Here is a 57,671-nt window from a genome sequence, read left to right as displayed (position 1 = left end):
TCTACTACCACCATGTAGTTGACTCATGCGTTGCTGTCCTTCAGAATCAGAATTAGCTAAGTCTTTCTGAGCTTTGGCGATCGCATCCTCATTCACATACTTAATTAGCTCATTGGCTGCATCCCAAGCAGCAGACTCGGTTTCTCGCACAATGACATGCAACCGAATCCCAAAACGCACTGTTCTACCAAGTTCCGCCGCCAACTGCCGAACTTGGGCAATCTTTTGAGCAACTTGCTGTGGTGGTTCTCCCCAAGTCAGGTAAACATCAATGTGTTTAGCAGCAACCCGCTTGGCAGCAGCAGATGAGCCACCAAACCATAAAGGTGGATAGGGTTTTTGAACTGGCGGAAATAAAAGCTTACCGCCTTTGATATCCAGGTAGTTTCCTTTAAAATCCACTGTTTCCCCACTGACGATACCCCGCCAAACTGTGAGAAATTCATCGGTTAAATCATAGCGATCGTCATGACTAAGATGCAAGCCATCTCCAGCTAGTTGCACCGGATCGCCACCTGTCACCACATTTATCAACAATCTTCCTTTAGAAATCCGGTCAAATGTTGCGGCCATCCGTGCAGCAGCACCTGGGGAAGTAATTCCTGGACGAATTGCCACGAGAAACTTCATTTGCTTGGTGACAGATATGAAAGCGGCGGCGGTAATCCAAGCATCTTCACAAGAAATCCCTGTGGGTAACAATGCGCCCGTGTAGCCTAAACTATCCACAGCTTGGGCAATTTGCTGCAAATAATCAGGTGTGACAACACGAGAGCCAATATCTGTACCTAAATAGCGTCCGTCATGAGATCCAGTAGGAATAAACCAGAGAATTTGCATTTTTGTCAAGGCTATGAGGACTTAATCTACTATAAATCGACACAATTACCGTAGATAGTAATCAGTATTTTACAGCAAATTTTTTAAAACGCCAGTTATGGATTAACGATTCATTAAGAATAACTGCCCAAAAAATTGACTCTTTCGTGGATAATCGTGGTAATCATGACATTTTTGCCGTCACAATGGCTGTCGTGAAGAATACAAGTTTTATGTTAATTACCCACACATTTGCTGACGTAGTAAGTGTGAGCTTCCGGTTTCATCAAAAAAAGCCTTTCTAGCTTGCGGTTTCTTGGTCTGTGCTTGGATAGAGGTTATGATCGCTGATGGCTAAGACTATGTTTTCATAAGTAAACTTTTAAATAATTAATTAAAGGGGAAATTTGAGAAAGATGAGTTTTGTTACAAAAAAAGTAGGAGTAGAGTTCTAGTGTGGAACTTGAAAGCTGGTATTTTAATACTCACACTGGGTTGCATAATTGCAACTGGTATAGCAGTATATCTTCTTGGCGGCATTGAACCAGCACAAATTCAAGCTTTGCTGAAATCCTTTGGGATCTGGGCACCGATTATTTATATTACTTTGTACGTTGTGGCAACTATGTTAGTTTTGCCGTCAACGGTGCTGAATTTGACTGGAGGTGCAATTTTTGGCCCTTGGCTAGGTACTGTCTGGACTAGTGTTGCAGCAGTGATTGCGGCAATCATTGCCTTTGTTTTTACTCGGAGTATTGGACGCCAAACAGTTACAAAACGACTAGCAGGACGCTGGCAAGCTATGGATGTTGAGGTACGTCGTGGTGGGCTTTTTTATATGTTTGCCATTAGACTAGTACCGATTATGCCTTATGGCTTGGTCAACTTTGTGGCTGGACTGACTTCGATCAGCTTTAAAGATTATGTTCTAGGTACAACACTTGGTACTGTTCCTAGTGTCTTACCTTTTGTACTACTAGGTAGTTCTGGTTTAAAAGCAGTTAAGACAGGTGATTTGTTGCCGCTAGTACTCGCATTAGGTTTAACTGGAATGCTGATAGGGGGGTCTACTTGGTATCGGCATCGTCTGACTTTTCTGAAAAAAGCTGTAGAAAGCCTTAAAAAATCAGACTCTTCAGATGACATTAACCCGAAGAATAAATAAAGTTATCGCAATCTGACTTGAGTGTTGCTACATATACTGAGAACCAAATCTTTATGATTACAACCAGTCTGTTAGCTTGGCTGTTCAAAAATTAAACAGGACTCATAGATGATACCAAAGTATTCATTCATTGTTCCAATTTATAACGAAGAAGAAATTATTCCTGAACTATACCGCAGACTCAATATAGTTATGAATCGGATGGATGGTCTTGTTGAATTAATTTTAATCAATGATGGTAGCCGCGATCGCTCCTTACAACTACTACGAGACCTCCATCAAAAAGATCCGCGCATTTGCTATCTGAGTTTTGCTCGTAACTTTGGACACCAAATTGCAGTTACTGCTGGTCTCAATTTTGTCCGGGGTCAAGTTATCATCATCCTTGATGCTGACTTACAAGATCCTCCAGAACTAATCCCTGATATGGTTGAGAAATGGCGACAGGGCTATCAGGTCGTCTACGCTCAACGCACTCAACGCCTTAAGGAAGGATGGTTTAAGCGTTTTACTGCTTACTTCTTTTATCGCCTCCTCAAGAAGCTTGCAGATGTGGAGATTCCTACTGATACTGGTGATTTTTGTTTAATGGATCGGCAGATCGTAGATATTCTCAATTCTATGCCAGAACGCGCCCGCTATATTCGTGGTTTGCGTTCTTGGGTTGGCTTTCAGCAAACATCAATTCGGTTCGAGCGCGATCCGCGCTTTGCTGGGGAAGTTAAATACACTTTCAGCAAATCCTTGGCACTTGCCATCAATGGTCTAGTGTCCTTTTCAATTGTGCCACTGCGATTATCAACTTACTTAGGCTTAGTAGCGGCGGTGGCGGCCATCCTCATGGCTTTATTAGTCTTGTATTGGCGGCTTTTTGTCCCCCATTCGCCTTTAACGGGGTTTACGATTATTTTGATGGCAATTTTCTTTCTCGGATCTGTGCAGTTAGTCAGTGTTGGTATCTTAGGCGAATATATAGGGCGCATTTACGAAGAAGTTAAAGCCAGGCCACTTTATACTTTGGCTGAGGTAGGTGGTTTCTATTACAAATCCTCCAACTCAACGAATAATTCTGACAAGCTAGATAATTTAGCTTGAACAAAAATTTATCCCACACTTCTCTACGGGTCTAATGTGGGATGAATTTTTCATAATTGCAACTTATTAAAACGATGTTCTGACTTCGGCAATCTTTTGTTCTACTTGCCGTGGAAATTGTCTAAAATCTGACTATCTGCGGCGATTACCTAGGGTACGCTACGCGATCGCAGTTGGTTTAGTTGACTTAGCGAATAATTTTGACATATTTTCCACTCATATAAAAGTACTGGGTCTTGCATTGTACCAAGCTCTATGCAAAGATGATTCTACATAAAATCCGGTAAGTCTATCGGTTTACCAGATTTAGCTAAAAATTGAGGACAAGCAGACAAAGACTTTTCCCTACACGTTGAGGCATTCTACCAATATAAAATCGGAGATCATATTGAGGTTACGCCAGGTTTGATCTGGATTACTGCACCGGATTCTAATTCCAGCAATCCTGATAGTTTATTTGCTTGGGTTCGTACTGTATTTAGGTTTTAACCGAATGGCACTAAGAAAAGCCCAAAGACTTATGTAGCCTCGTTCCCAGCCTCCAGGCTGGGAATGTATTCCGAGAGGCTCTGCCTCTCATCAAGAAAGAGCTTTTCTTAGTGCCATTCCGGTCAGAAACGGTAAGCTCTATTGCCTGTGGAGTAGGCAAACCTCTCAAGAGTCATCTTGAGACTACGACGAAGCAGGAAGTTAACACTAAAACTATCAACGTACAGTTAAGTCTAGATAATGGTAGTTTTGGGTAAGTTTAACAGAGCGGATGTATTCTATTTCCCATTCTTAGCCAGGAATTTTGGCAAGCCAAAATTCCTAGTTTTTTCAGGTTAAAACTTGAAGGTAGTGCGGAGCCAAACAACTACAGTATCGGGATTGTCAGCATTAAAGTCAGGTGCAGTAATCCAGATTACACCAGGCGTGATTGCAATATTATCATTGACTTGATATTGATAAAAGCCCTCAATGTGTAAGGAAGTATCTTTGTCTGCTACACCATTGCCTGCTCCTAAATTCACATTCGGACTGAGACTAGTCAACTTTGGCTCCATCCCCACAAAAATACCTCCCAAACTACCTTTTTGGAATAAATCGGGAAATGCTAGTCCGGCACCCCAGTCCCAGACTTCTGCATCACCCTGCCCCAAGTAACGGTGCGCGGAATAACCGACCCATCCATTTAATGCTACAGATGGAGTAATCCGATAAAACGCTTCTGCACCATATAGATTCGCTAAAGTTCCGGCTCCAGCCACGGTGCTGTTTGCTAAGTTACTGCCGATAACTGGGCCAAAGTTGGTGCCACTCAGACCTGTAGTGTTTGGTGGACTATAAGTATTGGCGTAAGTCAAAGCCAGTCGTAAATTACTGTTGCGGCTGCTGTATAGTAATTGTCCTAGAGCTACATACCTGCCATCAAATAAGCCATTATTATCTGTCGGATTGTTACCGTTAATCGAGGTGTACTCCAACCCTAATTCCAGCTGTTTACCAAAGTTATGGAGGATGGCGACTCCGGCTCCGGTATCTCCATAGTCATAGACCATATTTCGCCGCGAATATCGTGAGATCCCATTAGCTGCTGACCCTTCAAAATACGGGTTGATGGTTCCACTCAAGCCTAGTTCAAAGGCTCCATCAGACTGAGCAAAAACGTTAATTGCAGTATTACCACCAAGTAAATAACGATAGCGGACACCACTGACATAAAGTTGATTGTTGGGGAAAAGTGGACTGGCGTTATCAGAAGTTTTGCCATCACTGGTTCCAAGTAATCCACTTCTTGTTCCTCCTAAAGAGGTGATATTTCCTGCCCCCAAGGTTACTCGCAGTTGATCTGTACCGTTGAAACTGGTGTTTAACTTTAAAGTAACCGCGTCCTGAAATGTGAAGTTGTGAGCTGCGGGTTGCTTGGTGACGACGTTATTGCCCGCCACAACTCCTCCAATCACAGTCTCAACTTGACCAACGAGTTTGGTTGTGGTGGAAAACTGCTGTGCTTGAACAGCAGCTGTTCGTGTTTCCAACGAATCCACCCTCCCCCGCAGTTGGGCTAGTTCTGGCGCAAATTGATTTTGGAGTTTTTGTAATGTTTCTAAATCTTCTTTTCTGAGTAGATCGCTAGTTCCTGCACTCACGAGTTCATTGATTCGAGCTAGAGCTGCATTTAATCCAGCCGCAAACTCGTAACGAGTCATTGCCCGATTTCCCTGAAAGGTTTGGTTGGGGTAGCCTGCAATCACACCATACCGTTCCACTAATGATTGCAAGGCTTGAAATGCCCAATCGGTAGGTTTGATATCTGATAACTGCGAAACAGAAGTTACCTGCTCCATTGCTGGATTGCTGACTGAGCGATCGCTAGTCTTAAGAGTAGGTAATCTTTTCGGTACTGGTGAGAGTAATTGTGAAACAGGTGTAACTTGCTCGACTACAGAATTGTTGCGATCGGCATATAATACAGGCAAGTGGCCAGAGCCAGGAACAGTGGTGTTATTTCGGGAAAAATTGATATGGCTAGGTATCACAATTTGCACTTAAACAAGTAGAAATACTATTAGTTTTTATAAAGTACTGTAAAAACATCAATTTACAGTACTTTAAGCAAAATTATCTTTGCATAGAGGTTTGTAAAATGCAAGTATCGTGACTCTGCTAGATTTTGCTGCCAAAAATCAGGTTTCCGATCAGCGTCTATAGAGAGCGATCGCAGCAGGTACATCTACATTTCATAAAACTGTGGAAAAAGCAAGTACTTTTGAAAGATATTCCAGTTAATTTGACATAAATTTACGTTTGAATTTGTTTGTTAAAGTGCTTGCTTTTTGTCGGAAACTGTGAAAAGCTTTGTTATATCAAACTACGGTTATTTGATCAAGATAAAGTAGTTTTTCAGGAGCTAATCTACTGGCAAGCTTCGTTAAGGAGCCGTAAGTTAAGGCTACTAGTACAAGAAGGCAAAAGTAAAAAGAAAGAATGCTTATTTTGTAGGCTTTCTGGCTATTTAAAATGGTTGCTTTATTTCCGCCGTGTCGTACTAGTAAGTTGGCAAGCAGATTTATTGTAGTGTGCAGCATCGATGGGGTAAAGACTTTAGGACTTACGCAAAACTACACGCTACCTGAAAATATCGATGGGGGAAAATTGTAGATGCTGAAGACGTTAACAACTGATTTTGAACTCGACTTAGAAGCAGATGTGCTGGTGATTGGGGGCGGTCCTGCTGGAACTTGGGCGGCTTGGAGTGCTGCATCAAGTGGAGCTAGAGTTGTCCTCGTAGACAAAGGATATTGTGGTACGACTGGATGCGCTGCTGCATCGGGCAATGGTGTGTGGTATGTGCCACCTGACCCAGAAGCACGGGAAACAGCAAAGGCGAGTCGGGAATCATTGAGTGGGTTTTTATCCGATCGCAGCTGGATGGATCGGGTACTAAATCAGACTTATGTAAACGTCAATCAGTTAGCAGAGTGGGGTTATCCCTTCCCTACCGACGATGAAGGTAAACCCTATCGGCGATCGCTCCAAGGCCCGGAATATATGCGGCTGATGCGGCGGCAAATTCAACGGGCAGGAGTGAAGATTTTAGACAACAGCCCCGCCTTAGAACTACTGGTTGATGACGATGGTGCTGTTGCTGGTGCAACCGGTGTGAACCGTCAGACGGGTAGTAAATGGATAGTGCGATCGCAATCCACAATTATCGCAACTGGTGGCTGTGCGTTTCTCAGCAAAGCGTTAGGATGCAACGTCCTGACAGGGGATGGTTATCTAATGGCGGCAGAAGCAGGTGCCGAGATGTCGGGTATGGAATTTTCCAATGCTTACGGCATCTCTCCCGCCTTTTCTTCAGTCACCAAAACCCTGTTTTATAATTGGGCAACCTTCACCTACGAAGATGGTAGTGTGATTCCGGGGGCAAGTTCTCATAGACGGTCAGTAATTGCTGAAACATTGCTGCAACAACCAGTTTACGCCATCATCGACAAAGCGGCAGAATCGATGCGGGCATCTATGCGTTTAGCACAGCCCAACTTCTTTTTACCCTTTGACCGTGCAGGCATTGATCCATTTACCCAACGTTTCCCGGTGACTCTGCGTTTAGAAGGAACTGTGCGTGGTACAGGAGGAATTCGGATTGTAGATGAGAGTTGTGCTAGTTCTGTACGGGGACTCTATGCGGCTGGAGATGCCGCTACACGGGAACTGATTTGTGGTGGATTTACTGGCGGTGGTAGTCATAATGCAGCTTGGGCAATATCTTCTGGCTATTGGTCGGGGAAATCGGCTGCTGAATATAGCCGCAGCTTGGGAGAACAGAGACGACAAGTTAAGGGAGTTGGAGAGGTAGGATTACAGAGTGGGAGCGATCGCGACTTAGCAACTGATGAAGTGATTCAGGCAGTCCAAGCGGAAGTATTTCCCTACGAAAAGAACTATTTCCGTACAGAACAAGGCTTAACTGAGTCTTTGGGTCGGCTAAATCATCTCTGGCAAGAACTCCGCAGTAGCCAGGTAACATCAGAAAAAGAGCTTCCTAGGGCGCGAGAAGCGGCGGCGATGGTAGCCACAGCACGATGGATGTACAGCAGTGCCATTGAACGTAAAGAAACTCGTGGTATGCACAGACATCTAGATTATCCTGAACTTGATGATAACCAGCAACATTACCTAATTAGTGGCGGATTAGATCAAGTCTGGGTGAAGAGTCAGCCTTTACATAGTACAGAAAAGTCACAATCTAAAATAGGGGTGGCAGTGTGATTGAGTTGGTCAGCGAGTCGCGGTGCATAGAGTGTAATATTTGCGTGAATATTTGTCCAACCAACGTGTTTGACAAAGTAGCTGATGCGCCGCCAACCATTGCCAGACAGAGTGACTGTCAAACCTGTTATATGTGCGAATTATATTGTCCAGTTGATGCCCTTTATGTTGCACCAGAAAGCGATATAAAGACTTTAGTCAACGAGGCAGAATTAATAGAAGTTGGGCTACTGGGTAGTTACCGGGAAAACATTGGTTGGGGACATAAACGTACTTCAAAAGCCAAAACGGATCAAACATTTCAAATTCTCAAGCAGATGAAATAGTACGGCGGAGAAAAAAGTCATGCTGTCGTTCAAAGTAGGAACAGGTTCTATCAGTAAAAACAAATTTACTTTCAGATTATCAACCTCAGTGGCTTGTGTCCTACTGCTATTAACTACATCCTGTAGTCAAGGCGAAACTAAATCTGCTCAATCCATTGAGGCTGTTAATGTCAATAACACTGTAGCTTTATCTAACAAGATTTCTACCCTACGTATAGGTTATGTAGGTAATTCAGAACCTACAGGGCCACTTGGTTGGGCAAAGAAAAAGGGAATTTTAGATCGTGAGTTGCAAAAAGCGGGATTTAAAAACATTACTTTTGCACGATTTCCTAACGGGCCGGATCTAAATGAGGCACTTGTCGCAGGGAAATTAGATGTTGGCTCTTTAGGCGATACACCAGCCATCGTTTTGAGAGCTAGGGGTCAGGAAACCCGACTGTTGCGGATTACTCAATTTAATACAACCGCCTGGTTAGTGGCAAAAAAGAATGGTGCGCGATCGCTTGCGGAACTTAAAGGTCAGAAAATAGCTACCCAAAAAGGTTCTTATATGCATCGATATCTGCTGGGTCTGTTAGCTGAAGCTAAAATTGCCAAGGATGTAAAAGTTGTTCACTTAATGACTACTGAGGCCAAAGCGGCTTTAGAACGTGGTGATGTAGCAGCTTATGCAACTTCAAGCGAACTGGGGCCTTTTCTAAAATCACAAGGGTTTCCAGTGATTGATTCTTCGGCAAATCATAAAGGTTTGTCAGGGACATCATTAGTTGTCGCAACCGAAAGCTTTCTGGCGAAACAGCCTGATTTTCCCCAGAGATTTAATGCAATTCTCACAGAAGCAGCCAAGGATTTAAAAGCCAATTCTGAAGAATATTATCAGTACCACGCGCAAATTACTAAATATCCCCTCAATATCATCAAAATATCGTTACCACTCAAACAAATATCAGAAGAACCATTACCAACCGAGGGCGTGAAACTTTTAGAGGGGACAAAGAAATTTTTAGTCTCCCAGGGTTTGGCAAAGTCGGACTTTAAATTAACTGATTGGGCTGTTAAAGAAAAATAGGGAGTGGGGAAGGTGGGGCCCCCTCTGGGGATAAGGGGTAATGGGGGAGTAGGGGGAGCAGAGGAGGCAGGAATCAGTAACTTTTCTAAACAAGAAAAACAGATTTTTGTAATTAAGTCTTTCAAAGGCTCAAGTTCCAGGCTCAAAGGCTCAAGTTCCAGGTTCAAAGGCTCAATTTCCAGGTTCCAAGGCTCAAAGGCTCAACTTCCAGGTTCAAAGGCTTCCTAGTTCCCTCCTAACCAATAATTCCTTGATGGTACAGAGCAAGTATCTGTGGAATCAATCGAAAATCGAAAATCGAAAATTGTTTAATCCATTTGAAAATTCAGGTAAAATGCTATGACTATTGCACTAGATCGTCCACAAAAAACCAAGTCTGCTCAAATTCGGGAAAAACTGGGTTATCCGATCATTGATACTGATGTACATACCCAAGAGTTTCCCCCAGCATTCTTGGACTATTTAGAGCAAGTTGCTGGAACTGCTATCGCAGAGCGTTTTCAAGAACACTTACCCGGTGCATCTCGCTCTAAATGGTTCAAGCAATCTTGGGAAGAACGCCGTGCTAACCGCACCGCCCGCCCTCCCTTCTGGACTCGTCCCACCAATGATCCCCTAAATTTAGCTACGGTTAGTTTGCCGAAGTTGTTGCACGAACGCTTACAAGAAGCTGGTACAGACTTTGCCGTTGTGTACCCCAACTTGGCAACGATGGCACCACACATCGGTCATGAAGAAATGCGACGGGCTGTTTGCCGTGCGGCTAACACCTATCACGCTGATATTTTCCGCCCTTATAGCGATCGCTTAACACCCATTGCTGCCATTCCCATGAATACGCCCGAAGAGGCGATCGAAGAGTTAGAATATGCAGTGAAAGTGCTGGGACTCAAAGCCATTCAAATCCCCGGACACATCCGCCGCCCGATTCCCGCCTTTGAGAAATATGGCGAAGAAGTAGCCAACGAAGCCATCTGGATAGATACCTTTGGCTTGGATAGTAAATATGATTACGATCCCTTCTGGGCGAAGTGCGTAGAACTGAAAGTTGTACCGACTACCCACTCTTCCGGTATGGGCTGGATTAATCGCCGTTCCATTAGCAATTACCAATACAACCATATTGGTCACTTTGCATCGGCTGCGGAAGCACTGTGTAAATCTTTATTCTTTGGTGGTGTAACTCACCGCTTCCCGACACTCAAGTTTGCCTTTTTAGAAGGAGGTGCAGCTTGGGGTGCTAGTTTGTACACCGATTTAATTTGGCACTGGGATACTCGCAATAAAGACCATTTGGTAGAAAATAACAATCCTGCCAATATCGATCGCGAAGAATTGCTAGAACTCTATACCCGTTATGGTGGTGAACTAGTACATGGTCGTTTGGATCAACTAGGTAGCGGTTTAGGTTTCCACGCTGAGTTATTATCTCCCCTAGAACCAGGTGATTTAGATGAATTCGCCGTCGCAGGAGTTACCAAACCAGAAGATATCCGCGATCGCTTTTTGAATCACTTCTACTTCGGGACAGAATCAGATGATACCCGTGTAGCTCAAGCCTTTAACCGTAAAGCTAATCCTTATGGGGAGCGTGTGAAAGCCTTCTTAGGTTCCGATTCTGGTCACTGGGATGTACCTGATATTACTGCGATCGCAGCCAATACCTATTCAATGGTAGAACGCAAGATTATTACCGAAGAAGATTTGCAATATTTCTTGTCAATTCATCCCTTGGAGTTGTATACCAGCCTGAATCGTGACTTCTTCAAAGGTACGGCTGTTGAGAAAACCGCAGATGAATTTTTGGCTGCGAAAGAGACGCGATAAATCGCCGTCTTTACAAGAATCAATCCTTTGTAGAGACGGCGATTTATCGCGTCTTTGCCAATGCCCATAAACATTTGACGAGAGTAAACTATCATGACGATCGCTTTAGACCGCCCACAAAAAACCAGGTCTGCTCAAATTCGGGAAAAACTTGGTTATCCAATCATTGACACCGATGTACATACCCAAGAATTTGAACCAGCAGTCTTGGATTATTTAGAGCAAGTTGGTGGAACTGCACTTGTAGAACGTTTCAAAGAGAATTTACCAGGATCTTCCCGTTTTAAGTGGTATAAGCAAAGTTGGGAAGAACGTTTTGCTTATCGCACCAATCGCCCTAACTGGTGGGGTCGTCCCACAAAAAATACTTTGAATTTGGCTACCATTAGCTTACCCAAGTTGCTGCATGAGCGCTTGCAAGAAGCAGGTACAGACTTTGCCGTGGTGTACCCCAACTTGGCAACGATGGCGCCGAATATCGGTAACGAAGAAATGCGGCGGGCTGTTTGTCGGGCAGTTAACACCTACCATGCTGATATTTTCCGCCCTTATAGCGATCGCTTAACACCCATCGCCGCCATTCCCCTACACACTCCCGAAGAAGGGATTGAAGAGTTGGAATATGCAGTGAATGTTCTCGGACTCAAAGCAATTCAAATCCCTGGTTACGTTCGTCGTCCAATTCCTGCCTTTGAGAAGTATGGCAAAGAAGTCGCTAACGAAGTCGTTTGGATTGATAACTTTGGCTTAGATAGCCAGTATGATTACGATCCATTCTGGGCTAAGTGCGTAGAATTGAAAGTTGTACCGACAACTCACGCTTCTAGCCAAGGTTGGACAACTCAGCGATCTGTCACCAATGCCCAGTACAATCACATTAATCACTTTGCCTTTGCAGCCGAAGCATTATGCAAATCGCTGTTCTTTGGTGGAGTTACTCGCCGCTTCCCGCAATTAAAATTTGCCTTTTTAGAAGGTGGTTCAGCTTGGGGTGCTAGTCTATACGCTGATATTATCTGGCATTGGGAAACCCGCAACAAACAACATTTGTTGTCCAATAATAATCCTGCTATTATCGATAAGGAAGCACTCGTAGAGTTGTATACTCGTTACGGTGGCGAACTTGTAGATGGACGCTTAGATAAAATTGGTGACGGTTTAGGATTCCATCATCAACTATTGGCTCCAGAAAATCCAGGCGAACTCGACGAATTTGAACTAGCAGGAATTGAGAAACCAGAAGATGTGCGCGATCGCTTCTTGAATCATTTCTACTTCGGTACAGAATCAGATGATACCCGTGTATCTCAAGCTTTTAATCGTGCAGCTAATCCCTTTGGCGATCGAGTTAAAGCCTTCTTAGGTTCAGATTCCGGTCACTGGGATGTGCCTGATATCACCGCCGTTACTGCCAACGCCTACTCAATGGCAGAACACGAAATTATTACCGAAGAAGACCTCCGGTACTTCCTCTCAATCCATCCCTTGGAGTTGTACACCAGTCTCAATCAAGACTTCTTCAAGGGTACAGGTGTCGAGAAAGCCGCAAACGAATATTTAGCGGCTAAGAAATAACTGTCATTAGTCATTAGTCATTTGCAAAGGACAAAGGACTAATGACAAAGGACAATTACAGCGTTCCATGTTCCATTTCCTCTGTTCACTTGTAGCGTGGGCTTTGCCCACTCTACATTTCTCTTAAATAACGAACCGCAGAGGCGCAGAGGGCACAGAGAGAAAAAATATCCTAAAACTGACGCAAAAATCCTATTGATTTCTCCTCCCTCTGCGTTCTCTGCGCGGCAGTCGCTCATGGGGGAAATCCCCAAGACCGCGCTGCCTTGTCTCTGTGGTTCGTTTATTTGGATAATTTAGTGGTTGGAAATCCCTAAAAGGATGATTTGATTATGGTACTAGATATTACAAAACCAAAGGATTACATTGACCTAGCAACTTCTCTATCCAAGGAACTTGCTCAATCCGCAGTTGAACGGGATGCCCAAGCTGGAGTTCCAGAAGAGGAAATTAATAAACTGCGTGAGAGTGGTTTGTTACCACTGATTGTACCCAAGCAATATGGTGGCATTGGCGGAACTTGGATTGATGCCTTAAAAATTGTCAGAAAGCTATCAAAAGCTGATGGTTCAATTGGTCAATTATATGGTAATCATCTCAATTTGACGGCTTTGGGTCACGTTTCCGGCACGCCAGCCCAAAAGGAAAAATATTATAGAGAAACTGCCAAGAATAACTTATTTTGGGCAAACGCCATTAATACAAAGGATACTAGGCTGAAAATTAACCCAGAAGGCGAGAATTTTCGGGTTAATGGTGTTAAAAGCTTTGGTACAGGTATTTCCGTTGCCGATTATCGGGTATTCTCCGCTTTGGAAGATGGCGTAGAATTGCCTTTCATATTCATAATTCCCAAAGACAGGGAAGGGTTGGTTTCCAATCACGATTGGGATAATATTGGGCAACGTCGCACTGATAGCGGTAGTTATACATTTAACAATGTTTTAGTAGAAAAAGATGAGATTTTGGGGCCATCCAATCCCCCTGAGAGTGCCTTCTCAACTTTTCTTGGGATTATTGCCCAGTTAACAAAAACCAACGTTTATCTAGGAATTACTAAAGGAGCCTTTGCCGCCGCTCGTGAGTACACTAAAACTACTACTAAACCGTGGATTACATCAGGGGTAGATAGTGCGACTCAAGACCCATATATTCTGCATCATTACGGAGACTTTTGGCTGGAAATTCAAGCTGCGATCGCTCTAGCTGACCAAGCAGCCGAGAAGGTGCAAGCAGCGTGGGACAAGGATGCAGAACTTACTCATCAGGAGAGGGGAGAAGTTGCGATCGCAGTTTCCGCAGCTAAAGCATTAGCTAGCCGTGTAGGTATAGATATTACCAATCGGATCTTTGAAGTTACCGGAACTCGCGCCACAGCAACCAAATATGGATTTGACCGTTATTGGCGGGATTTACGAACCTTTACCCTGCACGATCCTGTGGATTACAAATTGCGTGCGATCGGCGATTGGGTACTCAACGATCAGCTACCCGTCATCACCCAATATTCTTAGGGCATTGGGCATTCCTTCTCTACGAGACGCTACGCGTAGCTTGCTTCCACGAAGTGGTACGGCTCCGCTCAGGGCAAGTGGGCATGGGGCATTGGCTATTCCCTCTCGGCTCAAAATCTAAAATCCAAAATCCAAAATCCAAAATTGACATGACTCAACTAAAAACACTTCCTACCTACGATCCAAGTTTATTTGAGGGAGCTGCTGAGGGCTACGCTCAATATAGAACCAAATACCCACCGATTGTATTCGACAAACTAGCCGAAATATTTAATCTCAATGGTCAAGGACGACTCCTTGATTTAGGTACTGGCCCAGGATTAATTTCAATTGGTCTACGAACTAGATTTGAAGAAGTTGTGGCGATCGATCCCGATCCCGGCATGATTGCAGAAGCCAAACGGCAAGCAGCAGCAGTCGGCGCAAATAATATTACTTGGTTAGAACAAGGAGCAGAGTTAATCGACTCTAGTTTAGGGAAATTTAAGTTAGCCACTATTGGTAGAGCCTTCCACTGGATGGAACGCGAACTAGTACTTGAACGCCTTGATGAATTGCTTATTGATGATGGCGGACTAGCACTGCTTCAGACTGGTGACAGCCCTTGGGAAAGCAATCTACCTTGGAAACAAGCTGCTGTGGGAGTAGTGAAGAAATGGTTAGGTGAAGAGCGCCGGACTGGACAACGAGGACAAGGCATTCGTAAGCCAGTCGATCCTCCCCATGAAGTCGTAATTGGCAATTCAGCTTTTGCTCGTCAAGAAACCTATGAAGTGCCATTTGAAAAATCTTGGACTGTCGATAGCTATCTCGGCTATTTATACACTACAGCCTTCTCTCTCAAAATTTTCTACGGCGATAACGCCCCAGCATTTGAAAAGGATCTCAGAGAAGCGCTACTAGCAGTTGAGCCATCTGGACATTTTACAGAAGAACTCAAAGCTACAATCTTAGTCGCTTGGAAGCACTAAATTTAAATCTTCCACTAGCACCAGATTGGAGTGTGGCTCTCTCACTCCACTTCCTAAATTTTGCCTCCTAACAATTAAATTTTCAGTTCCTCGAGTCGTTGCAGGGTGGGTAATACCCACTCTCTTCCCTAATTTCATAAATAAGGTTTTTGAATTTAGAAAAAATATTTATTTGTTGTAGATTTAAAATAAATTAATAGAGAGGATTTTTTGTTTTTATATTGCAATTAATCATCAATTTTCTAATCACCTCAAGGAGAATCAATAAAACAATCCATGTCAGCTTTAAAAGGAAAATTTGAATTCAGAAAAAGCCAGAGAATAACACGTCGTTCTTTGTTGTTTGCTCTTGGCTACTGCTTAATGCTATCAACAGCCCTATCGAGTTGTAGTGAAACAAAAAATAACACTCCGCAGTCGGCAACTTCCCCTGAATCGGTGGCTTCATCTAGCACTACAGACAAGTCAACTGAGAAGCAAGTAGTGCGGATTGTGCGTTCCAAACAACTTTCCGCTCTAGCAGTTTTAGAAAAGCAAGGTTCCTTAGAAAAGCGATTAGAGCCTCTGGGTTTTAAAGTACAGTGGGCTGAGTTTGCGGCTGGTCCACAACAGCTAGAAGCATTGAATGCAAATGGCCTGGATATTGCATCTACAGCCGAATCACCTCCTGTATTTTCACAAGCAGCAGGAGCGCCCCTTGTTTATTTAGCTACTACATATCCCAGTGGTAAAGCAATTTCACTTTTAGTTCCTGTAAACTCTCCGATTAAAAGTGTTGCCGATTTGAAGGGCAAAAAAGTGGCTTTCCAGAAAGCCTCCATCGGTCACTACCTATTAGTTAAAGCATTAGAAGATGTAGGACTAAAATTGAGCGATGTCCAATCAGTTTTTTTAGCACCAGCAGACGCAAATGCGGCCTTCAGTCAGAACAAGGTGGATGCTTGGTATATTTGGGAGCCATTCGTTACCAGAGATGTACAAAATAAAACAGCTCGTGTTTTAGCAGATGGTGGTAAGTTGCGGGATACTGGCAACTTTTACTCAACCTCACGCCAGTTTTATCAGGCTCATCCTGACGTGATCAAAGTGTTTCTAGAGGAGCTACAAAAGACAGAAATCTGGACTAAGGATCATCCGAAAGAAGTTGCACAACTGCTTGCTCCTGTAACTCAGCTAGATCCACCGACTCTAGAAATAATGCATGATAAATATGACTATGGGGTGCTACCAATTACAGAGAAAGTCATCATTAAACAACAGGAAGTTGCTGACAAGTGGTATAGCTTAGGACTTATCCCCAAAAAGGTGAATGTTAGAGACGGGTTTTTGACACCTGAAGAGTACGCCAAAATCACTCCCTCAGACGTGTTAGCGAATAAATAGTTATCCCCAATCAGAAAGTAAAACACAGGATAATATGTAGATATCCAACAAGCGATTCTTCCTAATCTACAATATCAAGCCATCACACCTGATAATATCAAGTAACGTTAATAAGGGGCTTAACAAGCGGCTTGAGCAACTTGTTAAGCCCCTTGTTTATCAGAGATGCGATCCTTCCTACTCAACAAGATCAAGCGATCGCACCTGACCGTCTAAAATAGTCATTTGTCATTGGTCATTGCTAATAATGACTAAAAACTCCACCCACAAGGGGATGGAGTTTTTTATTTTTATACCAGATATTGCAATATCGCAGATGCTATAACTCTGAGCGCATCTATCTAGGATTATAGAGGTAGTGGTTGTGTACTACATCAACTATCATGCAAGCTATTTAAGCTATTATATAGAGTTGTTTCAATCCGGGGGATGAGAATATGAGGGTTTGGCTTGCCTGCTTTTTGGTGCTGTTTGCCTTGGCGGAACTGTTTGACTGGTTGCAAGAGTTTAATCTGCCATTACCTATCTATATTTTGGGTGGCGCTTTTTTAGCTGTTGCTTCTAACTATGATAAAATATTTGACTCTTATTTTGCTGATTCCAGCATTGAAGCATCACTCGAACAGCCCCAGTTAGATTCACTAACCCCATCTACTAATCCTATTTCTTTCCCAGTTGCCAGTCCTGTTGAAGATGCTCAAATATCTCAAGCAGATGATTAGCCGATCGCTTGTCTTATTCTCTGGTTGACGCTGCACCAAGCCAGCTTTAAGAGTAGAAATACGCCAATATCTCTAACCAGCGAGTAAATTGCTACATTAAATAGGAGCTTCAGGTTAACTAGTTTTAACCTAGAGTCCGAAAATTCAGTTCTGTGCCTGCAACATCTACCCAATTCAGGCTACCGCCCCAATGCCGTGATTAGTAGACTATTAAAAAAACTCCGTGTCCCCTTTGTCAAAGTTCAGGATTCCCGTGAAACTTCCAAGAACAAAAGCTGGCTGCAAATTATTTTTGTTACCAGTGTCGGAGTTACCGCCTTGATTTGGGGAGTTCGGGAACTCAAATGGTTAGAGCCTTGGGAGTTAAGAGTTTATGACCAGATGTTGCGATCGCATCCAGCAGAAGCACCCGATCGGCGGATTTTGCTAGTAAAAATCACTGATGAGGATCTCAAACGAGATAAATGGACTCTATCACATCGGACAATCAATCAGCTGTTAAAGAAAATAGAGTCTTATCAACCGCGAATTGTTGGTTTATATATTTTCCAACCAGAAGACAATAATTTGGCGACTAATTTCCCAAATCAAGATAACATTATCAGCACTTGTTTGTTCAGCAGTTTGGGTAGAGATGAAATTCCACCGCCGCTTAATTTCCCTATAGATAATGTTGGGTTTAGCGATGTGGTTGCTGACAATGAAGACGACCAAATTCTCCGCCGCAGTTTGTTATTTGCTTACTCTACAGACAAAAAATGCACAACATCATTTGCATTTGGTGCCCTAATTGCAATTGATTATTTGCAAAAACAAGGCATTGAATACCAGTTCACTAAAAAAGGAGATTTTCAGTTAGGTAAAACTCTGTTCCCGCGTTTACGAGCTAATTCTGCTGGCTACCAACATTTGGATGCAGATGGCTATCAAATATTATTAAATTTCCGTCATCCTAACAGCCTCGCCGATCAAGTGACCCTCTCACAAGTCCTCAGTGGCCGAGTCAACCCCAATTTAGTCAAAGACCGTCTTGTAATCATTGGCACTACAGCAGCTAATCTCCCTCCAGGTGGCTTTTATACGCCTTACAGCGCTTTGCCAGATCAACCAGCCAAAATGCCTGCTCTGTTTATTCATGCACAGATAGCAAGTCAACTCATCAGTACAGTGTTGGATGGGCGATCGCTAATTTGGTATTGGCCTAACTGGGTTGAACTTATTTGGGTGTGGGGCTGGTCGCTTTTAGGTACTATTTTAGCATGGCGGTGGCAAAATCCGTTGCTGTTGCTAGTGGTGGAAGCGACAACTCTATTTAGCTTAGTAGTAATCTGCGTTGCTTTGTTTTTGCAAGGCGGATGGGTGCCGTTAATCCCCTCTGCGCTTGCTTTGGTGATTAGTAGTATCTGTGTGCTTGCTTATACTAGCTACCAAAATCAGCGTCAAACTCAGGTGATTATTCTGCAAGTTGAAAAACAACAAGAAGCGATCGCCCAATTAAATGTACTCTTAGAAGATAAAACAGCAGTTCCCGATTCGTCTCTTGATTTTCCTCCCACTGTTGATTCACCAGAAATAAAATCAGGTGATTTGCTTTTGAGTGGACGCTACAAAATCTCTAAAAGTCTCGGTGCTGGTGGATTTGGTCGGACTTATTTAGCACAGGATACTCAACGACCAGGTAATCCGACTTGTGTAGTTAAAAAGTTAATGCCAGCCCGTCAAGATACACGATTTTTGCAAATTGCTCGCAGGTTGTTTAATAGTGAAGCTGAAATATTACAATCTTTGGGTAAACATCATCAGATTCCTGAACTACTTGCTTATTTTGAAGATGACCAAGAATTCTATTTAATTCAACAATATATTGAGGGACATACCCTAAGTGAAGAATTACCACCTGTACAAAATGTGCAAAACGAATTATTTGTGATGGAAATGCTCAAACAAGTTTTAGAAGTTCTAGAATTTGTTCACCAGCATCGAGTGATTCATCGTGATATTAAACCGACTAATATTATTAGATGCGCTCAAGATAATCGCCTGGTATTGATTGACTTTGGGGCTGTAAAATTGATGCAACCGCCGAATATTGATCAAACAGAATTAGCCACAGTCGCCATTGGGACGCGGGGTTATGCACCTCCAGAACAATTCGCCGGTCATCCCCGCTTATGTAGTGACATTTATGCTTTAGGAATGATTGGTATTCAAGCCATAACTGGGATAGCACCGCAAGAACTCTACCCAGATGCAGAAACGGGGAATGTGATTTGGCGACAAACAGCAGAAGTCAGCGAAGAATTAGCGGCAATTTTAGATAAAATGGTTTGTTATCATTTTAGCGATCGCTATCAATCAGCCACCGCAATTTTACAAGATTTGAAACGGATGTAGCCCTGACGATTAGAAATTGCGGCTACACATATTTTCGTCCGCCGATACAAAAAAAATTAATGGTTTGCAACTCGCATCTGCGGGTTTTGTCTGTAATCTCAAGGGTTTCTATAGGACTCATATTTGATTTCTGAAATATACGTAGGGGAGCCAGTCGTGTGGGCGGGTTTCCCGACTTGAGCGAACTGGCGTTGCGTTACGCCAAAGGCTAACGCACCAGTTAACGATTTAGGTGCGTTAGGCTACGCCATAACACACCCTACAGATACTTAGATTTTTTCAGAAATCAAATCGCACTCCTATACTTGTATTAATTATTAATGCTATTCATTTTTGTCCCATATTGACCTTGTTTTTCTATAATCTGAGTCAAGATTTTGTGGCAATGACAGTCACTTCCACATTGATTTAATATGTCTTGTGGAGCAATGTTGCTAGAACCTAAAGCCAGACAGATTTTTCCAGTACAAGTAAGCTTAAAATAGTCTCTTAAATTACCTTGGGGAGGCAATTCGTTAATTTGATAATTTGTTAAAGATTCAATAAAGCCTAATACTCGTAAATGTCTCAATCGTTGCTCACAGGATTGTTCTTTTTTATATGGAAACTGTCTTTGATCTTTTTCAGCATTAAATAAGTTTTCCAGAGTTGTTCGCTCTCCATCGTCTAGCAAAGAGTCAAAAAACTTTCTTTGGTTTTCATCATCTTCTATTAAAGTTCCTAATAAAGCTAAAGCTTTTGACTCTTTTTGATTAGCCTCTATATTAGCTTTAATTTTACTATGTACTAGGTTCAATTCTACTCCATTGCTACCAAGTTGTAATTTTTCTATTCTTTCAATAACTGAAGAGTTTAACAATAATATAATTGTTAAAAGTCCTACTTCTGTTGTCTCTAATCTCCGGTTTTTATCAAGTCCTTTAAATGGAATAAAAACTAAGTAACCTAAAACCACAATACTTATAATCAGCCTAGAGGCTAATGCCCATTTTTTGGCTAAATTGCTGAGGTTAGGCTGAAAAGAATCTTTAATGTTTTCAACTATTTTCTGACTCATACTACATTTTTAGATGAATATAATTAACTTTTCTTTGAGAGAAAGTAATTGCTGATAAATAGGGTAAAAAATTAAATAGCTAGTTACATCGAAAAATGACACACCTTTTTACCCTGTTATTATCTCTGGAATATTTGAAGATATTTACCTCAACTTATTGCAGAACTGATAACAGTTGACTTTTCACCGTACCTGGAAAACCTCACTTCTATTTCTCTCTTCTAAAATGAGAGAGAGTTTGAAGTCACCCCCTTTCCGTGTCAGGAAGGGGGTTAGGTTTTTCCGCATGACCTAAACTACAATCAGCAAAAAACTAACACTTATGTCTACATCCTGAATCTATAGTTTTTCGGATACCTTCCCAAATTTCTGATTAACTGCTCAGTTAACGTGAGTTCGACAAATCTTGTTTGACCTCTCCCCCAGCCCCTCTCCGCTTCGGAGAGGGGAGTAAAAAGCTTAATTTTTCGTTGCTCCTCCCGTTTCGGAGAGGGAGGTTGGGAGGGAGAGGTTCATCGAACTCACGTTCAGTTAAAAATATTCGTAGGTTGGAGGGTAAACGTTACTCAACAAACCCCGCAAAATGTTGGGTTTCGTTCCTCAAAAACGCATAGCGCAGGTATTGGATTAGCATTTCATCCCGATAGCGAATACCTGATTAACTGCGTTTCCTGGTTTTCAGCAAAAAAAATCGCCCCCTGAATTCAGGAGGCGCATCACCAAGCTGGATTATAGACGCGAAATCTCGCGTCTTTCGTTTTAGCTAGCAACGTATTCTTGGACATTAGCCCGACGGCGACGCAGATGAGCTAAAGCTTGATGCTCTAACTGACGGACGCGTTCACGGCTGAGATTCAATCTCTCACCCACTTTCGCCAATGACATTTCATTACCATCTTCTAAACCAAAACGTAGGGCTACAACTTCTCGCTGTTGCGGGGTTAGTTCCGCTAGCAGGTTGTTCAAGTCTTGGCGTAAAAATTCCTGGTTGGTGTAATACTCTGGTGATGGTCCATCATCTTCGAGCATTTCTTGCAACTCGGTGTCCTGGTTCTCGCCAACTCGCACATCCAAAGACACTGGTTGACGAGCCATATTCAGGTACTCCCGAATCTGAGCCGGTTCTAATTCCAGTGCTTTGGCAATTTCGGCTGGAGTCGGCGATCGCCCCAAGGTTTGAGCTAACTCGCGTTGCACTTTTTTGATTTTGTTCAGTTTCTCGGTAATATGGATCGGTAAGCGGATAGTGCGACCTTGTTGGGCGATCGCGCGGGTAATCGCTTGGCGAATCCACCAGTAAGCATAAGTCGAGAACTTATAACCCCTCATTGGGTCAAATTTCTCCACACCCCGCTCTAATCCTAGTGTTCCTTCCTGGATTAAATCCAGAAATTCCATATTCCGCTTTTGATATTTTTTAGCAATAGCAACTACCAAGCGCAAATTCGCTTCGATCATTTTTTGCTTTGCCCGCTTACCTTGCGCCACCGTTTGTTGTACTTCGGTTTCCGATTGTTGAACGTGGTCAGCCCACTCTGACATATTCGGTTCGCGTTGCAGTTTCTTCGCCAAAGCTTCCTTAGCGTCGATGAGCGTCATCATTTGTTGCACCTGCTTCCCAAAGACAATTTCTTGTTCGCGGGTTAGCAGTGGTACACGACCAATTTCTCGCAGATAGGTTCGCACCATATCAGCCGTAAATTTGGTGTTGAGGTTTTCAGTTTGGGTATTGACAGTAGGCATTGGTGCGATGTCCTCTACTCCGTAAGTACAATGTATATTTTCTTAGTAAACTGAACCTGGAAGGTAGTACATCTATCACGAAATATTGGAAGCTATCAAAAGTAATTATCAATTGATTCAGCCGTTCTTAAGACGGTAAACCCCCAATGATCGGTTCCCCTACCTTCCCTAAATTTTCAATTTTTTATAAGCACGCTGGTTGTTTTTGAGAATTCTTCTTTTGGGCAGTTACTAACGCAACTGGAAAATCCGAAGTCGGTATGAGTTCTACTTAGCTTTATAGTACAATAAATCAGGCAGATAGTAAACTATCTTAAGATAAAGCCTATAATTATAATTCAAAAGCGGTCGTTAGAGAAGAAAATTTAACCTTCCTTGAAATTACTGACTACATCTATAGTGACGCGAAAAACCCCTCTTCTGTTGCGAGAAAGTAGCCGGATAACCGAACTTAATTTGCTGTGACAATGGAGGGATGTTACGAATTGGGCATGGGGCATTCACGAATGACCAATGACTAATGACCAATGACTATCTAGAATCCAAGGTCGGCTTTGGCTAGTTCCGCAGCTGCGAATACTTCTGCGTCAGGTTTTTCTTCCCAGGCTGGCTCACCAATTTCTTCGTAAAAAGTTGCGTCGTAAGGTCGGGTACGTACTACTACTGGCATGGGAACGGCATGACCCAATATTAAAGCTTGTTGCTTCGAGTCTAATTTTGCTAACACCGATCGCAATCCACTACCACCAGAGACACCCGTAAAAATCGCGTCAATGTCTTTTTCATCATTCAGTAAAGCGGTAATGCGAGTTCCAATCTGGGACATAACTTCATTATCTATGCCTGATGGACGTTGATCAACTACCAAAAGTGTGACAAAATACTTACGCAGTTCACGGGCAATAGTCCCAAAAATAGTACTTTGTACCACTCCTGGGTCAAGGAAACGGTGCGCCTCTTCAATGGTAATCATCAATGGCGTTGGGCGATCGCTAGGATTTTTGCTTTGGAGAAATTTATCTGCTTTCTTGACATAATGCTCGTGAATCCGCCGGGTGATCATATTCGTCACCAACATATAAGAGAGCATATTAGACTGGGAACCAAATTCTATCACAACATTCTTCCCAGATTCCAGGCATTGCACAATTTTACTAATATAATTCTGGGGGCAAACCGCTCGCATATACTTCAAGCTATCCATCCGCAAGAGTTTGCGCTGCAATGCCATAATCGAGCCTTTGTGTCCGCGCTTCTCGTCGCAGAACATCTCGATTTCTTCGTTACTCATATTCAGCAACTGGACAATCCAAGACTTGCCAAACTCGCTATACAAAATATTGGCGTTATCCAAGGCTGCGTCAGAAAGTCCTAAATCTCGACTACATAACTTAATATCTTCAACTTCTATTTGCTCATAACTCAAATAAAGTTCTTGAGCATCACGCACACCCCGGCGCTTTGTGGATTCTGGGTCGAGGGTGTAAACTTCGACTTTACTAGGAAAAAGTTGCTTTAATCCTTTAACAGTACTGACATTTTTACCTTCTGCAACAGCTTCCCAGCCATACTCAGAGTGCATATCAAAAATCAAGTTCACTGCCGCATTTTTACGGATAACGCCAGCTAAAAGTAGCCGTGTTAGAAATGATTTACCAGTACCAGATTTCCCAAAGACCCCATTACTTCGTTCGACAAAGCGGTTTAAATCGATGCAAACCGGCACATCCATATCCAAAGGTTTGCCGATGGAAAAATTGCGCCTTTGGGGGTCATCTTCCCAACCAAATACCCGGCGAAAATCGTCAACGCTTGCTTCGTAAACTTGACTAAAGTGGCTAGGAATAGTTTTAACGGGTAACAATTCCATCGTCGTGCTGGTTTGTGGCACAAATGAAGCCAAACCCGTCATTGATGGCACAAAGGGATTTGCCGATTTGCCATTTGTTGGGGAGAAAGATTCTTCCGATTCGGGAGTGAACATCAACATCGGCGCGAGGTTGATAGTACCATAAGTCCCACTTCCGGCTAAAACATCTCGTAAAAAAGTGTCTTCCCAACTGGGGGGATTAGCAATAATTCGGGCATTAGCAGCTCCCAATGCTACATCTGTCAGCATACAAAAAAAACGCGATCGCATCCCTTGCACAACCAGAAACTTACCCACTCGCATATCTTCCACAGAAATGTCAGGATGCAATCGCACTTCTAACCCTTCAGTCAGAGAACCTTGAATAACCGAACCTAATGGTTGTCTCGAATTCATCTGATTTGTCATTGGTCATTGGTCATTTGTTTTTCTCTTCCCAGTCCCCAATCCCCATTCCTCATTCCCCAGTCCCCATTACCTAATCAATCTGAATCGAAGTTGGCGAAGTTCCCGTTGGTGGAGTAGTAGTGATTAATGGTTTGCGGAATTGGGCATAAAGGCGATCGCGCCAGGTAAAGAATGGTTCATAATCTATATTCTCGGCAAAGATTGGCAATCCTTTACCTCTAATAGAAGCTGGCAAATCCAGATAGGGGCCAGGGGGGAACTTGAGCAATATCGATAAGCCAGCTACCGCTAAGTCAGCTAGAGTCGGCTCATCTCCTGTTAAATAAGGGCTATCGGCCAATAATAAAGTCAAGGCTTCCAAGTCTTGTTTTAAGGATGCGATCGCTGACTGTATCACATCTGGACTGTAACCGACGCCAAAACCGAACAGTGTCAGGAAATCAGTCGGTACTCCTTCAACCAGACTTTTAAATATATCGGGTGTTGAGGTAGGTAATAAAGACTTACGGAAATTTTGATTTTGACTTATGGCAGCAAATAGTGCTTTGCGACCTTTGATGCCTATAGACTCATCCGCCCATTCTTCTATTAATAAAGTTAAACCCCGTTTCTTGGGATCTTGCGGTATTATTGGGCGATCGGGATACTCTAAGTCTAAATACTTAGCTATCTCCGTAGAATCCGCAATATATTTATTACGATCCTTTAATACCGGGACTTGTTTCTGACCAGTCAGCCGGAACAGTTCTACCTGTCCAATCCCAGGTGTAACATCTATTTTGCGGTAATCTAGTCCTTTAAAATCTAGAATTAGGCGCACTTTCTCTGAGTATTGAGAGAGTTCCCATTGGTATAATTCCAGCATTTGTTGTATACCTTGTAACTGGTCAACTTCTTAACTTTACAATTGTATCTTTAGTTTAAGTAATTTTTATTGGCATTAGCGCTCTTCTATGACTCTGGAGAGGGAATAATCCAGGCGATTAGAAATCGCGGCTACACAAACTAACGTCAAAATAGAGTTTAAAATTTAATCTGAGGAGAGTAATAAAAAAGCGTTAGGTGATTTCTGAGAAAGAAAATACCTGTGTTGGGGAGTTTCGACACTTCGACTACGCTCAGTGCATCGCTTCGCTCAACTCTCGATCTCTCAGTTGGTTGAGCGTACCCCTTCGGGGATCTTGCTACGCGTAGCGTCTCCAAGAGTTGTCGAAACCAACGCCGGCGGTATATTTATTCCTGTAAGTCGCCTTAGTTGCTTAGTTGTCTCTTTAATTGACATTAGGTTTAACTGATGCCTGATTTTTAGTAAAATTACTAATGGAAAAAATATTGTTTTCTGATTGATTAAAATATCAAATAACTAAATAATTTGATTCGGTATATTTTAGAAATAAATCTAACCGCTCAGTCTTGAGTCTTCAGCCGTCAATTTAACTCCTGTCACCTTTAGCCTAAGTTAGAATATTTAGGTATTAATTCTTTGTACTTTTGCTGCTGAATAATCAATGGTTAATTCCCAGATATGTCCTTCTTTCGTATTGGATGCAGGATTTTTGCATCAACTATTGATTTACGTACAAGTTTGTATATAAATTGGCCTTTCAAGTAGAGTCTTTCTCCGAAGTTCATTGTAACTCATAACTTGTAGCTGGGAGATTTTCAAACACTCTTAGATTTTACGCTACACCAAGTGGGGCTTTTTAACTCTTTTTGGTGTGATGCAGAAAATTTGCTCAATATACATAAAAAATATATGCTAGATATATTTAATACTTATTAGGGTGACGATGAGGGTTGAGACTCTACCACAGAAGCAGAAATTCTTCTGAGAAAAAATCTTACTTCCCTCTTCGGTTAGATTTTGTGACTAACAAAATGTTATAAATCTTTATGTAATGTGAAAACAAAAAGACAAACAAAATTTATGAAGACAAATTACAGCAAATTGCTGACCATGTTGGCAGGCATAGCAGGATTTACTAGTTTTAGCTTTCTGGTTACTTTACCATCTGATGCGAAATCGGCACTAAATCCTAACCCCAGTATTTTCAACGAAGCCCACTATAACCGGGGTCAGAGTCTTCAAGCAAACGCTCAATACACACCCACTGAGGCTGCTTCCCAAATAGAAAAGGGCAATACCAAAGGCCAAGAAGTGGCGCAAACAAGTGGTGGAACGACAAATTCCAGACCAAGTATTTTCAACGAGGCTCCCTATAACCGTGGTGGTACTGCTACACCTAGTGAACCTACACTCCGCACCCCAAGGACTACCCCGGGAACTCAACCTACCACAGCACCAACAGAAGTACCATCTACTGAGACACCTACCACGACTCCACCAGGCCCAGGGGCAAGCAGCAATCAAAGCAAAAACTTGTTAGCCTTAGCAGAGTCAAACGCTTCCTTTACCACCTTAACCAAGGCTTTGAAAGCAGCAGGGTTGACCGGAGCTTTGCAAGGCAAAGATAACTTAACTATTTTTGCACCCACTGATGCCGCTTTTGCTAAGTTGCCACCAGATGCTTTACAAGAATTGTTAAAACCAGCCAACAAAGAAGTATTGCTCAAGATTTTAAATTACCATGTAGTACATGGTAAGGTATTGTCCAGTGATTTGAAGTCTGGCGAACTTAAAAGCCTTGAAGGTGGCACAATCAACGTTAAGGTTGATCCTGCTACTGGTGTTACCGTCAATGATGCTAAAGTTACTCAGGCAGATATCACAGGCAGCAACGGTGTAATCCACGCAATTGACCAGGTAATTTTACCTCCTGACTTGTAGTTTTGAGATATCAGTACAACCTGTAGCAGACTAGTACAAGAAGGCAAAAGTAAAAAGGCAAAAGTAAAAAGAAAGAATGCTTATTTTGTAGGCTTTCTGGCTATTTAAAATGGTTGCTTTATTTACGCCGTGTCGTACTAGGTTGGCATTAAGTATTAATAGGAAAAATACCGTTCAGATGTTAATTTTGGGCGGTTTTTTTGTAATAACGGTCAGTTAAATTGGCAACCCCGCCTAAACAATAAGTCTTTATACAACAGCCTAGCAGACAGAAACAATTGATGTATTGATTAGAGTAGTCTCAACAGGAAATGGAGAAAGTTATGACAACCGTCACCCAAATGAAATGCGCCTGTTCAACTTGCCTGTGTATCGTTTCAGTTGATGATTCTATTAAAGAGGATGGCAAATACTATTGCTCTCAAGGCTGTGCTGAAGGTCACAAAACTATCAAAGGCTGTAGTCACACCGCCTGTGGCTGTTGAGTAGTGCTGAGTTACCGTTCGCCCTTGGTGTCTCCCCTTTTCTACGAGAGGCTCCTTCGCGTTGGGAGAAGTTCAGATTGTGGTGCCGGTCTTACTGCCAAACCATTCTCCAAGAACGGTTTGGCAGTTATACAGAACATCAGCGACGGTCGTTCCGATGATCGTAAGTTGACACTTCGACTGATTGCGATCGCACACAGCAATCATACAATGCCCAGTGAGCAACGCTGTAGGCATTATCTTGACTGACTACTCAGCACTTTTTTGGTTATAGGCTCGATATTACATCTCGTGCAACTGCTAAAGTCTGATCAATATCCTCTTCAGTGTGAGCGAAAGACGTAAACCCAGCTTCAAATTGAGAGGGTGCTAAGTAAACACCACGCTCTAACATCCCGCGATGAAAACGTCCAAATTTAGCTGTATCAGACTTTTTCGCATCTTCGTAGTTATGAACTGGGCCAGAGGTAAAGAATAAGCCAAACATGGCGCTGATTTGACCACCGCAAACCTCATGACCATTTTCTTTGGCAATTTGCAGCAAACCATCTGCTAGCTTTTTAGTAATCCGCTCAAGATACTCGTAAGTACCTGGCTTTTGCAGCAATTCTAAAGTCTTAATGCCAGCAGTCATCGCCAAGGGATTACCAGAAAGAGTCCCAGCTTGATACACGGGTCCGGCAGGTGCAACCATTGACATAATATCTCGGCGACCACCATAAGCCCCTACTGGCAAACCACCACCAATTACCTTGCCCAAGGTCGTTAAATCGGGAGTAACGCCAAATTTTTCCTGAGCGCCACCGTAAGCAATGCGGAAGCCTGTCATCACCTCGTCAAATACCAATAAGGCTCCATGCTCGTGAGTCAGTTCCCGTAATCCTTCTAGGAAGCCAGCATCAGGTGCAATAAACCCGGCATTACCAACGACTGGCTCAAGAATGACACCAGCAATCTCGTCACGGTTTTCTTCAAACAAGGCTTTAACTGCTTCTAAGTCATTGAAAGGCGCGGTTAAAGTGGTTCTAGTTGCAGCTTTAGGTACCCCCGGTGAGTCTGGTAAACCAAGTGTGGCAACGCCAGAACCCGCCTTCACTAGAAAGGTATCGGCGTGTCCGTGGTAGCAGCCTTCAAACTTGATGATTTTGTCTCGGTTGGTGAAAGCCCGCATTAGTCGCAAAACTCCCATACAGGCTTCAGTTCCAGAGTTGACAAATCTGACCATTTCGATGCTAGGAACGGCATCGATAACCATTTCTGCCAAAACATTTTCGAGGACTGAGGGAGCGCCGAAACTGGTGCCTTTTTCTAAAGCTTCATGCAATGCGGCAATGACTTCTGGATGAGCGTGACCACAAATAGCTGGTCCCCATGTGCCTACATAGTCTATGTATTGATTGCCATCTATATCCCAAATATATGCGCCTTTAACACGATCAAAAACTATGGGTTGTCCACCCACAGATTTAAAGGCACGAACTGGAGAACTGACTCCTCCTGGCATGAGGTTTTGAGCTGCGGCGAAGACTTCTTGTGATTTTGTGGTTTTAATTGTGGTATTTACCAAGGTTTTCTCCTAATAATGGGCAATAAAAAGCTCTATCTTAGGATAGGGTCAAAGAGTGCTTAGAATTTCTATCCTATAGAAAAATTAGTTGAACCAAAAAAATAACAAGATGTTATGCAATTCCAATGAAGACTCGACTTTTGATATTCAAACTCGATAATTTGAGGCATACCAGAATCTTTCTCCAACTATATGCCTGCATCAGTGTAGGAGTATTTCACAGCAAGATAAGATAGTTCAATTGAAAAAAATGTGCCCGTTGCCCTATTCAGAATGGTATCGTGAATCCATAAGTTATTCTCATTAGAGCAAACTAGCTAGTATGTCTTCTAAGGATTCGCGATCGCTGCATTACACCATCCCTGTTGAGAAAATTCGCTACGATGAACGGGGTTTGGTGCCTGCAATTGTCCAAGATTACTTGGATGGTACTGTCCTGATGATGGCGTGGATGAATCAGGAATCGTTACAAAAGACTTTGGAAACTGAGGAAACTTGGTTTTGGAGTCGTTCTCGGCAAGAGTTGTGGCATAAGGGGGCGACTTCTGGGCATATCCAGAAAGTCCAAAGTATCCGTTATGACTGTGATAGTGATGCGTTGCTTATCGGGGTAGAGCAATTAGGAGATATTGCTTGCCATACTGGAGAGCGCAGTTGCTTTCATCAAATAGAAGGGAAAATTGTCCCACCACCAGGGGATACATTGTCGCAATTATTTCAAATAATATGCGATCGCCGCGACAATCCGACTGAAAGCTCCTACACCTGTAAACTATTCGCAGGTGGCGATAACAAAATTTTGAAAAAGATCGGTGAGGAAACTGCTGAGGTGGTAATGGCTTTTAAGGATGATGAAGCAGATGCGATCGCAGGTGAAGTGGCTGATTTGCTATATCATACTTTGGTTGCCTTAGCTCACCATCAAGTTGATTTGAAATCGGTATATCGCAAACTCCAAGAACGTCGCCAATAGAGTTGAAGATTATGTCACTCGGCCAAAATTCGATTCAGGTACTATGCACCTCCACGGCAGCTTCATGAGTAGGCTGTACAACTCCTGCTTAAATTGTTCAAATTTTGAGAGTTCAAAAACCAGAGTCTCGCCAGTTTTTCCAGGCTGGCGGGTGTAGGCGACACTGTTCTACGTCATTTACCGTTCCAGGGTTCTGACTCAAATACCCAGAAATTCAGCAACTTTAGTTTTGTTTATTTTTTTACCTCCTCCCCGGTATCGCCAAAATTGTAGCAAGTAGCGACCACTGGCAGATGCTTGTGTCGGTCTTTCCCTAAATGGGAATATATTCTTTTTGATGAAAGTATGAGATTAAAATTCCCAATTTGGGAAAACCAAGTACGGAGAACTTAATCAATGATCGTCCTTGAGAAAACTTTGCGATTACTGAAATTGACTTTGACGTTTCACAGATGGTAGCAGTAAAAAAATGCTTGCAGACTCGTAGTAGTATGAACAAAAGTCAAGATATGAATTTTTATACAAGGTCAAAAAATAGGAGTCATCTGAATGTCTACATTTACCGTCACTAATACTACATAACCGGATTGGCAACCTCAGTGGCAGTACAGGTTTTTAGAGTAACCCAAGTTGCTAGGGCATTGCTGGTTTGATTGTTTTTTCCCTGTCAATATTCAATATTGGGGTAAACTTCAGCTACCATCAAGGGACTAAAAAAATGTAGCGCTCATGTAATACTACTTAACTCGGTTTTATGTCAATACATTTTATGTCAATACAGTTCAGTTAAGCAATTTTTTCCTTCTCCCTCTTCTCTCTCTGTGTCGCGCCAGTTGCTTCAAGTCGGGGAACCCGCCCAACGCACTGGCTTCTCTGCGCCTCTGTGGTTCGTAAAAAAAACGACTTTGACAAAGAGTGCTAGCCTTAACTGAACCGTATTGGGTTTTATGTTCCAATACTACTAACACCCCAATATATAAACCTCCTCTATCTCATTTAGTCACTAGTACGGGTGTTCCTATTTTCACAAATTCATAGAGTTTACGCACATCCCGGTTATACATCCGAACACAACCATGAGAAACTGCTTGCCCAACAGATTTTACATTCGGAGTCCCGTGAAATCCAATTTCGTCCTTTCCATCCGTCCAAAATCCAATCCAACGTTCTCCTAGAGGATTATCTGATGAGCCTGGAGGAACAATTTCTCTATTAGCAACAAAAGGGTTTTCCCAAGCTGGGTTTTGCACCATGTGAATAACTTTAAATTTGCCTGTGGGTGTTTCCGATCTAGGTTTACCAATAGCTACTAGGTAGCTGGCTTGCAAACTGTCACCCCGATAAACGTAAAGTTTTCGTTCATTAAGTTTAAGTAGCAAATGGATTTCTTGCTCAGAAGTCTTGGGAATTATTGGCTCTATGGAATGGTGGAGTTTGAGTAATAATCGGTGCTTTCGCTCAGAGTAGTTAGGAATATTTGACTGTAATGGTGGAGGGTTTAATTCAACTTGAGAAGAGTTTGGTTGATTATTAGCGACCTGAGCATTGGCGTATGATTGAAGCGATATCAGTACTGCTATTGTCGTCAAACTAAACTTGAAAGTACTACAAGAATACATCCTATGTATCATTTTCTGTTGCATTAATTATTAATATTATGATTACTTTTAGTAACTAGTAAGAATTCAGAATTCAGCTATCAACTAGCTTGGAACCAGCTTGAAGTCTGAATTCTAAATTCTCAATCTCCAAATTACTAAATATCGCAAATCAAAAAAACTCTACCCCCGTCCTCGAATTACATGAGATGAAGGTGCTGGTTGGGAGTCTGGAGTTGAGCCTGAGTCTTGTGTTGGAGCTTCTGGTTTTGGTTTTGGTTTTTGTCTTGTACCTGGATTTGAATTACGACTTGAAGGTTGCTTTGGTTTTATCTCGGTTTCGTTTGGTTTAGCAGGGGGTCGGTCTTGGTCTTGAGTTGGTGTGGGAGTTTTGTCTGGTTTTGCCGGGGTTTCATCCGGTTTAGCGGGAGTTTGGTCTGGAGTTGCTGCGGGAGTTGCGGGAGGTTGGTCTGGTTTTACCGGGGTTTCATCCGGTTTAGCGGGAATTTGGTCTGGAGTTGCTGCGGGAGTTGCAGGAGGTTGGTCTGGTTTTACCGGGGTTTCGTCCGGTTTAGCGGGAGTTTGGTCTGGAGTTGCTGCGGGAGTTGCAGGAGGTTGGTCTGGTTTTACCGGGGTTTCGTCCGGTTTAGCGGGAGTTTGGTCTGGAGTTGCTGCGGGAGTTGCGGGAGTTTGGTCTGGTTGTTGCTGCGCTAGAGTTACCTGTGGCACAATAACTACACCAAAGCTGGCGAAGAAGAGTAAGAAAGCAGTAGAAACAATGAATTTAAATTTTTTAGACAACTTTTGTTTCATTTTCCGTTAATTAAAGCTGATTTACATTCAACATTAATATTTATCATTATTAAGTTCATACTACAATATATTACATTAAATATTTTCTAGATATTACATGATAAATCGCTTCCTGGCAATTCTCCCTTCTGCCAAATCCCACTCTTCAAAGAGCCATCTGCGGATTGAAATGTTCCTTGCCCTTCACAGTACCCAGCTTTAAAATTGCCTCGATACTCACGACCATCTTTCCATCTAATTTTTCCTAGCCCCTGAAATTTATCCTTGACAAATTGACCTACATAATCTTTATAAGAACTACTGCTTGGGGGATATAAAAATATGCCACAACCATTGCGCTGATTCTTGTTGAATTCTCCATCGTATCGACTGCCATTCTTAAATATTATGACTCCCTTACCAAATAGGTTGTTATTTTTATCTATAGCCCCATAATATTCAGTACCATCTGGAAACTTTCTATCGGGTTTTCTAGTTGAGGGAATTGAAGTTAGTTCCGAATTGCAAGGTAGTGAAATAGATTGTTCAGTATTTTCAGTTATTTGGGGAGATTGCTGTTTGAGAAAATAAGATAATCCAAGCATCGCCACTACTCCTAGTCCGATTACAGTTGCAGCTAAAACTGCCCCATTAAATCCAAATATCCGCCTGTTTGTTGATTTTGGTTTTACAGGAGAAACTGAATAAGTTGAAGCTAAGATGGTAGTCGGAGATGTTGAGTACGCCAGTGTTTGTAATGCCTGTGCTGCTGACTGATAGCGTTGACTAAAGTTGTAACGCACCATTTTTGTTAAGATATCACCTAGGCGATCGCTGACATTTGTCCAATGACGCCAGATAATTTCGCCATTTGCATCTTCTGGGAATTCTTGAGGTATTCTACCTGTCAAAGCTTGAATAGCAACAATCCCCACTGCAAAGATATCGCTAGACAACCTGGGCTTAGAACTAGCTTGTTCATTAGGCATATAACCATTGGAGCCAATGATAATAGTCGAAGTCACTTGACCTTGAGTGTTTTCTGCCAAGCCTTCAATTTCTTTAACTGCTCCAAAATCAATCAGCATAATCTTGCCATCCTCGCGCCGGCGCATCAAGTTTTGCGGCTTGATATCTCGGTGGATAATATTCTGCTGATGTACCACTACTAAAACTTCAAGAATCTCCTGCAAGAGTTGAACTACTTGAGCTTCACCCCACGCCTGGCCAGGAATTATCTCTTTAGACAATTCATGTCCATCCACGAATTCTTGTACTAGATAAAATTCCCCATTTTCTTCAAAATGAGCGAATAACTTAGGTATTTGCTTGCTCAGGTTACCTAAGCGGTATAAAACTTCTGCCTCTTTATCAAATAATCGTCTGGCGATTGGTAAAACTGTTGCATTGGAGGTTTTCGGTTTTAAGTGTTTGACAACACACTTAGGCTTGTTGGGCAAATCTAAATCTTCAGCTAAATAGGTATCACCGAACCCACCGCTTCCTAAAAGCCCTACGATTTTATAGTGGTTGCGGAGAACTGTATTTATCAGCATCCATCTTACTCCGTAGGATGTTGTTGGCTAGATTGTACCACTTTCGCTGCCCCTCACTCCCTTTAAAAATAGACAAGCATGCAAAAGTCCCCTAAGAGCCTTGTTGGGGTATGTAGGGTGCTAGTCGAGCGATACCAACTCTTTGAGACGCTACGCGAACGGTGAACTTCTCTACGAGACGCTACCCAAAGCTACCCCAACACTGGCTGCACATAAACCAAGTTGATTGACAAAAAAGATGGGGACTTCTGCGAACCGTTAAATGTCATAGTTTAGTGACATTTTTGTAATTCTTATCATTGGCTGCAATTTTTCTCACTAATTCCACAGGATTTCCACAGGTATTTTCGCAGTTTTCCACAGGTGTTCTACGAGCTAATAGGCTTCTTACACTCTGACTGGGGATTGTTGATTATAAGCAGCAAAGAAGTTTAAGGACTGAGTTTTTATTAAGTAAAGTAACGAAAAATAGACTCTAATACTGATTCCTTCGTTCGCATTTATTTTTTATACCACCAGTTTTAACATTTCGCAGCATTGACAAACCCACCCCCTCTTGGCGCACAATGATTCGGCTTGCTTTTGTAATCCGTTCAACCGTTGGCATCAAATGTGTAAAATATATTACCACCAGATGTGGGCGTAGATTGTCGGGCTGGCGAAAGAGCGTGTGAGGTAGCCTTGGCACTTCACCGCAAGCAACTTGTCCCTTTTGATTATCCTCATAGGAGGAAAATCTCATGAAATCAACGGTTAGCATCTTTACAGAAATTCCCGAAACACTCCACGAATCCTTAAAAAACTACTTAGAAACCCATCCCGATTGGGATGAAAATAGAGTATTGACGGCGGCGCTATCATTATTTTTACTCCAAAATGGAGGTAGCGATCGCCGGGCTGCTCGAGTCTATCTGGAAACTTTATTCCACCACTCCTCAGTAGAAATGCCCAGAGTCGATTTACCCGCAACAGCTAATTTACTAGACACCCCATAGGTACTGGTATGAAGGGCGTTATTCTGGCTCATGCCTTCTTGATGGGCACGGCATACCGTGTCCCATCAAGAGGATTTTAAGCCAAATCGCTCGGTCATTTAGGGACAATTTCACAACAAAAAAGATCAGTAGATTCTGATCCTTAAAAAGATTCTAATAATTTCTCCTGTTGGCAAAACTAGTTGGCAATAGGGAATGTATAATGCGTGTTAACTTAAGCCAAAACACTAGAGAAAATTTTCGTTTCCAGCCTCTAGCTGGAAATGCTATTTATTGCGGCTCTACCGCAAATTCAGGAGGCGATAAACCCTCCAATAGGCATTCCCAGCCAGAGACTGGGAACGAGAGAAAGCTTTTTCACTGTATTTGAGGAATATCTACCAATTTTGATTGTCTAAATTTATCTTTTACTAAAGCTAAAGAAATTCCCTAACTACTCCCCCAAAAGTTAACAGTCAAGAGTTAAAAAACTCTAGACTATAAACTTAGGATTTGGCTTCCAACTGCTGCGGGTGAGCAGGAGATTCAAACTTATACCCTACGCCACGTACAGTTTGAATTAATGCTGGCTGACTAGCATCAATTTCTATCTTCTTGCGAATTTGGCCGATATGGACATCTACAACCCGTTGGTCGCCGACATATTCATAGTCCCACACCTCTTGGATTAGTTCTGCCCGTCGCCAAACTCGACCTGGATGACTTGCTAAAAAATGCAACAAGTCAAATTCCAGAGCAGTTAAGGGTACTGCTTGGTTATTAAGTGCTACCTCCCGTCGCACTGGATCAATCATAAGTTTTTCAAATACCAAGCGTTTCTGCTCGGCCGTAGTTATCACTCGCTGACGCCTTAGAATAGCTCCGACTCTGACTTCTAGCTCTCCTAGTCCAAAAGGCTTGGTGAGATAGTCGTCAGCACCTTTAGCAAAGCCGCGAATTTTGTCAGCTTCGTCAGCACGGCTAGTCAACATCAGAACAAAAACACCATTACGACTTTGCATCTCTTGGCAGAGGTTAAACCCGGTTACATCTGGTAGATTCACATCTAGAATCACCAAATCAGGGTTAAACTGCTCAAATAGATTTAAGGCTGTCTTTCCATCTTCGGCAGCCTCCACCTGATAGTTCTGTTTAATCAAAAAGCGTTGGATTAAATTCCGAACCGCAGGGTCGTCGTCAACTACAAGAATCTTGGCAGGAGCCATGACCATTACTTTGCACAAAAATTCGTAAGATTAACAAGAGGTTTGCGTAAAAACGCAGTTGCCACTTTGGGACTAACTAAGAATCTACATGGCTACGGTATGAGAATCCTGATTATTCAAAAATAAATACTCTAATCAGGATTGTCGGCAATGAGAACGCTAAACTTCTGTTAGCCACAGTATGTCAGCGCTCTGACTTGAGCCGTAAACCTACTTGATCCCAGTTAGGTGGTAACTTAAAACGTTTCAATTTTAAATCGATATGCGGATATATACCACAAGCGATTATTCAGTATAGTTAAAAAAACTCTATTACGGCACAGTAAGTTGCCAAATTTGAAAGGGTAAAGTTGGTTTTTTCATAAAAACTATGCATTTTAGGTACTCTCCGTTCAAATTCTAGATTAGAGCCAGAATTAGGCAACGACATGAGGGTATACACGGAGTTATAGCGATATGTTAAAGTGACTGTAGTTGAAATTGCAAAGTCGATCAAACTAACCCGTGCTACTATCCTGGTAGGGCGTAAAATAGATCGAGACTTTGGTTTAGATCAAAATAAAACCTAAAGCTGTTTTTTCTTCGACAAAAATTGCCTCTGACTTAGGCTGAAGTAACAAACTCCCATGAGCGATCAAAATCCCTACGAAAAACTTGGGGTATCAGAAGAAGCTAGCTTCGATGAAATTCAAGATGCTCGCAATCGCCTATTCGAGCAACACAATGGCGATGCCAAGCATTTAGAAGTAATTGAAGCGGCTTACGATGCGATTTTAATGGATCGCTTGCGGATGCGCCAGGAAGGTAAAATCAAAGTCCCTGAACGCATCCGGTTCCCAGAGTTGCGAGTGCAATCGGCTCCTAAAGAAAGTCCAGCCCCTCGCCAGCAATCACCTGCATGGCTGCAACGGATGCTCGATCAGCCAACGCCTGCGGATATACTCTTACCAGGAGCTTGGTTTCTGGGTTTGAGTTCTATTAGCCTGTTTTATCCAGAGGGAGGCGATCAGGTTTTGCAGTTGGCGTTGGTGGTTGGGGTAGGTACTAGTATTTACTTTCTCAATCGCAAGGAAGGCAAATTTGGTCGAGCAGTTTTGTTCACCCTGGTCAGTTTAATAGTTGGCTTAATCGCTGGGGGACTAGTTGCTAGCTGGGTTATATCACAAATATCATTTACCGGTCTAGGAACAAATCAATTATCTACTGTAGTGACGTTTATATTGTTGTGGTTGGTTAGTAGCTTTTTACGCTAAATCGTTACCCGTAAAGAAGCTTCTAAAAACTTCTAAAAAGAAGACGTGGCTGATGTGTGTTATTTATTTGGATGTAACACGCGGTAAGGGTCTATATGTGTGCCCTTACCATGTAGATAGCTGTATCTTAAAATAGTTCGTAGTTAAGTTTTGTAACGGGGTCTAAATCCCCATTACAAAACTTGCCGAGACTCGACTGAGCGCTAATATGATTCAAGTTGTTACAGCCTAGAGATTTCTAGACAAGACGTTTAGGTTTTAGGACTAAATCTACAGCAGTGCTAAAATCCTTAACGATTAAGTCGGGGTGATAAAGTTCTAATTGGGTGCGATCGCGAATCCCTAATTCTACAGCCATCACCTTAATGCCGTGGTTTTTCGCAGCAGTAATATCAGCTTCCGTATCTCCCACCATCCAGGTATCAGCAGCTGGGGGCAGTTCTTTTAATGCCCTAGCCATCAATAAGGGCTTATCTTCAATATCACGAGTTTTAACGTAGTCATTACTCAGGCAATAACGACGATCTTCTGGGAAAAATCTCCCTAAATCGTATTTGTTGAAGGCATAATCTAGTTCTCGAACTCGGCGCATGGTCATAACTGCTAAATCAATTCCAGCTTGTTGAATTTTTAACAGTGCATCCACAGCCCCAGGAGCGAGAGTGTCATAGTTGAAATAATGTTCTGTATGGACTGTTTCCCGCCGCAATTGGGCGAATTCTTGGGCTTGGGTTTCGTCTAAGCCGGAACTTAAGGCGATTTGTTTTTCGGGAATGCGCGATCGCTTTAACTGCCAAAATTCCCCTTTCGGAAGTTCTTGCACTACTTGGTTTGGGCGACGGGTTTTCTCTAAGCAGAATTGATAAACTCGGTAGTACCGTTCGGAAACATCAATAATTGGGCCGTCGAAGTCAGTAATCAGTCTTAGCATCGGCGGTAAATGTTAATTTTAATTAAAATTATCTCAGATATATGTCCCTACTTGGCTCAACGGGTCGCGCCAGGATTCCCCGACTTCGGCCAAGCAAGTCGGGGAGGAATGGCGCTCCGGGACTCTTTACTGGGGACTAGGAAGAGTTTTTTAAAACAAGGTTTAGGTCTGAATCTGACTTTTCACGTTATGTGGAAAAGCCACGAAACACCTAACCCCCTAACCCTCTTCCCGACGCTCTAAGGGGGAAAATTCAAAGTCTCTCTCCTAAGAGGAGAGAGATTTAGAGAGAGGTTTTCCAGATACCGTGAAAAGTCAGGGTCTGAATCCCCCTCCAAGTTTTCCCAGTCCCGAGTCCCTTTTTCAAATATGAGTTAGCCGATCGCCTTTACGCTGGGTTGGCTAGCTACGGTAACACCCTGAAGTTGCTAATTTGGCCTGAATGAGGGGAGAATCTATCAGTCAGGTCAAACTAACTTTCCAAAACTTAATAGTGGATGTTACAGAATTAGTCAAAGTTTCAATTATTCTCTTGCTTGTTGCAACAGGTGTTGCTCTGCTGTCCCGGCGGTTGCGAATCCCTTATGTTACAGGTTTAGTATTAGCAGGTTTGCCCATCACCGAGTTATTGTCTCGACGGATTGGTTTAAATCCATCTCTAATTTTGAATCTTTTTTTGCCAATTCTCATCTTTGAAGCTGGTATTAATACTGATGTCAGCCGTCTACGCAGCACTTTTAAACCAATTGCCCTACTAGCTGGGCCTGGGGCTGTGCTTTCTAGCGCGATTATTGCCGTTGTGTTGAAATTTGGGCTGGGACTGAGTTGGATACCTGCCTTATTTGTAGGAGTAATGCTGGCAAACACTGATACTGTTTCCATGATTGCCGTCTTTAAGGATATACCAGTGCCTGCGAGACTTTCCACCATCGTTGAAGGAGAAACTCTATTTAACGATGCAACTGCCTTAGTTTTGTTCAACCTGATTTTGCAAGTATATTCAACAGGTTCAGTCACATTTATAGAGGGAATCGAACAACTACTATTTATCTTTCTAGGAGGCTGCCTTCTGGGGTTGGTTTTGGGCTACTTGAGCATCCCTGTATTCGCCCGTTTAGATGATGCTCTCAGTAGTCTTTTACTGACAGTCGCAGTTGCATTAGGAACTTTTCAGGCTGGGGAATTTCTCGGTGTATCGGGTGCTGTGGCTGTAGTTGTAGCTGGATTGATTTTCGGGAATTTAGGGCTTTCTCGCAATACTTCTGCTTCTAGTCGCATCACCTTGTTAAGTTTCTGGGAATATGCGAGTTTTACCGTCAACACCTTTATTTTTCTGCTGATAGGTGTAGAAATAAACCTGGTAACGCTCTGGAAAACTTTACCTGCAATTCTACTTGTAGTTTTAGCTTATCAAATTGGGCGAGTTCTTACGGTCTATCCGCTACTAGCAATAGTTCGTTGGATTGACCGCCCAATTCCCCTACCCTGGCAGCATTTACTATTTTTCGGCAACATCAAAGGTTCATTGTCAATGGCTCTGGCGTTGAGCTTACCTGCTACACTCCCAGGGCGAGAAGTTTTGATAGCTATAGTCTTTGGCTGTGTGTTGGTGTCGTTGGTGGGACAGGGTTTGAGTTTGCCTTGGGTGGTAAAACGCTTAAAATTAACTAAATTTTCGGAAGTTCAACAACAGGTTGAAGAATTGCAAGCCCAGTTGATAACGGGTAAGGCAGCACAAGATGAATTAGATAGTCTGTTGAAATCAGGGGTGTTACCAAAAGCTGTTTATGAAGAGATGCGTTCAGGTTATCAGGTGCGAATTGCCGGTGCAGAAAAGATACTGCGGGAACTTTATAATCGTCGCCCTGATGAGGTGGAAGGCGAAAGTGGTAAGAGCAGTAAACTTGAAGCCATTCGCCGGCGTTTGCTGTTGGCAGAAAAAGGAGCGCTCAATGAGGCAATGCGGAAGCGAATTCTCTCGGAAGAAATTGTGCGCGGGCGGATACAAATTCTTGATGAGCAATTGTTAAAATTAGAGGATGATTAAGTAATTGTTGGGTATGGGGGATAGAAAGAGATATTCTTATTCCCTGGTGTGCCCATTCAGTTGTGGAGGTTTCGCTAGAACTTATTGCAAATATGTCTGAAAATTTTCGTGTTCGTTTCGGTAATACAAACCACGGATGGATGCCTGTTAACTTGATTACGAATGATCAACAATTCTCATTCATAGCTTCTTATATACCCTATGACTCGCTCGCTGAACTTGTGGAGGCATTAAGTTTATTTCTTCAAGTAGGTTATTTAAAAATTGTTCGGTGGAATGCAGAGCCAACATACTACGAGTTTATTTTCTCAGAAAGTAATGAGCAAGCAATGTTAAGAGTAATTGAGTACACTAACCAAAAACGAGTTCAAAATGCGGAGCAAGTAGTCTTCACTTTTTCTGGCTCCAGAGTATCGTTGATTATTCCATTTTGGCGGGCTTTACGTGATATCGAAACCCGCCACGGCTTCGAGCAAAATTGGCAACGACCCTTTGCAAAGCAAGGAATGCAACTACTAGGAGAGCAAATACATAAACAGCAGCATTGCTGATATTAGTCGCAGATAATTTGAGCCTAGAAATGTCTTATTTGCAAGTCTCAACGGTTAGGGACTGGAGTTTAGACTAAAAGCAATATGAGGGAATGCAATTAAAAACACTCTCAAGTCAGTATCAACGTATCCGCGATATTTGATAATCACGTAGTGTCTATTTGTTACAAAAGTACTACGATTTTGACCAGATCAAAATGCATTTTTTTAAGATTCTTATTTTAAAGGCGATCGCGTATGGTTATTTTGACTTTTAATTACTCTACCAGGACTGATAAAAGAAATTCCCTGTTGAAAGTCAGTACCAATCATCACTGCCTCCACTATGGGTTCGGATATTTCTGTTTGGGCTACCCACTCAACAATGAAGTTTGCGCCTAAACCTCCACTGGTGTCATTTCTATTTATAAAAAAATCTGTAGAAGCTAGGGCATCAAGTTGAATCGGGCGCTCTAAATACTGTTTAACTAGCTTTCCTTCTGAGTTATAGTAGCGCACAGAAGTAATAATAATCGGCTTGGTCAAGTCTGTATTCCGAATACTGAGGGTAACTGCTAACTCGAAAATCTCCTGTCGATTGTGATGATAGATATGAGAATATACAGGAACATAAAGAGTTTGACCGCTTGCTATCTTAAAATTCTTATCCAGCGTCACTGTTTTTTGCACAGGGGTTGCTTGAGTGGCATCGGGTTGTGACTTGGGGGGAATATTTGTTGGTTCACAAGATGTAAGAATAATAGCGATCGCTAAATAAATATGTGGATACGGTTTCATCAAAACTATCTACACCAATTTTATATATAGGACTCATATTTGATTATTGAAATATACGTAGGGCGCGTTACGCCAAAGGCTAACGCACCACCTTCAAGTTTTGGGTGCGTTAGGCTACGCCATAACACACCCTACTGGCGTGTCTAGGCTAAAATGCTGCAAAAAAATTGCTTTGTTGGGTGGAGGCTTTGCGTAACCCAACATCCTGATAATCAGTTGGGTTGCGCTCCGCTCCACCCAACCTACATCTAATACAGTATTTTAGCCTAGACAGTCCACTACATACTACTTAGATTTTTTCAGAAATCAAATCAAATTCCTATATCTATCTAGCTAACTGCGCTCAACATTTTTGTTGAATAAAATCAATGACTTGATGTAAACATCCTGGTTTAGTCACAATCAGCACGGTTGAATGAGGTTCCAGTATTGTACTGCCGTTAGGAATCATCAAATCTTCGTGGGGATGGGATTGATAGCCAATAATTAGCGAACCAGAAGGGAATCGGGAATCCTGAGCAATTTCGGCAAGGCTACGGCCAGCAACATAGCAATTGTTGGGGATGGAAAGTTTCAAAACCTCAATCTGTCCCTGCTCAAAATGCATCATTGATTCCACTTGGGGATATTCAATGGCGTTTACCATTGTTGAAACTGATAGTTCAACAGTACTGATAATGTGGTTGGCTCCAGCTATTCGGAGTGGTTCGGCAAAATCGGGGTGGCGCATCCGACTTAAAATATGGGTGACTCCGTAGTGTTTGGCAAGAGTTACCATTGCCAAGTTTAAAGCATCACTTCTCAGAGATGCTGCTAAGGAACCGGCTTTGCGAATCCCAGCTTCTAACAAGACTTCTGTACTGACAGCACTGCCTTCAAAAGCCATTGCTCCCACTTGTTCACGGGCGTAGCGGCAAGCGATAGGATCAATGTCAATGACGGCAACAGTATGTCCTAGTTCTACCAGTTTTTGCGCTAAACTTAAGCCCACTAAGCCGGCTCCACCGATGAGTACGTACATGAATCTTCCTGATATTCTGGGAATTTTTACTTCACTAGACCTTTTGCAAAAGTCCCCTAACACCCCACTCCCAACCCCTAAGAGCTTGCGGGGAGGGGAGACTTTGACGTAAGTTAAAGGCGGGGTGGGGTTCTTTTTTTGATTTAGGGACTGACAAATAAAAAAATGTCCTAAAAACTGGCTCAAAAACCCTCTCTATTTCTCCTCTCTCTGTGTTCTCTGCGCGGCAGTCGCTCATGGGGGAAACCCCCAGACGCTCTCTACGAGACGCTAAAAGCGTAGCTTGCTTCCCTGTAAGGGTACGCGGACTCGCTTGCCGCCGGCGCTATCGCTCTTAGCGTCTCCCCTTCTCACATTGGGAGAGGCTAGCGCCAAGGGAGAAGACCGCGCTGCCTTGTCTGGAGTGGTTCGTTTCTTTGGATAATTTATTTCCTGTCAGTCCCTTATGCAAGAAGTCTACTTTACAGGTTAACAAATATAGTTATTGGGCATTGGGTATTGGGCATTAGTTATTAATTTTGCTTCCACAGTGATTGCAGGTTTTTTCAGTTGTAGTTTTTGAATTGGTATTTTTCGAGTAACTCTTTAACTTGAGCAGCTACCAAAGGATGTGAATCTTTTTGTAACTGGGGGAGGATTTGCAGGAGAACACGATGTGAAACCATATTTAAGTATGCGATCGCAGCTTCTCTGACAAAGCCGGTTGGATGACGCAAACTCACTAATATCTCAGCACTGGTTAGTCGGATGCGTGTCACTTGAGCATAATGAAAACAGCAAGCCAAGCACCAGTCAGAAAGGAAGTTACCCAACATCAGCAATCTGTGGAGGCGATCGCTAATTACCATATTCTCATATTCTCCGATCTTGGCTTCTACAAGATGTTGCAATTTTTCGGACTGTGGCCGGTTATCTAAAATATTCAGCAATAAGGACTTTGAAGACAAAGTTATGGTATGCTCTAGGATTTCTAACCCCCGTGCTAAGTTTACCACTGAGAGCGATCGCAGATTGAAGGATGCTGCCTGCATCTTTTCTGGCGAGTAAAGCAGTCTCAGTAACAATAGCAGCCGCTCTTTGACATCCAATTCCAATTCTAAAAGGGCGCGTTGCAGTAACTCAGAGACAATCACAACCCTCTCACTGGATTGATAATTTTCTTTTTCGTCTAGGGTTTGGAAGTCAATGTATGCAGCGTAAATCTCACCTAAAAACTTTAATTCCTGCTTAATTAAATTTTCTACCCGACTTTCATAAAACCGATCTACTAAACCTTTAATTCCTGGTTGTTTATGTATTTTTAGTAAGCTGCGAAGAATATGATCTCTAGTAATACCCCAAGATATTTCTAAGTTTTCCCATAAAGTCTCTAAGGCTTCCTGAGTACCGACTTGAGCAATGGTGCGCCAAGCATACATCCGCACTACTTCCGGTTTGTAAGTATTAGTAGCCAACCGCAACAGCATTTCTAAAGCTTCATTTTCCAGTCGCATTAGGGCTGACATTGCTGTGCTACGAGTTGATTTGTAATAAAGTGCTGCAATCAGTGCCGAATAGTACTCTTCTAAATGGGTTGCTGCAATCATTTCCAATACCGCACAGCGCACCCGTAATGACTCATCTTGTAATAAATTTGGGATGTGAATCCGCAACGCTTGCAAATAAACTGCTTCTCTAAGCGCTCTAACTCCATTCACCCGTTCCCGTTCTTGCTTATGAGTCAACATCCGGCGCATAGTTTGGGTAGCCGCTACCTTTTGCATGGGTGTTCCCTGGCGTAAGACTAAAGCGGCGGCGGTGGCGCGGATGAGTGAGTTTTGCCGGGGGTGTAAATATCCTTCTAAAAGGCTTAAATTGGGATTTGGTTCAGCCAGCCAAACGTAGCGCAGCGCTAAGGCAAAAACTTCGGGGTTAGTTTCTTGAGATTCTTCTAATAAAGGACGGATGGCGGGTAGATAAGCCGAATTTACACCTCCCGTCAGCATCACCTCCAGACTTTGGCGTTGCAAATCTGGGGTTAATTTCACTAGTAGAGGTGCTAAAACTTCCGCAGCTCCTTGCAAGTCCATTTGGGCTAAAAGTTCAATGCAAGAGCGTTTATCAGCCTCACTGCCTTTTTCTGCTAAAGCTTTGACTACTCCCTGTTTGAAGAATCGTAAGCCCATATTGGTTGCACTTAATTGACCCCGCGCCACACTTAAGACTAACAGTTCAACATAGCGCGATCGCAATTCCCAAACTACTTTTAAACAGGTGGCAGCTATCAGCATTGTTTCTGCGACTAACACCCACTTTTGCAATGGTACGGGTACAAACCGCCCACAAAATAATATAGTTGCAAAAATTAGCGCTCCTGTCAAACCTGTGGCGATCGCTTCGGCGGTTCCCCCAGATAAAGTCTGCATCCGGCTGCGAATTCCCTCTGGAATCGGTTGGTACAGGATAGGGCCGCTACTCATGACAAAGGTATAGCGCAGAAGTTCATCAAAGAATTTGACAATTATCAAACCCCAAAAAAAGCTTTGCGATTGCATAGCTGGAATTAAATGCAGCAATACCAGCACCCCTGGGAGTGAAAAGCCAACGGTGATTGGTAAAAGCGTCGCCGTGAAAAATACCCCCATGCGTTCAATGAGTCGGCTGGAAATAAACCACTGCAACAACAATTCGCACAGTCCCAACATCCCACCAAAAAGACCCAAGAAACTGGCAAGTTCTCGGTCGCCTAAATTGGATTGGAGTTCGCGCAGATACTGAAAATCTATTAACAACCCAATGACTTGCAACAGTCCGACAAAAGCAAACAACTGCCAAACATAGCGCTTCAGTGGACTTTTAATGAAACGCTCTCGTGAAGCTTGTTCTTCAGGAATTTGTCTTTGTGGGGTTTCAGGAAAAGCTGCAGGGTAGTGATGAGTTAAATAGAATAAAATCCCTGATCCGAATAAAATGACTACACAGGCAATAAGGATAATCCTATTTAGGGTGGTGTATTGCACTAGCCAAGGCAAACTAAAGCCACTGATGACATCTGCGACTAAAAGACCACTACTCACCAGTGGGTAAGTGCGCTTAATTTCCCGAATGTTAAATAGTTGGTTGGCGACGATGGAGATGTTAAGGTCATTGACTACATAAAGCGCATCTACCCACAGCCGCAGCAGAAATACCGAAATAACTGCCAGGTAGGAAAATTGCGAACCCCAACGTAATACAATTAATAAAACTAATGGCACCAACATACAAGGTGCGATCGCCACAATCACCCGCCGTAAGGGAAAAATCTTTTGCAGCCAGGAGTATAAAAAAACCAGTCCAGCACTCATCACGGCGCTGGCAATATACATCCACGGCAGCAGATGAGTACCATATTGATCCAAAAACAGCGCCACAGTACTGTCCTCTGCCCACCGCAATCCTACACAGACAGTTGTGTAAAAAAGAAACATTATCTGAGTTCGTTCACTCTCCTCTGGTCGGAGATTTACCCACTGTAGTAGTCGTGTTAGAACACCTTTATTTGTAGCCAACCAGTAATTTTTCAGTTCCATGCAGTTTTAGTTTCTGGTAGATATCACCGTTTCAGGAGGCAGGGGACAGGGGACAGGAGTTCTTTAATTTTGAATTTTGAATTTTGAATTGATTTCCCCCTTATTCCCTGGAAATAGCAAAAGTCCTGAGCAACTGAGTATTATGTTTCCCACTCAGCCTTCAGGACTATCGATTTCAGATAAATTTAATTCACCTCAGAGGTAGGGCACCCAGGTGTCAATACCCTTGGGTTACGGCAGTTTTCATGTGTTTGAACCACATCTGTCGTAGGGGCACAGCATGCTGTGCCCCTACTGCGTGGTCTATTTAGGGACTGACAAGAAATAAATTATCCAAATAAACAACCACTCCAGACAATAGAGTTGCCAGTGCGCCCTTGCGGTTAAGAGACTTGTACCCCTCCGGGGATCTTGCTACGCGTAGCGTCTCCCCCTGGGAGAAGCAACTGGCGCAACACAGAGAAAGGAGAAATAGAGAGGGTTTTTGAGTCAGTTTTGGGACATTTTTTTATTTGTCAGTCCCTTAAGCCCAAAGCGCATATTGCAGCCAAAGGAAAAATGAGAAAATCCCCTGGCTTCTAGCCAGGGGATTTCCAAACTTGGTCTATTAAGCAGTTAGAAGATTATTTTTTGGGTGAGATGAGCATCATCATGTTTCGCCCTTCTTTTTTAGGCGCTTGTTGAAGTTCACCAAAAGGCTCTAAATCCGTTGCCATTCGCTTAAGCAAATCTTCTGCTAAGTCGCTGTGTTGAATTTCTCGACCCCGGAACATCACAGTTGCTTTGACTTTATCGCCATCTTTCAAAAAGCGCTCTGCTTGCTTGACACGCACGTTGTAGTCGTGTTCTTCTATTTTGTAGCGCATCTTAACTTCTTTGACATCAGCCGTGTGCTGCTTTTTCCGGGCTTCCCGCGCCTTTTTTTCCTGCTCAAACTTGTATTTCCCGTAGTCCATAATCCGACAAACCGGCGGGTCAGCTTTATCACTGATTAGCACCAAATCTAGCTCTTTTTCTTCTGCTAGTTGTACTGCTTCCAGTGGGGGCATAATTCCCATCTGGGCACCGTCAGTGTCAATAACCCGAATTTTTGGGAAGCGAATTCGTTCGTTAATTTGGGGCAGATCGCGAGTTCTTTTCTTCTCAATCACAGCCATTATGATTTTTGGGAGTTCTTAATGAAGGATTTGGTGTGGTCTAGATTGGTATGCCTCTGATAGGCAAAATACTGAACTAACTCAGAACTGAAAACATAGTCTACAATTCTAGGGTAACTAATCCATAAAATAGTTGCCTCGTTGTATTTGCCATTTTACTAACTCTCAGATAATTTCTCTGCAATAGTTAATCTAAATTACACAACCTAGACTATGTTAAATATTATTACAATTATTTAGCAATCCTTTTGGCGATCGCAAGATTGGGGACACTTCGACAAGCTCAGTGCATCGCTGGGGACTGGGAAGATTTGAATGGAGATTCAGACCCCAACCAAATCTTACTCATATTTTCTTCCCCAATCCCCAACTTCACTATGGCGACAGCCTAATGATCGGATCGGTGTACATTAAGATAAGTAAAGAAAACGCTTGGAACTAAATGGCAGCTCTCAGCTTACAAGAAATTTCTACTCAGTTAGAAAGTCCGAATTTACGCGATCGCATGGTAGCCCTTGCTAATCTGCGTCATGTTGACCCTGAAGATGCAGTCCCTTTGATTAAAAAGGTACTAGACGACGAATCTTTGCAACTGCGATCGATGGCAATATTTGCCCTGGGAATCAAGCCCACGCCAGAATGTTATTCAATTTTGGTAAAAATTCTCGAAAATGACCCCGATTATGGTATACGCGCTGATGCCGCCGGTGCCTTAGGATATTTGGGTGATGCTAGAGCCTTTGAGGTGCTATCGCGGGCATTTTATGAAGACACTGATTGGCTAGTACGCTTTAGTGCAGCCGTTTCTCTCGGTAATATTAAAGACCCCCGCGCCCGTCAAATTCTTCTTCAAGCATTGGATAGCAAAGAAGTAGTGTTGCAACAAGCGGCAATCTCTGCACTGGGAGAAATTAAAGATATTGAGTCTGTTGATCAAATTCTACGCTTCGCCCAATCAGATGATTGGTTAGTCAGGCAGCGTTTAGCAGAAGCCTTGGGAAATCTTCCTACTCCCAAGAGTGTCTCAGCCTTAAAATACCTAGAAAAAGACAATCATTTCAACGTTGCCGAGGCAGCCAGAATTGGCCTCAAGAAGCTTGAGGAAATAGACAATCAAACTTAATATTAAAACCTCCTGCTACCTTTTAATAAATAATTAAGTGGCAATCTTAGCATTTTGATGTAGGGTAATTTAATTCATGAATATTGAAGAATTTTTTCAGTTAAGCGCTGGTAAATGGTTTTCTCATCGTACTAGTCAACATTTGGCTTTTAACCAATCTGAAAATAGCAAGTCAGACATGATCATTGAGACGCTGGCATTAGATCATCCAGAAGTGATCAAACTGTGTCAAAATTATAAAATTAATCCTAGTTCTGCTTCCTATGCTACCAAAATTACCTGGAACGGCATAGTGGAAAAGAATCAACCAAAACACAGTGGTTCAACTGTCTTAGTGTCAGTACCTGATGCGGATAATCCAGCCCAAGGTAAGTTACTGCGAGAAATAGTTGATGCTAATAAAACTCCAGTTGCCGGACGCTATAAAATTGACAGTGACGGTGCTTTGATCCTAACTACAGAGGATGAAACCATCTCGTCAGAGGAACGCTTGTGGTTTGCTAGCCCCAATTTGCGAATGCGGGTAAATGTCCTCAAGAGTTTTGGTGGATTTAGTATCACTTCCTTCACTTCTGAGATTCGTATGGGTGGCTTTCCGCCAGCCGAGAAAGCTTCGGAAGCGGCTAATTCAGTATCTAGTTAGTTAGTTTGATGATAAGCTGTTGCGCCTTTAATTTGCACTAATATTTTTTCAATATAATTGTGGGGTGGGCAACATGAGCGCCCTGATAATGCAAGTTGTATACGTAACAGCTTAAAATATTCCCTCCGTATCTGGGGGGAATTAACTATAGGACTACTATTTGATTTTCAAAAAGATACGTAGGGTGTGTTAGCGACAGCGTAACGCACTAAATCCTTACGAATGGTGCGTTACGGATTTCATCCTAACGCACCCTACAGTACCTAATTTTGTTCAAAAATCAAATAGGAATCCTATAGGGATGGGTTAGCATTAGCGAATTAGGAATTAAAACGCTACATCACAGCAGCTTGAAAAATCTGGTTTGGAGTGAGATTCAATTCAGGAAAAGTTTGGGAGATAATGCAATCGCTATCTCGAAACTTACTTATCTGATATTCCCCATCAACCAAGTTACAAACGGAAATTGTCGCTTGTTTGGGATTACCGATAAAATTACGTCCACCCAAGGCAGCATAATCTGGAAATATTATCTCTAATCTAGGCGACTGCCAGCAGTTTCTCTACCATTTCAGGCTTTGATTAATTATTACTTTGATGTTAAACAGACCCGCGTTGTATGGATTTAGCAATAGACATCTCCAGAAAAGATTTAGATACCACACAATTCTACGCAGACCTAACCCCCCTTCCCCCCTTCCCTACTAGCGTTGGGGGGTTTTAAAGCCTCTCTCCGCTTGTCTGACGACAGGCTGACGCCAACGGGGAGAGGTTTGGAGAGGGGTCTTTTTCTTTTACGGAGATGTCTAATGCTAAACCCATACAAAATAGGCGTTGGATGCATTTTCAATCCCATAGTTAGCCAAGTATTCAAGAAGTCGCCAATTTACCTGAAAATAGCTGTAAGTTACACATCGCATAACTTGTATTTTAGACTAGCGATCGCTTTCACTGATCTGGGAGAGTGTCACAATAGCTATACTGTATGTAGCAATATATTTTGAATTAATTATGGTTCAATTTATCCAAGCTCATAATGTCAGCCTTGCTTATTTAGAAGCAAGATTTGGTCTGCAACAAACTGAAGGTGAAGATTTTTTTACAGAGTGGTTTGACGCTCTACCAGAAATCACAGATATAGAAAAACAATATCTAGACAGAGTTAAAACTAATTTTATGAGATTGGTTAAACACCCACCAATCTTAGAAAATGCAGTAAAAATGCTAGTTGTATCTCCTTTATTAGACTTGGCGGGATTCTATGGTGAGCCATTTTTTCTTGCTACTGAAGAATCTCTAGAAATCGCTTTAGAGGATGAAGGAGAAATTATCAGAGGGCGCATTGATATTCTAGTTATTCAAGAAAAATTCTGGTTGTTAGTAATTGAATCTAAAAGGGCTAGTTTTTCTCTTTTAGCAGCCATCCCTCAAACATTGACTTATATGTTGGCTAATCCTAATCCAGATAAACCTGTGTTCGGATTAGTGACTAATGGAGAAGATTTTCAATTTATCAAGCTAATAAAGCAAGATAAAGCGAAGTATAATTTGTCTGATAAATTCACTTTATCTAAGCGACAAAATGAATTATATCAAGTTCTCAGAATTTTAAGAAAACTAAGTCAAAGTTTGAGTTAATAATTATGTCTAATCGTCCTATATACCTTGATTCTCACGCTACTACACCCGTAGATAAACGGGTACTAGCAGCAATGCTCCCCTACTTTACAGAAAAATTTGGCAACCCAGCAAGTATCAGTCATGTTTATGGTTGGGAAGCAGAAGCAGCTATTAAGCAAACGCGAGAAATTTTAGCAGCAGCAATCAACGCCACACCAGAAGAAATTGTTTTTACAAGTGGTGCAACAGAAGCGAATAATTTGGCGATTAAAGGTGTTGCCGAAACTTATTTTAAAAAAGGTCAGCATATTATTACTGTTGTCACTGAACATGGTGCAGTTATTGATCCTTGTAATTATTTAAAAAGTCTCGGTTTTGAAATTACTATTCTCCCTGTCCAAAAAGATGGATTGATTGATTTAACTGAGTTAAAAAAAGCTTTCCGTCCTGAGACGATTTTGGTATCGGTGATGGCTGCAAATAACGAAATTGGCGTGTTACAGCCTTTGGCAGAAATTGGGGAAATGTGCTTTGATCGCAATATCATTTTCCATACCGATGCCGCCCAAGCTATTGGTAAAATTCCCTTAGATGTGCAAGGGATGAAAATTGATTTGATGTCGCTAACAGCACATAAAGTATATGGTCCCAAAGGTATTGGAGCGCTGTACGTCCGCAGACGCGATCCCAGGGTAAAATTGGCTCCCCAGCAGCACGGTGGCGGTCATGAACGGGGGATGCGTTCTGGTACATTGTATACACCGCAAATTGTCGGCTTTGGGAAAGCTGTAGAAATCGCTTTGGCTGAACAAGCAACAGAAAACCAACGCCTCACCCAGTTAAGACAAAGATTGTGGGAACAGCTTTCGCAAGTTGAAGGAATTCATCTCAACGGACATCCGCAACAGCGATTGGCGGGAAACTTGAGTATCAGTGTTGAGGGAGTGGATGGAGCCGCACTTTTGCTAGGATTGCAGCCAGTAATGGCCATATCTTCTGGTTCTGCTTGCTCGTCGGCACATACTGCACCTTCCCATGTTCTCACAGCATTGGGACACCCCCAACAGCTAGCTTATGCCTCGGTGAGGTTCGGTATTGGACGGTTTAATACAGAAGAGGAGATTGATATTGTGGCAAAGCATGCGATCGCTACTATTCAAAGTCTACAAAATAAACGGTAAGCATGAAAGCCAGCAATGCCTCTTTTTTGGCGCAGGTATTGCTACAAATAGATATTATCTGTGCGATTGCCCATATCAAAAACATTAAATTCAATTCCTTCTAACTTCAGTCTCAAAGCCTCTATTAAGAGGTTTACTCTTTCTTGAATAAAAATGGTTAAGGCGTGTTCAGGAAGTGCATCGGCTCTTGACCATTCAAGAATAATCGTAGGTATAAGATGAGAGCGTAGCACTGTCTCTAAACCAGGCTCGTCATATTCTTTAAGATAATCTAATGGATTTTTATCGCTAATTTTCAAATTAGTTATTTGAGACAGATAGGCAATATTCATCAAGCTGTCACATTCTATTTGACTAGCAATGCCACTCTGTTTAATAAAGTTAACTGGAAATATATGGTGTAAGTTAGGCTTATCTGTGAACAAGTAATAAACATCAGACAAAACATCGTTATGGGGTTTTGCCCAATCCTGCGGTTTGTGGTTTGCATAAAGTGATAGTATGGCTCTGGATAAGCGACCTCTATAACTGTAGAAAGATTTTCTTATGGAATTCTTATCAATATCAAATTGATTGAATGAGTAAGTACTATTAGCCTTTTCTTGATTAACAAAGTATATATGTTGCCAGAGGTGAGTAGTGTTTGTTAGTAAGTCTGAATTATGAAAACTATAATACCAAAAATACTTACTTAAAAAACTATAATCTGGTTTGTGATTACGATAAAAATATGCTGTAATAGTCAGGTACAAATATCGGTAAGGAATTAATCTTCCACCCTTAATATGCAAACAATTATCAAAGAAATTAAAAGTTTTAGCAACCGCTATTTTAAAATTAGACCATACAGCTTCAATATGCTCTGTTTTTAGCTCATTCAAGTACTTGTCAGTAATATTTTGTATCGCGGCTTCGGGAAATTCAAGTTTTACCACTACAGCTAGCATCTGGAGCAATGTCCAATTATCAATACTGGCATATTGACTACCAGGAATAGTTTTTTTAAATTTATCAAATAATTCACGAAGATAAAACCCAGAGATATTATTTGTCTTATTTTCAGAACGAAAAGTCTTAGCAACCACAATATCAAAGATATCCAAGGGTTTACCAGCTTGATTAATCCGCTCAAATATTTGGCATACTTCTCCAACTTCAATACCTCGTAACTCAATGAAAGAAATTCTGTAATTATCAAAAATTTGTCTAACTCTCTTTAGCTGTTTTTTGTACAAATTTTTATAATTATTTTCATTCTCTAAAAGATGATCTTCTATAGTATCATAATCACATTTGATATCTTTTAACTTGACAATTAATCCTTGTTTATAACGCTTATATCTCTCTATATTTATTTTTAGTTGACCATCCATATCATCAATCTCATCCCAAAATAAAAATCTTTTTGTATAACTTACGTCATCAGTAGCCTCGGTAAAATCAACAGAAATATCTACATATAGTGTGGGGTCAAAGTTTTCCTTGCCATCAATTTTGCCTCCATGTATTGACATTAAAAGAGCAGTTGTTCTTTGTTGTCCATCTAAAATATATTGGTATTCGTTAGAAGAAAAATTATCAGCAAGCTTAATACCTCCTATTTCTCTATGACTTTCTAGTTTAGTACTAGTTTTCCAAATTAAAATACTTCCTAAAGGGTAAAATTTATAAATACTGTCCCAGAGTTTTTTAACATTTTCTTTCTCCCAGACGACATCTCTTTGAAAAGTTGGAATTTGATACTTACTAGCTAAAAGATTTTCCAAATAGGTAGCAATACCAGAATCAGTTGGTTGAATACGATCAGTGTATGTAGACATTAAATTGACCTTACCTAACTTTGAGTAAATATCAAGATTGGCGTGTGAATTTAACTTAGTGTAGTAAAATTCCATACAAAGCTAACTGATATTTAATTAAGTGGCAACTCAGATTTTAGAAAATCTCTGCAACTTTTCCTCCATGCCAACGTTACCCTGTAAGCCTCCTGTGTGTACTAGTAATAAGCGATCGCCTTTACAAAAAAATCCCTGCTGTAGTAAATCCATCACTCCGTAAAACATTTTGGCGGTATATACGTAATCAAGGGGTACGCTATGTTCCTGTGTAAACTGCTGGCTGAACAGTAGCAAATCGTCATTCACCTTTGCATAGCCGCCGAAGTGGTAATCACATACCAATTCCCAAGAAGCCGGAGAGTCAACTGGCGAGGGTAAATCAGAGGTGAGGTAATTTGTCAATAAACTTTCCATTTCTTGTGCCAGAAATGCGCCATTTTTCAAAACGGGAAAAGCGATCGCTCTTTGTCCTTGATGCAACGAAAGGGCAATACCAGCCAGTGTGGTAGCTGTACCGCAAGCTATGCATATATGATCAAATGCGTAGGCGTAGCCAGCCGTAGGCATCGCATCAACTATCTGACTTTTCACCTCATCTAACGCAAAACCTAACCCCCTAACCCCCTTCCCTACGAGCGTTGGGGGAAAAATCAAAGCCTCTCCCCTTGTAGGGGAGAGGTTTGGAGAGAGGTTTTCCAGATGCCATGAAAAGTAAGCACTAACTATCTCAGTGCAACCGCGCACACCATTTAAATTACTACCACCTTCGGGAATGATAAACACCTCACCAAAACGTTGTTGCAGATATTCATGTAGCCCTGATGTGTTGCGCTGTCGATACATCTCGCGGTTCAGGTACACCAGCTGCATACCCTGTTGTACAGCAAAACTTAGTGTCGGGTTCAGTGGTAGCCTCTCCTCACCACGAATTACGCCGATAGTACGAAAACCGAAAAGATTCCCAGCCGCCGCAGTTGCATAGATGTGATTGGAATAAGCGCCGCCAAAAGTCAGCAGCGTGGTGAAATTTTTCTCCTTGGCCTCCAAAAGGTTGTATTTCAGCTTGAACCATTTGTTGCCGTTAACCAAGGGGTGCATGAGATCGAGGCGCAGCACATACAGATCAACATCAGCGTCACGGGCAATTTCGCTATTGATTTTTTGTAGAGGAGGAGGAAAAAACATTAACCACGTCTGTCCAGATTTTAACTTAGAATTGATATTCTCTCACGTTTATTATTGAAAAAAAGTAATGATCAACATTGAGTAATTCAATGGTAAATCAATCCAAATAAAGAATAAATCTTTCTGATGATTATCTTTAGAAATTAGCATTTTACTAATTGAGTATTTCAGGTAAACATAAGAAACATAACACTCACTCCAGACAATATTTTTTTGGAAAAAATAAATGGTCGCACTCACACAGCTTACTCAAGTTATTCCTAATCCAGGACGCTTGACGGTTCAAACTGTTGAAATTGCTCCTCAAACGACAGCTATCCGTTGTCTAGACTGGGATAGAGAACGTTTTGATATCGAATTTGGTTTACGGAATGGCACAACCTATAATTCTTTCTTAATTCAGGGAGAAAAAGTTGCCTTGGTTGACACATCTCACCGCAAGTTTGAGCAGCTATATCTAGAGATACTGGTGGGATTAATTGATCCGACTAAAATAGATTACTTGATTATTAGCCATACAGAACCAGACCACAGTGGCTTAGTGAAAAATATTTTAGAATTAGCTCCCTCCATTACTATTGTCGCTGCTAAGGTAGCTATTCAGTTTCTGGAAAATATGGTTCACCAGCCTTTTAAATCAATACAGGTGAAAAGTGGAGAGCTATTAGATTTAGGTGACGGACACAAATTAGAATTTATCTCTGCACCTAACTTACACTGGCCTGACACAATTTTGACTTATGACTACAAAACTTCGACTCTCTACACCTGTGATGTGTTTGGGATGCATTACTGCGATGACCACACCTATGATGAAAATATTAGCTTAATAGAGGAGGATTTTAAATATTACTATGATTGTCTCATGGGGCCGAATGCTCGGTCTGTATTAGCAGCTTTAAAGCGGATTGACAAGTTAGAAATAGTCACAGTTGCTACAGGACATGGCCCATTATTACAAAACTATATCTCCCAATGGCTCGGATGGTATCAAAACTGGAGTTTAGAACAAGCAAAAACAGAGACATTAGTGGCTCTCTTTTATGTTGAAGATTATGGATATAGTGAGCATTTAGTCCGTACCATAGCTCATGGATGCGCGAAAACAGGCGCGTCAGTAGAATTAGTAGCTCTCAATAGTGCTGAACCTCAAGAAGTTCGAGAATTAGTTGCACAAGCTTCTGGTTTAGTAATTGGAATGCCAAATCAATCTTCGGCGATCGCTCAAGCTGCTTTAAGTACAATTTTAGCTGCTGTTCATAAGAAACAGGCAATTGGTTTATTAGAGTCAGGAGGAGGAGAAGATGAGCCGGTTTATCCCTTACGCAATAAGTTTCAAGAACTAGGATTAATTGAAGCCTTTACACCGATCTTAGTTAAGGAAATTCCCACCCAAGGAACGGAACAACTTTGTGATGAAGCGGGGACAGACATGGGTCAATGGTTAAACCGCGATCGCACCATTAAACAAATCAAATCCATCGATAGTGAGCTAGAAAAAGCTTTAGGGCGCATTAGCACAGGATTATACATCATCACTGCCAAAAAAGGAGAAATTCAGAGTGCGATGTTGGCTTCTTGGGTGACACAAGCGAGTCTTGAGCCTTTAGGAGTAGCGATCGCAGTATCCAAAGAACGGGCAATTGAATCCTTGATGCACGTTGGCGATCGCTTCGTTTTAAATGTTTTAGAAGAAGGTAAATATCAAGGATTAATGAAACATTTTCTCAAGCGTTTTGCTCCTGGTGCAGACCGCTTTGCTGGAGTTAAAACATATCCCGCTAACAATGAATCGCCCGTTTTAGCTGAGGCTTTAGCCTATATGGAATGTGAAATTACTAGCCGTATGGACTGTGGAGATCATTGGGTAATTTATAGCACAGTCCAAACTGGAAGAGTTGCCAAGCTAAATGCACTTACCGCCGCCCATCACCGCAAAATTGGTAATCATTACTAAATTGGGGATGGGGCATTGGGCATTGGTTATTAGTCTAGGCTCCTCTACTCACCACAGACGCGATGAATCGCGTCTCTACAACACACAGACGCGATGAATCGCGTCTCTACAACACACAGACGCGATGAATCGCGTCTCTACAACACACAGACGCGATGAATCGCGTCTCTACAACACA

General features: G+C 42.2%; 43 protein-coding genes and 3 pseudogenes (1 of these 46 running past the window's edge). 25 read left to right on the top strand and 21 right to left on the bottom strand.

The annotated features are described in order from the left end of the window. Positions 1-840, bottom strand: the 5' portion of a protein-coding gene (gene ssuD / locus V7K97_RS00230) for an FMNH2-dependent alkanesulfonate monooxygenase (protein ID WP_334798707.1). The gene continues 309 nt to the left of window position 1, outside the view; 840 of the gene's 1,149 nt are visible here — the first part of the coding sequence; it begins with the start codon at positions 838-840; the stop codon falls past the left edge of the window. A gap of 433 nt (positions 841-1,273) precedes the next feature. Here ssuD and V7K97_RS00225 point away from each other — a divergent pair, with 433 nt between their 5' ends. The 3 genes and pseudogenes from V7K97_RS00225 to V7K97_RS00215 form a co-directional block, all read left to right on the top strand. Beyond that, positions 1,274-1,984, top strand: a complete 711-nt coding sequence (locus V7K97_RS00225) for a TVP38/TMEM64 family protein (RefSeq protein ID WP_334798697.1) — start codon at positions 1,274-1,276, stop codon at positions 1,982-1,984. Positions 1,985-2,092: 108 nt separating this feature from the next. Next, a complete protein-coding gene (locus V7K97_RS00220) occupies positions 2,093-3,079 on the top strand; it encodes a glycosyltransferase family 2 protein (RefSeq protein WP_334798695.1) in 987 nt (328 codons plus the stop codon). Positions 3,080-3,424: 345 nt separating this feature from the next. Then, positions 3,425-3,568: pseudogene (locus V7K97_RS00215) on the top strand (carbohydrate porin); the annotation flags it as partial. 335 nt (positions 3,569-3,903) lie between these two features. Here V7K97_RS00215 and V7K97_RS00210 read toward each other — a convergent pair. Then, on the bottom strand, positions 3,904-5,601 hold the full coding sequence (locus V7K97_RS00210) for an iron uptake porin (protein ID WP_334798693.1): 1,698 nt from the start codon (positions 5,599-5,601) through the stop codon (positions 3,904-3,906). Positions 5,602-6,223: 622 nt separating this feature from the next. Here V7K97_RS00210 and V7K97_RS00205 point away from each other — a divergent pair. From V7K97_RS00205 to V7K97_RS00160, 10 genes are all read left to right on the top strand, one after another. Next, the gene (locus tag V7K97_RS00205) at positions 6,224-7,837 is read left to right on the top strand and encodes an FAD-binding protein (protein WP_334798691.1); all 1,614 of its coding nucleotides are present in this window, start codon (positions 6,224-6,226) and stop codon (positions 7,835-7,837) included. Continuing rightward, positions 7,834-8,163, top strand: a complete 330-nt coding sequence (locus V7K97_RS00200) for a ferredoxin family protein (protein ID WP_334798689.1) — start codon at positions 7,834-7,836, stop codon at positions 8,161-8,163. Before V7K97_RS00205 ends, V7K97_RS00200 begins: the two co-directional genes overlap by 4 nt. A 19-nt stretch (positions 8,164-8,182) precedes the next feature. Beyond that, on the top strand, positions 8,183-9,235 hold the full coding sequence (locus tag V7K97_RS00195; protein ID WP_334798687.1) for an ABC transporter substrate-binding protein: 1,053 nt from the start codon (positions 8,183-8,185) through the stop codon (positions 9,233-9,235). Between the two features lie 339 nt (positions 9,236-9,574). After that, positions 9,575-11,062: an amidohydrolase family protein gene (locus V7K97_RS00190; protein ID WP_334798685.1), complete on the top strand. Its 1,488-nt coding sequence runs from the start codon at positions 9,575-9,577 to the stop codon at positions 11,060-11,062. Between the two features lie 93 nt (positions 11,063-11,155). Further along, positions 11,156-12,637 carry an amidohydrolase family protein gene (locus V7K97_RS00185; RefSeq protein ID WP_334798683.1) on the top strand — a complete coding sequence of 494 codons (1,482 nt, stop codon included), beginning with the start codon at positions 11,156-11,158 and terminating at the stop codon, positions 12,635-12,637. Between the two features lie 332 nt (positions 12,638-12,969). Next, a complete protein-coding gene (locus V7K97_RS00180) occupies positions 12,970-14,151 on the top strand; it encodes an acyl-CoA dehydrogenase family protein (RefSeq protein ID WP_334798682.1) in 1,182 nt (393 codons plus the stop codon). 149 nt (positions 14,152-14,300) lie between these two features. Next, a complete protein-coding gene (locus V7K97_RS00175) occupies positions 14,301-15,122 on the top strand; it encodes a class I SAM-dependent methyltransferase (protein ID WP_334798680.1) in 822 nt (273 codons plus the stop codon). 276 nt (positions 15,123-15,398) lie between these two features. Then, positions 15,399-16,505, top strand: coding sequence for an aliphatic sulfonate ABC transporter substrate-binding protein (locus V7K97_RS00170; protein WP_334798678.1), 1,107 nt, complete (start codon positions 15,399-15,401; stop codon positions 16,503-16,505). A gap of 437 nt (positions 16,506-16,942) precedes the next feature. Continuing rightward, positions 16,943-17,227, top strand: coding sequence for a hypothetical protein (locus tag V7K97_RS00165; protein ID WP_334798676.1), 285 nt, complete (start codon positions 16,943-16,945; stop codon positions 17,225-17,227). A 195-nt stretch (positions 17,228-17,422) separates the two neighbouring features. Continuing rightward, a complete protein-coding gene (locus V7K97_RS00160; protein ID WP_334798675.1) occupies positions 17,423-19,621 on the top strand; it encodes a CHASE2 domain-containing protein in 2,199 nt (732 codons plus the stop codon). Between the two features lie 310 nt (positions 19,622-19,931). On the opposite strand, the gene V7K97_RS00155 is transcribed toward V7K97_RS00160, so the two are convergent. From V7K97_RS00155 to V7K97_RS00140, 4 genes are all read right to left on the bottom strand, one after another. After that, the gene (locus V7K97_RS00155) at positions 19,932-20,678 is read right to left on the bottom strand and encodes a hypothetical protein (RefSeq protein ID WP_334798673.1); all 747 of its coding nucleotides are present in this window, start codon (positions 20,676-20,678) and stop codon (positions 19,932-19,934) included. Between the two features lie 759 nt (positions 20,679-21,437). Next, the gene (locus V7K97_RS00150; protein WP_334798671.1) at positions 21,438-22,421 is read right to left on the bottom strand and encodes an RNA polymerase sigma factor, RpoD/SigA family; all 984 of its coding nucleotides are present in this window, start codon (positions 22,419-22,421) and stop codon (positions 21,438-21,440) included. A gap of 535 nt (positions 22,422-22,956) precedes the next feature. Further along, positions 22,957-24,687 carry an ATP-binding protein gene (locus V7K97_RS00145; protein ID WP_334798706.1) on the bottom strand — a complete coding sequence of 577 codons (1,731 nt, stop codon included), beginning with the start codon at positions 24,685-24,687 and terminating at the stop codon, positions 22,957-22,959. A gap of 82 nt (positions 24,688-24,769) precedes the next feature. Beyond that, positions 24,770-25,564: a glutathione S-transferase family protein gene (locus V7K97_RS00140; RefSeq protein ID WP_334798669.1), complete on the bottom strand. Its 795-nt coding sequence runs from the start codon at positions 25,562-25,564 to the stop codon at positions 24,770-24,772. Positions 25,565-26,626: 1,062 nt separating this feature from the next. Between V7K97_RS00140 and V7K97_RS00135 the strand changes: the two genes are divergently transcribed. Both V7K97_RS00135 and V7K97_RS00130 read left to right on the top strand, forming a co-directional pair. Next, a complete protein-coding gene (locus V7K97_RS00135; RefSeq protein ID WP_334798667.1) occupies positions 26,627-27,487 on the top strand; it encodes a fasciclin domain-containing protein in 861 nt (286 codons plus the stop codon). A gap of 323 nt (positions 27,488-27,810) precedes the next feature. After that, positions 27,811-27,972, top strand: a complete 162-nt coding sequence (locus V7K97_RS00130) for a metallothionein (RefSeq protein ID WP_334798665.1) — start codon at positions 27,811-27,813, stop codon at positions 27,970-27,972. Between the two features lie 72 nt (positions 27,973-28,044). Here V7K97_RS00130 and V7K97_RS00125 read toward each other — a convergent pair whose 3' ends face one another. Beyond that, complete coding sequence (locus V7K97_RS00125) at positions 28,045-28,209, bottom strand: hypothetical protein (RefSeq protein ID WP_334798663.1); 165 nt, start codon at positions 28,207-28,209, stop codon at positions 28,045-28,047. A gap of 31 nt (positions 28,210-28,240) precedes the next feature. Further along, positions 28,241-29,539, bottom strand: coding sequence for a glutamate-1-semialdehyde 2,1-aminomutase (gene hemL, locus V7K97_RS00120; RefSeq protein WP_334798661.1), 1,299 nt, complete (start codon positions 29,537-29,539; stop codon positions 28,241-28,243). A gap of 322 nt (positions 29,540-29,861) precedes the next feature. On the opposite strand from hemL, the gene hisIE reads away from it, so the two are divergent. Beyond that, positions 29,862-30,512 carry a bifunctional phosphoribosyl-AMP cyclohydrolase/phosphoribosyl-ATP diphosphatase HisIE gene (gene hisIE, locus V7K97_RS00115; RefSeq protein ID WP_334798660.1) on the top strand — a complete coding sequence of 217 codons (651 nt, stop codon included), beginning with the start codon at positions 29,862-29,864 and terminating at the stop codon, positions 30,510-30,512. 992 nt (positions 30,513-31,504) lie between these two features. On the opposite strand, the gene V7K97_RS00110 is transcribed toward hisIE, so the two are convergent. The 4 genes from V7K97_RS00110 to V7K97_RS00095 form a co-directional block, all read right to left on the bottom strand. Next, positions 31,505-32,101 (bottom strand): L,D-transpeptidase, encoded by a 597-nt coding sequence (locus V7K97_RS00110; protein ID WP_334798658.1) that lies wholly within the window; start codon positions 32,099-32,101, stop codon positions 31,505-31,507. 192 nt (positions 32,102-32,293) lie between these two features. After that, complete coding sequence (locus tag V7K97_RS00105) at positions 32,294-32,923, bottom strand: hypothetical protein (protein WP_334798657.1); 630 nt, start codon at positions 32,921-32,923, stop codon at positions 32,294-32,296. Positions 32,924-33,009: 86 nt separating this feature from the next. Beyond that, positions 33,010-34,458, bottom strand: coding sequence for a protein kinase domain-containing protein (locus tag V7K97_RS00100; protein WP_334798655.1), 1,449 nt, complete (start codon positions 34,456-34,458; stop codon positions 33,010-33,012). Between the two features lie 475 nt (positions 34,459-34,933). Further along, positions 34,934-35,200 carry a hypothetical protein gene (locus V7K97_RS00095; protein ID WP_334798653.1) on the bottom strand — a complete coding sequence of 89 codons (267 nt, stop codon included), beginning with the start codon at positions 35,198-35,200 and terminating at the stop codon, positions 34,934-34,936. On the opposite strand from V7K97_RS00095, the pseudogene V7K97_RS00090 reads away from it, so the two are divergent. Beyond that, positions 35,199-35,390 (top strand): annotated as a pseudogene (locus V7K97_RS00090) (DUF2811 domain-containing protein); the annotation flags it as partial. The gene V7K97_RS00095 and the pseudogene V7K97_RS00090 sit on opposite strands and share 2 nt — an antisense overlap. 548 nt (positions 35,391-35,938) lie before the next feature. Here the strand turns inward: V7K97_RS00090 and V7K97_RS00085 are convergent. After that, complete coding sequence (locus tag V7K97_RS00085; RefSeq protein ID WP_094329363.1) at positions 35,939-36,658, bottom strand: response regulator transcription factor; 720 nt, start codon at positions 36,656-36,658, stop codon at positions 35,939-35,941. Positions 36,659-37,284: 626 nt separating this feature from the next. Here V7K97_RS00085 and V7K97_RS00080 point away from each other — a divergent pair. Continuing rightward, positions 37,285-37,911, top strand: coding sequence for a CPP1-like family protein (locus tag V7K97_RS00080; protein ID WP_334798651.1), 627 nt, complete (start codon positions 37,285-37,287; stop codon positions 37,909-37,911). A 238-nt stretch (positions 37,912-38,149) separates the two neighbouring features. On the opposite strand, the gene V7K97_RS00075 is transcribed toward V7K97_RS00080, so the two are convergent. Continuing rightward, positions 38,150-38,842: an HAD family hydrolase gene (locus V7K97_RS00075; protein WP_334798650.1), complete on the bottom strand. Its 693-nt coding sequence runs from the start codon at positions 38,840-38,842 to the stop codon at positions 38,150-38,152. Between the two features lie 493 nt (positions 38,843-39,335). On the opposite strand from V7K97_RS00075, the gene V7K97_RS00070 reads away from it, so the two are divergent. Beyond that, a complete protein-coding gene (locus V7K97_RS00070) occupies positions 39,336-40,889 on the top strand; it encodes a cation:proton antiporter (protein ID WP_334798648.1) in 1,554 nt (517 codons plus the stop codon). A gap of 92 nt (positions 40,890-40,981) precedes the next feature. Further along, positions 40,982-41,440, top strand: a complete 459-nt coding sequence (locus tag V7K97_RS00065) for a hypothetical protein (RefSeq protein ID WP_334798647.1) — start codon at positions 40,982-40,984, stop codon at positions 41,438-41,440. A 216-nt stretch (positions 41,441-41,656) separates the two neighbouring features. Here the strand turns inward: V7K97_RS00065 and V7K97_RS00060 are convergent, their stop codons facing one another. From V7K97_RS00060 to infC, 4 genes are all read right to left on the bottom strand, one after another. Then, complete coding sequence (locus V7K97_RS00060) at positions 41,657-42,217, bottom strand: DUF3124 domain-containing protein (RefSeq protein ID WP_334798645.1); 561 nt, start codon at positions 42,215-42,217, stop codon at positions 41,657-41,659. Positions 42,218-42,560: 343 nt separating this feature from the next. Then, on the bottom strand, positions 42,561-43,238 hold the full coding sequence (locus V7K97_RS00055; protein ID WP_334798644.1) for a potassium channel family protein: 678 nt from the start codon (positions 43,236-43,238) through the stop codon (positions 42,561-42,563). Between the two features lie 545 nt (positions 43,239-43,783). Further along, positions 43,784-46,789, bottom strand: a complete 3,006-nt coding sequence (locus V7K97_RS00050; RefSeq protein ID WP_334798643.1) for an MFS transporter — start codon at positions 46,787-46,789, stop codon at positions 43,784-43,786. A 623-nt stretch (positions 46,790-47,412) separates the two neighbouring features. After that, a complete protein-coding gene (gene infC / locus V7K97_RS00045) occupies positions 47,413-47,946 on the bottom strand; it encodes a translation initiation factor IF-3 (RefSeq protein ID WP_334798642.1) in 534 nt (177 codons plus the stop codon). A gap of 442 nt (positions 47,947-48,388) precedes the next feature. Between infC and V7K97_RS00040 the strand changes: the two genes are divergently transcribed. Together V7K97_RS00040 and V7K97_RS00035 are read left to right on the top strand one after the other, a co-directional pair. Next, positions 48,389-49,069: a HEAT repeat domain-containing protein gene (locus V7K97_RS00040; RefSeq protein WP_334798641.1), complete on the top strand. Its 681-nt coding sequence runs from the start codon at positions 48,389-48,391 to the stop codon at positions 49,067-49,069. Positions 49,070-49,145: 76 nt separating this feature from the next. Next, positions 49,146-49,712, top strand: coding sequence for a phycobiliprotein lyase (locus V7K97_RS00035; protein WP_334798639.1), 567 nt, complete (start codon positions 49,146-49,148; stop codon positions 49,710-49,712). A gap of 335 nt (positions 49,713-50,047) precedes the next feature. Here V7K97_RS00035 and V7K97_RS00030 read toward each other — a convergent pair. Continuing rightward, positions 50,048-50,233 (bottom strand): annotated as a pseudogene (locus tag V7K97_RS00030) (Uma2 family endonuclease); the annotation flags it as partial. Between the two features lie 490 nt (positions 50,234-50,723). Here V7K97_RS00030 and V7K97_RS00025 point away from each other — a divergent pair. Next, complete coding sequence (locus V7K97_RS00025; protein WP_334798638.1) at positions 50,724-51,350, top strand: restriction endonuclease subunit R; 627 nt, start codon at positions 50,724-50,726, stop codon at positions 51,348-51,350. Positions 51,351-51,355: 5 nt separating this feature from the next. After that, positions 51,356-52,513 carry a cysteine desulfurase family protein gene (locus V7K97_RS00020; protein ID WP_334798636.1) on the top strand — a complete coding sequence of 386 codons (1,158 nt, stop codon included), beginning with the start codon at positions 51,356-51,358 and terminating at the stop codon, positions 52,511-52,513. A 41-nt stretch (positions 52,514-52,554) separates the two neighbouring features. On the opposite strand, the gene V7K97_RS00015 is transcribed toward V7K97_RS00020, so the two are convergent. Both V7K97_RS00015 and V7K97_RS00010 read right to left on the bottom strand, forming a co-directional pair. Then, entirely contained in the window at positions 52,555-54,333 is a 1,779-nt protein-coding gene (locus V7K97_RS00015) for a GmrSD restriction endonuclease domain-containing protein (protein ID WP_334798635.1), read from the bottom strand. Positions 54,334-54,441: 108 nt separating this feature from the next. Then, positions 54,442-55,536 (bottom strand): 1-aminocyclopropane-1-carboxylate deaminase/D-cysteine desulfhydrase, encoded by a 1,095-nt coding sequence (locus V7K97_RS00010; RefSeq protein ID WP_334798634.1) that lies wholly within the window; start codon positions 55,534-55,536, stop codon positions 54,442-54,444. Between the two features lie 226 nt (positions 55,537-55,762). On the opposite strand from V7K97_RS00010, the gene V7K97_RS00005 reads away from it, so the two are divergent. After that, positions 55,763-57,493 (top strand): diflavin flavoprotein, encoded by a 1,731-nt coding sequence (locus V7K97_RS00005; protein ID WP_334798632.1) that lies wholly within the window; start codon positions 55,763-55,765, stop codon positions 57,491-57,493. Positions 57,494-57,671 lie beyond the last annotated feature (178 nt).

This window comes from Nostoc sp. (assembly GCF_036917815.1).
Lineage (GTDB): Bacteria > Cyanobacteriota > Cyanobacteriia > Cyanobacteriales > Nostocaceae > Nostoc.
This window is presented reverse-complemented; position numbering and strand designations above follow the sequence as displayed.

Bases quoted from the DNA above. Each gene is read 5' to 3' on its own strand.
- V7K97_RS00150 (WP_334798671.1), bottom strand. From the start codon at position 22,421: ATGCCTACTGTCAATACCCAAACTGAAAACCTCAACACCAAATTTACG.
- V7K97_RS00170 (WP_334798678.1), top strand. From the start codon at position 15,399: ATGTCAGCTTTAAAAGGAAAATTTGAATTCAGAAAAAGCCAGAGAATA.
- V7K97_RS00125 (WP_334798663.1), bottom strand. From the start codon at position 28,209: ATGCCTACAGCGTTGCTCACTGGGCATTGTATGATTGCTGTGTGCGAT.
- V7K97_RS00080 (WP_334798651.1), top strand. From the start codon at position 37,285: ATGAGCGATCAAAATCCCTACGAAAAACTTGGGGTATCAGAAGAAGCT.
- V7K97_RS00185 (WP_334798683.1), top strand. From the start codon at position 11,156: ATGACGATCGCTTTAGACCGCCCACAAAAAACCAGGTCTGCTCAAATT.
- hisIE (WP_334798660.1), top strand. From the start codon at position 29,862: ATGTCTTCTAAGGATTCGCGATCGCTGCATTACACCATCCCTGTTGAG.
- V7K97_RS00035 (WP_334798639.1), top strand. From the start codon at position 49,146: ATGAATATTGAAGAATTTTTTCAGTTAAGCGCTGGTAAATGGTTTTCT.
- V7K97_RS00205 (WP_334798691.1), top strand. From the start codon at position 6,224: ATGCTGAAGACGTTAACAACTGATTTTGAACTCGACTTAGAAGCAGAT.
- V7K97_RS00180 (WP_334798682.1), top strand. From the start codon at position 12,970: ATGGTACTAGATATTACAAAACCAAAGGATTACATTGACCTAGCAACT.
- V7K97_RS00155 (WP_334798673.1), bottom strand. From the start codon at position 20,678: ATGAGTCAGAAAATAGTTGAAAACATTAAAGATTCTTTTCAGCCTAAC.
- V7K97_RS00100 (WP_334798655.1), bottom strand. From the start codon at position 34,458: ATGCTGATAAATACAGTTCTCCGCAACCACTATAAAATCGTAGGGCTT.
- V7K97_RS00085 (WP_094329363.1), bottom strand. From the start codon at position 36,658: ATGGCTCCTGCCAAGATTCTTGTAGTTGACGACGACCCTGCGGTTCGG.
- V7K97_RS00145 (WP_334798706.1), bottom strand. From the start codon at position 24,687: ATGAATTCGAGACAACCATTAGGTTCGGTTATTCAAGGTTCTCTGACT.
- V7K97_RS00130 (WP_334798665.1), top strand. From the start codon at position 27,811: ATGACAACCGTCACCCAAATGAAATGCGCCTGTTCAACTTGCCTGTGT.
- V7K97_RS00095 (WP_334798653.1), bottom strand. From the start codon at position 35,200: ATGAGATTTTCCTCCTATGAGGATAATCAAAAGGGACAAGTTGCTTGC.
- V7K97_RS00055 (WP_334798644.1), bottom strand. From the start codon at position 43,238: ATGTACGTACTCATCGGTGGAGCCGGCTTAGTGGGCTTAAGTTTAGCG.
- V7K97_RS00040 (WP_334798641.1), top strand. From the start codon at position 48,389: ATGGCAGCTCTCAGCTTACAAGAAATTTCTACTCAGTTAGAAAGTCCG.
- V7K97_RS00050 (WP_334798643.1), bottom strand. From the start codon at position 46,789: ATGGAACTGAAAAATTACTGGTTGGCTACAAATAAAGGTGTTCTAACA.
- V7K97_RS00165 (WP_334798676.1), top strand. From the start codon at position 16,943: ATGAGGGTTTGGCTTGCCTGCTTTTTGGTGCTGTTTGCCTTGGCGGAA.
- V7K97_RS00060 (WP_334798645.1), bottom strand. From the start codon at position 42,217: ATGAAACCGTATCCACATATTTATTTAGCGATCGCTATTATTCTTACA.
- V7K97_RS00220 (WP_334798695.1), top strand. From the start codon at position 2,093: ATGATACCAAAGTATTCATTCATTGTTCCAATTTATAACGAAGAAGAA.
- V7K97_RS00105 (WP_334798657.1), bottom strand. From the start codon at position 32,923: ATGAAACAAAAGTTGTCTAAAAAATTTAAATTCATTGTTTCTACTGCT.
- V7K97_RS00190 (WP_334798685.1), top strand. From the start codon at position 9,575: ATGACTATTGCACTAGATCGTCCACAAAAAACCAAGTCTGCTCAAATT.
- V7K97_RS00015 (WP_334798635.1), bottom strand. From the start codon at position 54,333: ATGTCTACATACACTGATCGTATTCAACCAACTGATTCTGGTATTGCT.
- V7K97_RS00010 (WP_334798634.1), bottom strand. From the start codon at position 55,536: ATGTTTTTTCCTCCTCCTCTACAAAAAATCAATAGCGAAATTGCCCGT.
- V7K97_RS00025 (WP_334798638.1), top strand. From the start codon at position 50,724: ATGGTTCAATTTATCCAAGCTCATAATGTCAGCCTTGCTTATTTAGAA.
- V7K97_RS00020 (WP_334798636.1), top strand. From the start codon at position 51,356: ATGTCTAATCGTCCTATATACCTTGATTCTCACGCTACTACACCCGTA.
- infC (WP_334798642.1), bottom strand. From the start codon at position 47,946: ATGGCTGTGATTGAGAAGAAAAGAACTCGCGATCTGCCCCAAATTAAC.
- V7K97_RS00135 (WP_334798667.1), top strand. From the start codon at position 26,627: ATGAAGACAAATTACAGCAAATTGCTGACCATGTTGGCAGGCATAGCA.
- V7K97_RS00075 (WP_334798650.1), bottom strand. From the start codon at position 38,842: ATGCTAAGACTGATTACTGACTTCGACGGCCCAATTATTGATGTTTCC.
- V7K97_RS00005 (WP_334798632.1), top strand. From the start codon at position 55,763: ATGGTCGCACTCACACAGCTTACTCAAGTTATTCCTAATCCAGGACGC.
- V7K97_RS00065 (WP_334798647.1), top strand. From the start codon at position 40,982: ATGTCTGAAAATTTTCGTGTTCGTTTCGGTAATACAAACCACGGATGG.
- V7K97_RS00140 (WP_334798669.1), bottom strand. From the start codon at position 25,564: ATGCTGGAATTATACCAATGGGAACTCTCTCAATACTCAGAGAAAGTG.
- V7K97_RS00175 (WP_334798680.1), top strand. From the start codon at position 14,301: ATGACTCAACTAAAAACACTTCCTACCTACGATCCAAGTTTATTTGAG.
- V7K97_RS00195 (WP_334798687.1), top strand. From the start codon at position 8,183: ATGCTGTCGTTCAAAGTAGGAACAGGTTCTATCAGTAAAAACAAATTT.